The 57671-nt window shown below is 38.1% G+C and carries 64 protein-coding genes and 1 tRNA gene (2 of these 65 running past the window's edge); 61 read left to right on the top strand and 4 right to left on the bottom strand.

The window, feature by feature from the left end; all coding sequences use genetic code 11:
• The 29 genes from A5816_RS08620 to A5816_RS08480 all read left to right on the top strand — a co-directional run.
• A protein-coding gene (locus tag A5816_RS08620) for a PBSX family phage terminase large subunit (protein WP_086311136.1) crosses the window boundary here: on the top strand, positions 1–1210 show its 3' portion. 35 nt of this gene lie to the left of the window's left edge; only the last 1210 of its 1245 coding nucleotides appear in the window; its start codon lies off the left edge, out of view; its stop codon occupies positions 1208–1210.
• A gap of 12 nt (positions 1211–1222) precedes the next feature.
• Positions 1223–2722, top strand: a complete 1500-nt coding sequence (locus A5816_RS08615) for a phage portal protein (RefSeq protein WP_086311135.1) — start codon at positions 1223–1225, stop codon at positions 2720–2722.
• Between the two features lie 4 nt (positions 2723–2726).
• Positions 2727–3635 carry a minor capsid protein gene (locus A5816_RS08610; protein ID WP_086311134.1) on the top strand — a complete coding sequence of 303 codons (909 nt, stop codon included), beginning with the start codon at positions 2727–2729 and terminating at the stop codon, positions 3633–3635.
• 107 nt (positions 3636–3742) lie between these two features.
• Positions 3743–3979 (top strand): hypothetical protein, encoded by a 237-nt coding sequence (locus A5816_RS08605; protein ID WP_086311133.1) that lies wholly within the window; start codon positions 3743–3745, stop codon positions 3977–3979.
• Positions 3980–4125: 146 nt separating this feature from the next.
• Positions 4126–4728 carry a DUF4355 domain-containing protein gene (locus A5816_RS08600; RefSeq protein ID WP_002375479.1) on the top strand — a complete coding sequence of 201 codons (603 nt, stop codon included), beginning with the start codon at positions 4126–4128 and terminating at the stop codon, positions 4726–4728.
• Positions 4729–4740: 12 nt separating this feature from the next.
• Positions 4741–5664: a phage major capsid protein gene (locus A5816_RS08595; protein ID WP_086311132.1), complete on the top strand. Its 924-nt coding sequence runs from the start codon at positions 4741–4743 to the stop codon at positions 5662–5664.
• Positions 5665–5681: 17 nt separating this feature from the next.
• The gene (locus A5816_RS08590; RefSeq protein WP_086311131.1) at positions 5682–5945 is read left to right on the top strand and encodes a hypothetical protein; all 264 of its coding nucleotides are present in this window, start codon (positions 5682–5684) and stop codon (positions 5943–5945) included.
• Positions 5946–5985: 40 nt separating this feature from the next.
• A complete protein-coding gene (locus tag A5816_RS08585; RefSeq protein ID WP_143354102.1) occupies positions 5986–6477 on the top strand; it encodes a hypothetical protein in 492 nt (163 codons plus the stop codon).
• A 30-nt stretch (positions 6478–6507) separates the two neighbouring features.
• Positions 6508–6837 carry a phage head-tail connector protein gene (locus tag A5816_RS08580; RefSeq protein WP_086311129.1) on the top strand — a complete coding sequence of 110 codons (330 nt, stop codon included), beginning with the start codon at positions 6508–6510 and terminating at the stop codon, positions 6835–6837.
• On the top strand, positions 6834–7217 hold the full coding sequence (locus A5816_RS08575) for a hypothetical protein (RefSeq protein WP_086311128.1): 384 nt from the start codon (positions 6834–6836) through the stop codon (positions 7215–7217). The genes A5816_RS08580 and A5816_RS08575 overlap by 4 nt, the downstream gene beginning before the upstream one ends.
• Positions 7144–7482: an HK97-gp10 family putative phage morphogenesis protein gene (locus A5816_RS08570; protein ID WP_025478146.1), complete on the top strand. Its 339-nt coding sequence runs from the start codon at positions 7144–7146 to the stop codon at positions 7480–7482. The genes A5816_RS08575 and A5816_RS08570 overlap by 74 nt, the downstream gene beginning before the upstream one ends.
• Positions 7482–7874 (top strand): hypothetical protein, encoded by a 393-nt coding sequence (locus A5816_RS08565; protein WP_025478144.1) that lies wholly within the window; start codon positions 7482–7484, stop codon positions 7872–7874. Before A5816_RS08570 ends, A5816_RS08565 begins: the two co-directional genes overlap by 1 nt.
• 10 nt (positions 7875–7884) lie before the next feature.
• On the top strand, positions 7885–8439 hold the full coding sequence (locus A5816_RS08560; RefSeq protein WP_086311127.1) for a phage major tail protein, TP901-1 family: 555 nt from the start codon (positions 7885–7887) through the stop codon (positions 8437–8439).
• Between the two features lie 29 nt (positions 8440–8468).
• Positions 8469–8837, top strand: a complete 369-nt coding sequence (locus A5816_RS08555; RefSeq protein WP_086311126.1) for a tail assembly chaperone — start codon at positions 8469–8471, stop codon at positions 8835–8837.
• 53 nt (positions 8838–8890) lie between these two features.
• On the top strand, positions 8891–9178 hold the full coding sequence (locus A5816_RS08550; protein ID WP_086311125.1) for a hypothetical protein: 288 nt from the start codon (positions 8891–8893) through the stop codon (positions 9176–9178).
• A 16-nt stretch (positions 9179–9194) separates the two neighbouring features.
• Complete coding sequence (locus A5816_RS08545) at positions 9195–12017, top strand: phage tail tape measure protein (RefSeq protein WP_086311124.1); 2823 nt, start codon at positions 9195–9197, stop codon at positions 12015–12017.
• A 12-nt stretch (positions 12018–12029) separates the two neighbouring features.
• A complete protein-coding gene (locus A5816_RS08540) occupies positions 12030–12818 on the top strand; it encodes a distal tail protein Dit (protein WP_306297910.1) in 789 nt (262 codons plus the stop codon).
• Complete coding sequence (locus A5816_RS08535) at positions 12815–15649, top strand: phage tail spike protein (RefSeq protein WP_086311123.1); 2835 nt, start codon at positions 12815–12817, stop codon at positions 15647–15649. The genes A5816_RS08540 and A5816_RS08535 overlap by 4 nt, the downstream gene beginning before the upstream one ends.
• Positions 15650–15662: 13 nt before the next feature.
• On the top strand, positions 15663–17408 hold the full coding sequence (locus A5816_RS08530) for a BppU family phage baseplate upper protein (protein ID WP_179189705.1): 1746 nt from the start codon (positions 15663–15665) through the stop codon (positions 17406–17408).
• A gap of 13 nt (positions 17409–17421) precedes the next feature.
• Positions 17422–18180, top strand: a complete 759-nt coding sequence (locus A5816_RS08525) for a hypothetical protein (protein ID WP_086311122.1) — start codon at positions 17422–17424, stop codon at positions 18178–18180.
• A gap of 15 nt (positions 18181–18195) precedes the next feature.
• Positions 18196–20361, top strand: coding sequence for a BppU family phage baseplate upper protein (locus A5816_RS08520; protein WP_086311121.1), 2166 nt, complete (start codon positions 18196–18198; stop codon positions 20359–20361).
• Between the two features lie 11 nt (positions 20362–20372).
• Positions 20373–20819: a hypothetical protein gene (locus A5816_RS08515; RefSeq protein WP_086311120.1), complete on the top strand. Its 447-nt coding sequence runs from the start codon at positions 20373–20375 to the stop codon at positions 20817–20819.
• 1 nt (position 20820) lies between these two features.
• Positions 20821–20958, top strand: a complete 138-nt coding sequence (locus A5816_RS08510) for an XkdX family protein (protein ID WP_086311119.1) — start codon at positions 20821–20823, stop codon at positions 20956–20958.
• Between the two features lie 39 nt (positions 20959–20997).
• A complete protein-coding gene (locus A5816_RS08505; RefSeq protein ID WP_086311118.1) occupies positions 20998–21204 on the top strand; it encodes a BhlA/UviB family holin-like peptide in 207 nt (68 codons plus the stop codon).
• 11 nt (positions 21205–21215) lie between these two features.
• The gene (locus A5816_RS08500; RefSeq protein ID WP_086311117.1) at positions 21216–21428 is read left to right on the top strand and encodes a phage holin; all 213 of its coding nucleotides are present in this window, start codon (positions 21216–21218) and stop codon (positions 21426–21428) included.
• Positions 21428–22402, top strand: a complete 975-nt coding sequence (locus A5816_RS08495) for an N-acetylmuramoyl-L-alanine amidase (protein ID WP_086311116.1) — start codon at positions 21428–21430, stop codon at positions 22400–22402. Before A5816_RS08500 ends, A5816_RS08495 begins: the two co-directional genes overlap by 1 nt.
• A gap of 255 nt (positions 22403–22657) precedes the next feature.
• Positions 22658–23596: a hypothetical protein gene (locus A5816_RS08490; protein WP_086311115.1), complete on the top strand. Its 939-nt coding sequence runs from the start codon at positions 22658–22660 to the stop codon at positions 23594–23596.
• Between the two features lie 18 nt (positions 23597–23614).
• Positions 23615–24061, top strand: a complete 447-nt coding sequence (locus tag A5816_RS08485) for a hypothetical protein (RefSeq protein WP_086311114.1) — start codon at positions 23615–23617, stop codon at positions 24059–24061.
• A gap of 349 nt (positions 24062–24410) precedes the next feature.
• Positions 24411–24484, top strand: a tRNA-Ile gene (locus tag A5816_RS08480).
• A gap of 94 nt (positions 24485–24578) precedes the next feature.
• Here A5816_RS08480 and A5816_RS08475 read toward each other — a convergent pair.
• Both A5816_RS08475 and A5816_RS08470 read right to left on the bottom strand, forming a co-directional pair.
• Positions 24579–24878, bottom strand: coding sequence for a DUF5960 family protein (locus A5816_RS08475; protein WP_086311113.1), 300 nt, complete (start codon positions 24876–24878; stop codon positions 24579–24581).
• Between the two features lie 93 nt (positions 24879–24971).
• Complete coding sequence (locus A5816_RS08470) at positions 24972–25766, bottom strand: PH domain-containing protein (protein WP_002301595.1); 795 nt, start codon at positions 25764–25766, stop codon at positions 24972–24974.
• Positions 25767–26413: 647 nt separating this feature from the next.
• On the opposite strand from A5816_RS08470, the gene A5816_RS08465 reads away from it, so the two are divergent.
• The 17 genes from A5816_RS08465 to recN all read left to right on the top strand — a co-directional run bounded on the left by A5816_RS08465 (position 26414) and on the right by recN (position 42448).
• Positions 26414–29221, top strand: a complete 2808-nt coding sequence (locus A5816_RS08465; protein WP_029682549.1) for a sigma 54-interacting transcriptional regulator — start codon at positions 26414–26416, stop codon at positions 29219–29221.
• 190 nt (positions 29222–29411) lie between these two features.
• Positions 29412–29903 (top strand): mannose/fructose/sorbose PTS transporter subunit IIB, encoded by a 492-nt coding sequence (locus tag A5816_RS08460; protein ID WP_002289455.1) that lies wholly within the window; start codon positions 29412–29414, stop codon positions 29901–29903.
• Positions 29904–30005: 102 nt separating this feature from the next.
• Complete coding sequence (locus A5816_RS08455) at positions 30006–30995, top strand: mannose/fructose/sorbose PTS transporter subunit IIB (protein WP_002289456.1); 990 nt, start codon at positions 30006–30008, stop codon at positions 30993–30995.
• A 32-nt stretch (positions 30996–31027) separates the two neighbouring features.
• Positions 31028–31831, top strand: coding sequence for a PTS mannose/fructose/sorbose transporter subunit IIC (locus tag A5816_RS08450; RefSeq protein ID WP_002294546.1), 804 nt, complete (start codon positions 31028–31030; stop codon positions 31829–31831).
• A 20-nt stretch (positions 31832–31851) separates the two neighbouring features.
• Positions 31852–32766, top strand: coding sequence for a PTS system mannose/fructose/sorbose family transporter subunit IID (locus A5816_RS08445; protein ID WP_002310262.1), 915 nt, complete (start codon positions 31852–31854; stop codon positions 32764–32766).
• Between the two features lie 82 nt (positions 32767–32848).
• Positions 32849–33223: a DUF956 family protein gene (locus A5816_RS08440; protein WP_002310263.1), complete on the top strand. Its 375-nt coding sequence runs from the start codon at positions 32849–32851 to the stop codon at positions 33221–33223.
• A 138-nt stretch (positions 33224–33361) separates the two neighbouring features.
• Positions 33362–33607, top strand: a complete 246-nt coding sequence (locus A5816_RS08435) for a GlsB/YeaQ/YmgE family stress response membrane protein (RefSeq protein WP_002291892.1) — start codon at positions 33362–33364, stop codon at positions 33605–33607.
• A 171-nt stretch (positions 33608–33778) separates the two neighbouring features.
• The gene (locus tag A5816_RS08430) at positions 33779–34843 is read left to right on the top strand and encodes a Xaa-Pro peptidase family protein (RefSeq protein WP_002315415.1); all 1065 of its coding nucleotides are present in this window, start codon (positions 33779–33781) and stop codon (positions 34841–34843) included.
• A gap of 246 nt (positions 34844–35089) precedes the next feature.
• Positions 35090–35515 (top strand): Asp23/Gls24 family envelope stress response protein, encoded by a 426-nt coding sequence (locus A5816_RS08425; protein WP_002291889.1) that lies wholly within the window; start codon positions 35090–35092, stop codon positions 35513–35515.
• A complete protein-coding gene (gene nusB / locus A5816_RS08420) occupies positions 35508–35957 on the top strand; it encodes a transcription antitermination factor NusB (RefSeq protein ID WP_002286662.1) in 450 nt (149 codons plus the stop codon). The genes A5816_RS08425 and nusB overlap by 8 nt, the downstream gene beginning before the upstream one ends.
• Positions 35958–36051: 94 nt before the next feature.
• A complete protein-coding gene (locus tag A5816_RS08415; protein WP_002375276.1) occupies positions 36052–36906 on the top strand; it encodes a bifunctional methylenetetrahydrofolate dehydrogenase/methenyltetrahydrofolate cyclohydrolase in 855 nt (284 codons plus the stop codon).
• Complete coding sequence (xseA, locus tag A5816_RS08410) at positions 36907–38244, top strand: exodeoxyribonuclease VII large subunit (RefSeq protein WP_002315413.1); 1338 nt, start codon at positions 36907–36909, stop codon at positions 38242–38244.
• A 4-nt stretch (positions 38245–38248) separates the two neighbouring features.
• A complete protein-coding gene (locus tag A5816_RS08405; protein ID WP_086311112.1) occupies positions 38249–38473 on the top strand; it encodes an exodeoxyribonuclease VII small subunit in 225 nt (74 codons plus the stop codon).
• A 1-nt stretch (position 38474) separates the two neighbouring features.
• The gene (locus A5816_RS08400) at positions 38475–39365 is read left to right on the top strand and encodes a polyprenyl synthetase family protein (RefSeq protein ID WP_010733367.1); all 891 of its coding nucleotides are present in this window, start codon (positions 38475–38477) and stop codon (positions 39363–39365) included.
• An 8-nt stretch (positions 39366–39373) separates the two neighbouring features.
• A complete protein-coding gene (locus A5816_RS08395; protein WP_002310269.1) occupies positions 39374–40192 on the top strand; it encodes a TlyA family RNA methyltransferase in 819 nt (272 codons plus the stop codon).
• 106 nt (positions 40193–40298) lie between these two features.
• Complete coding sequence (locus A5816_RS08390) at positions 40299–40748, top strand: arginine repressor (protein ID WP_002286653.1); 450 nt, start codon at positions 40299–40301, stop codon at positions 40746–40748.
• 17 nt (positions 40749–40765) lie between these two features.
• The gene (recN, locus tag A5816_RS08385) at positions 40766–42448 is read left to right on the top strand and encodes a DNA repair protein RecN (RefSeq protein ID WP_002375273.1); all 1683 of its coding nucleotides are present in this window, start codon (positions 40766–40768) and stop codon (positions 42446–42448) included.
• A 53-nt stretch (positions 42449–42501) separates the two neighbouring features.
• On the opposite strand, the gene A5816_RS08380 is transcribed toward recN, so the two are convergent.
• Both A5816_RS08380 and A5816_RS08375 read right to left on the bottom strand, forming a co-directional pair.
• A complete protein-coding gene (locus A5816_RS08380) occupies positions 42502–42618 on the bottom strand; it encodes a DUF4044 domain-containing protein (RefSeq protein ID WP_002291876.1) in 117 nt (38 codons plus the stop codon).
• 72 nt (positions 42619–42690) lie between these two features.
• Entirely contained in the window at positions 42691–43647 is a 957-nt protein-coding gene (locus tag A5816_RS08375) for a magnesium transporter CorA family protein (protein WP_010733369.1), read from the bottom strand.
• Between the two features lie 170 nt (positions 43648–43817).
• On the opposite strand from A5816_RS08375, the gene A5816_RS08370 reads away from it, so the two are divergent.
• The 15 genes from A5816_RS08370 to A5816_RS08300 form a co-directional block, all read left to right on the top strand.
• Positions 43818–44186 (top strand): DUF3397 domain-containing protein, encoded by a 369-nt coding sequence (locus A5816_RS08370; protein ID WP_002291871.1) that lies wholly within the window; start codon positions 43818–43820, stop codon positions 44184–44186.
• Positions 44187–44355: 169 nt separating this feature from the next.
• A complete protein-coding gene (gene mraZ, locus A5816_RS08365; protein ID WP_002291870.1) occupies positions 44356–44787 on the top strand; it encodes a division/cell wall cluster transcriptional repressor MraZ in 432 nt (143 codons plus the stop codon).
• A 20-nt stretch (positions 44788–44807) separates the two neighbouring features.
• On the top strand, positions 44808–45767 hold the full coding sequence (gene rsmH / locus A5816_RS08360) for a 16S rRNA (cytosine(1402)-N(4))-methyltransferase RsmH (RefSeq protein ID WP_002375271.1): 960 nt from the start codon (positions 44808–44810) through the stop codon (positions 45765–45767).
• Positions 45768–45771: 4 nt separating this feature from the next.
• The gene (gene ftsL, locus A5816_RS08355) at positions 45772–46173 is read left to right on the top strand and encodes a cell division protein FtsL (protein WP_002297992.1); all 402 of its coding nucleotides are present in this window, start codon (positions 45772–45774) and stop codon (positions 46171–46173) included.
• The gene (locus A5816_RS08350) at positions 46174–48366 is read left to right on the top strand and encodes a penicillin-binding transpeptidase domain-containing protein (protein ID WP_002375270.1); all 2193 of its coding nucleotides are present in this window, start codon (positions 46174–46176) and stop codon (positions 48364–48366) included.
• A 25-nt stretch (positions 48367–48391) separates the two neighbouring features.
• Positions 48392–49354, top strand: coding sequence for a phospho-N-acetylmuramoyl-pentapeptide-transferase (gene mraY / locus A5816_RS08345; protein ID WP_002291862.1), 963 nt, complete (start codon positions 48392–48394; stop codon positions 49352–49354).
• 13 nt (positions 49355–49367) lie between these two features.
• Complete coding sequence (gene murD, locus A5816_RS08340) at positions 49368–50729, top strand: UDP-N-acetylmuramoyl-L-alanine--D-glutamate ligase (protein ID WP_002315409.1); 1362 nt, start codon at positions 49368–49370, stop codon at positions 50727–50729.
• Positions 50730–50754: 25 nt separating this feature from the next.
• Entirely contained in the window at positions 50755–51843 is a 1089-nt protein-coding gene (gene murG / locus A5816_RS08335; RefSeq protein WP_002375268.1) for an undecaprenyldiphospho-muramoylpentapeptide beta-N-acetylglucosaminyltransferase, read from the top strand.
• A gap of 14 nt (positions 51844–51857) precedes the next feature.
• Positions 51858–53090, top strand: a complete 1233-nt coding sequence (locus A5816_RS08330; protein WP_025478576.1) for a cell division protein FtsQ/DivIB — start codon at positions 51858–51860, stop codon at positions 53088–53090.
• Between the two features lie 155 nt (positions 53091–53245).
• On the top strand, positions 53246–54571 hold the full coding sequence (ftsA, locus tag A5816_RS08325; RefSeq protein ID WP_002291855.1) for a cell division protein FtsA: 1326 nt from the start codon (positions 53246–53248) through the stop codon (positions 54569–54571).
• 22 nt (positions 54572–54593) lie between these two features.
• A complete protein-coding gene (gene ftsZ, locus A5816_RS08320; protein ID WP_002291854.1) occupies positions 54594–55835 on the top strand; it encodes a cell division protein FtsZ in 1242 nt (413 codons plus the stop codon).
• A 16-nt stretch (positions 55836–55851) separates the two neighbouring features.
• Positions 55852–56529 (top strand): YggS family pyridoxal phosphate-dependent enzyme, encoded by a 678-nt coding sequence (locus A5816_RS08315; protein WP_002310280.1) that lies wholly within the window; start codon positions 55852–55854, stop codon positions 56527–56529.
• A 13-nt stretch (positions 56530–56542) separates the two neighbouring features.
• Positions 56543–57142, top strand: a complete 600-nt coding sequence (locus tag A5816_RS08310; RefSeq protein WP_010733376.1) for a cell division protein SepF — start codon at positions 56543–56545, stop codon at positions 57140–57142.
• Between the two features lie 23 nt (positions 57143–57165).
• Entirely contained in the window at positions 57166–57444 is a 279-nt protein-coding gene (locus A5816_RS08305) for a YggT family protein (protein ID WP_033583228.1), read from the top strand.
• A 48-nt stretch (positions 57445–57492) separates the two neighbouring features.
• Positions 57493–57671: the 5' portion of an RNA-binding protein gene (locus A5816_RS08300; RefSeq protein WP_002375265.1), read on the top strand. Its footprint extends 604 nt past the window's final position; only the first 179 of its 783 coding nucleotides appear in the window; it begins with the start codon at positions 57493–57495; its stop codon lies off the right edge, out of view.

Genomic DNA, 57671 nt, shown 5'->3' with positions numbered 1-57671 from the left:
CGACGTGTTAAATAAAACCATTAAGAATGATTGGTTTATTACTTTATTACATGGAGCAAAACGTTCTGGAAAAACAAAAATAAACAATGATTTGTTCTTGTTTGAATTGCGACGTGTGCGAAAGATTGCCGATGAAGAAGACATTAAGGAACCAATGTATATCCTAGCAGGAGTTTCAAGTGCAACAATCCAAAAGAACATCTTACAGGAACTATACAACATGTACAGCATAGAACCTAAATTCGATAAACATGGAAACTTTAAGCTATTTGGCGTTAAGGTCGTACAAGCTTATACAGGAAACATTGGCGGTGTTGGTGCAATTCGTGGTATGACAGCATATGGCGCTTATATCAATGAGGCATCGCTAGCTAGACAAGAAGTATTTGCTGAAATCGTTTCACGTTGTTCAGGAACAGGAGCGAGAATCCTAGCTGATACAAACCCTGACAACCCGGAACACTGGCTAAAGAAAGAGTATATCGACAATTCAAGTAAAAACATTCAATCGTTCCACTTTGAATTGGATGATAATACTTTTTTATCTGAACGCTATAGAAATAATATTAAAGAATCAACACCAAGCGGCATGTTTTATGATCGTGATATCAAAGGTTTATGGGTTTCTGCAGAAGGGGTTGTTTATCGTGATTTTGATGCTAGCAAACACTACATCCAGTCAAAAAACTTGCCACCTTTGAGCAACTTTTATTGTGGTGTTGACTGGGGATATGAACACTGGGGTTCAATCGTAGTTATAGGTGAAACGGATGACGGAACAGCTTATTTAATCGAAGAACATGCTACTCAATTTGAAGAGATTGATTATTGGGTAGATGTAGCAAAAGGCATTCAAGAGCGTTACGGCTTACGAGTGCCTTTTTATTGTGACTCTGCGAGACCGGAGCATGTGGCTAGGTTTGTAAGAGAAAAGATTAATGCTAAAAATGCTCATAAAGCACGGTTATCTGGAGTTGAGGAAGTCGCCAAGAGATTTAAACAAGATAAATTGTTTATCTGTCAAGATAGAGTGATGAAATTTCGGGATGAAATTTATCAATACATTTGGGACAAGAAAAAAGGCGAGCCAATAAAAGAATATGATGATGTGCTAGACTCCGTTCGATATGCGATATATACTCATGAGCTTCTTAAGAAACCAAAAGTTAATGTCAACGAAAAGATTAAACGTGTTAAACGCATGTTTTAAGGAGTGTGAGAAATGAATAAGGTAAACGAGTTTGAACATGGATCTGATATACATTATTCTAACGACGTGAACACAAATTATGTAAAGTTTAGCGTAGATTCCAATCTTCACTATAGGTTTAGCTCAGCAGAAGATTTACTTAACGATTTAGATACTTTAGCAGCAATGATAAAACATCATCATGAATATCAGGTAAAAAGGCTAAGTGTATTAGATGATTATTACAAAGCTAGAAATACAAATATCATGGATAATCGTAGGCGTAGAGAAAAGGAAAAAGCGGATCACCGATCAGCACATAACTTTGGAAAAGTTCTTTGTACGTTTGATGTTGGGTACAACACAGGCAATCCTATAAAAGTGCAAATCGAGGACACAAATCAACAAAAAGAAATCGAAGAGTTTAATACTAATAATGACATAGACGGGTTAAATGCTGAACTCTGGCTTGATATGGATAAGTATGGGAGAGCCTATGAGATTATCTATCGAGATTCAGATGATACAGATTATGTTGATTTGGCTAATGTATTTGAAACATTTGTTGTATATGATACTACAGTAAAACGAGAGCCTATTTTGGCTGTACGGTATCCTAAGACAAGATTCAACAAGGATGCTGATAAACAGTACATTCAACCAATCGTATACACAGAAGAAAAAAGTATCACTTATGATGAGACGACACTAACAGCAATTGAGTTAAAGAATCCCCAGGAGGAACCGCATGAATATAAAGAGGTACCTATTACAGAGTATTCTCCTAATCGTTTTCGGATGGGCTTGTATGAAGATGTACTATCTTTGATTGATCTATACGATGCAGGGCAGTCTGATACCGCCAACTATATGACTGATCTAAACGATGCTCTTTTAGTTATTAGTGGTGATATTGAAGCAGCAGGACTATCCACAGAGGACGCCATCAAACAGAAAGAAGCGAATATGCTTTTGCTTGAATCTGGAACTGATGTGAACGGTAATAAAACAAGTGTGACTGCAGGATATATTTATAAACAATATGATGTGAGTGGTGTAGAAGCATACAAAGACAGAGTGCGCAAGGATATTCACGAAATCTCAATGGTTCCTGATCTTACAGATGACAATTTTTCCGGAGTGCAATCAGGAGAAGCAATGAAATATAAATTGTTTGGATTTGAACAAATGACGGCAACAAAGCAAAGGCTATTCAAAAAAGGTCTTATGCGGCGTTATCGTCTTTTATTTAGCCTAAAATCAAGTATTTCTGAAATGGATAACTCCGATTTGAAAGACTTCCGTGTAATATTTACGCCTAATCTACCTAAAGCCATTCTGGAAGAGTTGAAATCTTTGGTTGATGCTGGAGCTGAACTCAGTCAAGAGACGATCTTAGGACTCGCTTCTTTTGTTCCAGATGTACAGGCAGAGTTGAAACGAGTAAATAAAGAAACGCAAAAGCAGATTGGCATTTTTGATTCAGATGGTGAAGAAGTAATTAACAACAAAAAAGATGAAACAGGGGAGTGATTAAATGAACTCCCAAGAATATTGGATCAAACGGGAAAAAGATTGGCAAAAGCAACAAATTAAAGATGATAAAAAGCGCATGGCAGAAATTAAAAGTCACATGCAATACGCACAAGATGCAATACAGAAAGAGATAGACGCACAGTGGGATAGTTTTTCCGATGGTCAGAAAATCACTCGTAGCGAAGCGATGAAGCGTGCTAGTGAAATGGATGTCAAAGCATTCGCTCGCAAAGCAAAGAAGTATGTCAAAGAGAAAGATTTTTCTCCTACAGCAAATCAAGAATTAAAGCTATACAATCTTACGATGCGTGTAAATAGATTAGAGCTCTTAAAAGCTAATATCGGGCTTGAATTGATTTCACTGTTTAATGAATTGGATAAGTACTTTTCGAATGAATTAACAAAAGCTGGTTTAGCTGAATTGAAGAGGCAAGCCGGTATTTTAGAAATGACTATTGCTTCAAGTGGATATGCAAAGCTGATAGAACTAGTAATAAACAGCTCCTTTTTGAGTGATGACGTGTCTTTTAGTGATCGCTTATGGATGTATCAATCAGAATTGAAATCAGAATTAGATAGGTTGTTACTGAGAAGTATAACGATGGGGAAAAATCCTAAGCAACTTGCATCTAAATTGGCAGAATATTTAACAGCTGAAGGACGAGAAAACACTAAGTTCAACACTCAACGTTTGATGGTGACTGAAACGACTAGAGTTCAGGTAGGGATCCAAGAACGAAGTTACAGAGATGCAGGCATTACCCAGTACATCTATATAGCAGAACCAACGGCGTGCAAACTGTGTATACCGTTAAATAATCAAGTTTTTGATGTTGCCGATATGCAGCCAGGAAGTAACGCTCCTAACATGCATCCATTTTGTCGATGCAGTACAGCGCCAGTAATTTAGATATTTTTTATAGATTAGATAAATATGTAAACAAAAAAGCGAGGAGTGCTATATTAATTATATAAAGAGAAATCCTCTCTTTAATAATTAAAAAAGGAGTGTTCAAAATGAAAGAAAGCGTACAAGAAATTTTAGAAGTGTTGGAAAAAGCAGGTTTTTTACCAGAGGGAAGACAACCGATAGAAAACATGATTTTTCTGAGGAATGCTGAAGATAATTGGGATTTTGTTATCGATCAAAAAACCACTCTCAAGTTAGTTCACGATACACTGGAAGACAATGAAAAGCTCAAGCAAATGAATGAACATGCTCGTCAAGTGAAACTAAGAAAAATGCGCAACTAATTTGTAAATAAAAAGCCGTTTACAAAATCGTAACGGCTTTTTATTTTGCCCTCTACTGCTCGGGGCATTAAATATTGAGCTGTTTCGACTGGCCGGCGTAACTGGTCAAATTTATCGGGTAGCGGCGTAACCGTGGAGGATCAATCATGAAAAAACGTTTATTTATGCCAATGAGCTTACAATTTTTTTCTGAACCAGGAGACGGTGGATCTGGTGATGAGGGACAAAAAGGAAACCTACCAGCTGGCTCACAAGAGACACCGCCCACAGCAAAAGAAGAAAACAATACTGGCAAAACATTTTCTCGTGATGAAGTAGCGAAAATGATTGCTGCTGAGACGAACAAAGCAAAAGCAGCGTGGGAAAAAGAACTAGAAGCAAAAAAAGAAGAAGCTAAAAAGCTGGCAAAAATGAATGCGGAAGAAAAACTACAGCATGAGTTGGAACAAAAAGAAGCTGAAATCGCTGAATTAAAGCGTGGACAGGCACTATCTGAAATGACGAAAGAAGCTTCTAAAATGCTGACAGATGCAAATTTACCACACGATGATGATTTGCTTGGGCTGATTGTTTCTGATGATGCAGATGCCACAAAACAAGCTGTAGCAGTCATCACTAACTTTGCTTCTTTGATTAAGAAAGAAAACGCAAGACAAACACCACCGAATGAAGGTGGACAATTTACAGCATCGAAAAATACTAAAGAAACAGTGGCTAAACTAGCTGCTAAAAATCGAATTATCAAATAGGAGGAAAACTTAATGAAAAAGAAACAACTTTTACCAATGAACTTGCAAATGTTTGCTCAAACATGGGATCCAGACAATGTCATGGTTTATGAAACAAAAGAAGGGAAAATTCCTGATAAATATAATACGCTCATTTTGAGTGAAATTATGGAAAACTCTAAGATCATGCAGTTAGCAAAATATGAAGAAATGACTGACAAAGAAAAGAAATTTGAATACTTTGCAGAAGGACCAGGCGCATACTGGGTGGGTGAAGGTGAAAAAATTAAAACGTCTAAACCTAAATGGATGCAAGCTACGATGACTGCAAAAAAACTCGGTGTCATTCTTCCGGTTTCTCGTGAATATTTAAATTATAAATTATCAGATTTCTTTGAGGAGATGCAGCCAAAAATTGCTGAAGCTTTCTATAAAAAATTTGATGCAGCTGCCTTATTAAATAAAGAAAATCCATTTCCTCAGTCACTAGACGAATCAGTTGTTAGTGCGGGGAATGTGGTTGAAGGCGGATTGACTTATGATAATATTCTAGCCTTAGAAGACAAGTTAGCAGAAAATGAATTCGAACCTAATGCGTTTATTTCAAACCGAAAAAATCGTACAGAATTACGTTCTGCAGCTCAAACAGTTGGTTCAAATGTTGAGTTTATTTATGATCGTTCAGCTAATACGATTGACGGATTGCCAGTAGTAGACCTTAAGTCTTTAGATAAAGGGACTCTTTACACTGGAGACTTTAACTACATGTTTTATGGAATCCCATATAATATTTCATTTAAGATTTCTGAAGAAGCCCAATTGTCTACTTTAAATAATGAAGATGGAACACCAGTTAACTTATTTGAGCAAGAACTGATTGCTTTGCGTGCAACAATGGACGTAGGATTTATGATTGTAAAAGATGAAGCATTTGGGAAGATTTCCCCAAAAGCGTAACGCCTGCTACCGGTATTGTGCCAAATCAAAAGACATGGACCGGTAAAGTAGGCGATACTAAAACATTTACTATTTCAGCTGTGCCTACAGATGCTAGTGATGCAACTGCTGTTGTTGCAGCTACTACAGCAACTTCAAGTGATGGAGCTATCGCAACGATTGAAAAAAATGAAGATGGTAGTTTTACTGGAACAATTGTATCAGGAGGATCTACCACTTTTAACTTTGTATCTGGTGAATTTACTGCATCTATAAGTGTCACTGGACAAGCTACACCCTGAAGCGCCCCAAAATCTGACAGCCGTTTATGATGCAGAGAAAATGACTGTCACTGTAACTGCGGGCTGTCCGGAAGGGGCGACAAGTGCGAAATCATATAAAGACGGTCAAGAATATGGTAGCGCTGAAATTGTTGGCGATTCTGTGACTAGCATATTTACGAAAATTGCGGGAGGGGAAACGCATGTATATGGTTTGAGTGCCTTATATGATGGAGTCGAATCGGAGACATCAGTAATTGAATACACCGCACCTGCGGGGAATGTTGTGACTGAGCTTGTTCCAAGTCGTGATGATATAAAAGTTGGAGTTGGAGCTAGAACACGAGTCAGAATAGATCCGGAACCGGAAGATGCCATTAATGCAGATGAAGTACTGGATAATCTTGTAGCAGTGCCAGAGGATCCCATTGTTGTTTTTAGCGACTCTGGTACAAAGGGCCTTTTTGAAGTAGACGGAATTGTAGAAGGTGAAACCACGGCTGTATTCACTTCTGGTGATTTATCTATTTCCCTACCGGTATTGGTGACATGATTGTAGTGTATGTAGCTTGGAGGTGATCTGATGGCTATTGCAGAAGATATAAAAAAATTATTTAAAGGTGATATCGACGAAAAATTAGAAGTTATTGAGCGCTACACGAATAAACGTCTATCTGCTTTATTGCAAGTACAAGAAGTACCAGAAGAATTGGGATATATTTCTTATGAAGTCACATTAAAAAGATTCAATAGGATTGGTCAAGAAGGTATGCAGTCATATTCCCAAGAAGGTTTATCTATGGCTTTTCCTGATTCGGATTTTTCAGAGTATCAAAATGAGATTGACGAATTTAAGCGTAAAGATCAGGAAGAGTTGTACAAGCCAAAGCGAGGGAGGTTTAAATTTATATGAGATTTACAGATGAAATTATATTTGTTAAACGTTCATCTGACTCTAAATATGATCCAGATCTCGGTGAGTGGGTTGAAGGCAAACCAGAAAGAACAAGAACAGAGGTAAACGTGACAGATATTGGCACTGATAGAAGTGTGACTGTTTTTGGTAGTGTTAAAGAAGGGGCGAAAGTCATTAGGACTCAGCCTCTTTTTTCTATTCCAGAATTCGACTATATCGAATTTGAAGGGAAGACTTGGCAAGTAACGACTGCGAGGAATCCATCATTTCGGAATAGTCTCATTGTACAGGAGGTGATTGTTGATGAAAGCACATCTGGAGTTCAAGGGAATCGATCAATTGATGAGACACCTGAAGAAAGCTGCGACTCTCAATGATGTACAAACAGTTGTAAAAAATAATACTGCTGAAATGACCGAGCGAATGCAAAAAGGTGCGCCAGTGGATACAGGTTATTTACGAAGATCGATCAACATGACCTTGTCAGAAGCTGGCTTAACTGGGATTGTTGGACCGACAGCAGATTATGCACCTTATGTAGAATATGGTACTCGTTTTATGTCAGCACAGCCTTATGTTAGACCAGCGTTCAATTACCAAAAGGTCAAGTTTATGGCTGAAATGAAAGCCTTGGTGAAATGATGATTAAAACAAGAGATCAATCAATTTTTGATGAACTTTTTAAAATATCCCAAGACAAACTCGGATATAAAACCTACGATTACAAACCTTTAGATGATGTTGGCTATCCTTTTGTAGAAATTGAGAATACTCAAACTACTCATGAAGCAAATAAAACTGATATCAAGGGATCTGTGATTGTAGTTCTATCCGTTTGGGGATTACAGAAGAAGAGAAAGCAGGTGTCCGACATGGCATCTGCTCTTTTTAATGAAGCTAGATTAATAGAAGCCACAGAAGGCTATTACTGGGCTTTGAATTATCAAGCAAGTGGAATTCAAGTGATGGATGATACAACGACAAACACACCGTTAAAAAGAGCATTGATCACGCTTGAATTCATAATTAGATAGGAGGAAGAATATGGAAGCAAAAAAAGGAATTGACGTTATTCTTTTATATCGTTTGCTAGAAAAAGAAAAGGATGAAGCGGCATGGAAAATGGCTTTCCAAACCGAACATGAAAATGGGATGACGGTGGATACGGAATCAACAGCCACAAAAGACGGACCCATTCAAAGTGTTGGAGACGTTACCTATGATTTTTCAGCAACATCAATTTTAGCTAAAGGCGATAAAAAGGTTAATGAGCTTAAAGATGCAATGTTAAATAAAAAAATCGTTGAAATTTGGGAAATTGATAAAGCTGAGAAGGCTCCCGATACGGATGCAGAAAACAAGGGAAAGTACGAAGGAACCTACTATCAAGGATATATCACTGGATATACTAAAAATCCTAATTCTGAAGATGCATTAGAACTTGAGTTAACATTTGCTATTAATGGTGTAGGTCAAGATGGTTACTGTACTTTGACTGATGATCAAGCTGAAGTAGTTCAATATGCGTTCAAAGACACCGTTCAGGTGAATGCGGGATCAGGTTCTGGAGACAATGGCGGAGAACAAAAGAGCAAATAATGCTCTTTTTTTATTTAGGAGGAGAAACTATGAAATTAAAAATTGGAAAAAAAGATTACTCATTTAAATTTGGTACTAAGTTTGTTCGTGAATTAGACAAAGAGTTTCCCGTTACAAGTGGAGGCGTTGATTTTGGTATGGGCTTATCTGCAAAAGTGTTACCTGAACTACGCTCTTATAACGTCAACACATTATCTAAAGTTTTAGAACTAGCTAATAGAACAGAAGATAAATCAATCACTTTGGATGAATTGGATGATTTTATCGATGAAGCGGAAGATATTGAAAAATTATTTAATGACGTACTCAAAGAAATTTCAGAGTCGAATGCGGGAAAGTTAGCAGCTCGAAATCTGGATCAGAAACTGAAAGAAGCGGAAAAACAGAAAGCAGAATAGAGTCTGCACTCGCATATGAACAAATTTTAATTAATTCTTTTCGATATTTGGGAATGACCAATATCTCAGATATCGAAAGGATGACTTTGTATGAGTATAACCTTCGTATGACTGCGGCACAGTTATCTTGGCTTGATAAAGAAAAGATGATTCATGAACTTGCTTGGGCAAATCAACAAGTTCAAGCGCAGAAAAAAGTAGGTAAACATACTGTTCCTGTATATCGAAACTTCGATGAATTTTTCAACTATCAGAAAATTGAAGACTCGATCATGGGTAGTTCCGAACTTTCAAAACAAGATAAAACATTCCAGCACTTGTTAAGTAAGGCTAATTCTTGAGGAAAGGAGGAAACACATGGAGCAATTTTCGGTAGAAGCACTATTAAAAGCCACTGATAATGGTTTTGTCAAAGCATTTAAAGATGCACAAAAAGCTGTTGAAACGTTTGAGAAAAAATCGAACAGTATGACGACAGCAGTAGGAAAAGTCATGCAGAGTACTGGTGCTTCTATGACCAAATATATAACCACGCCACTTGTTGGAGTTGGAGTAGCTGCTGCTAAAGTTGGTGGCGACTTCGAAGAACAAATGAGTCGGGTTAAAGCTATTTCAGGAGCGACTGGTGATACGTTCGAACAAATGAAACAACAAGCGATTGATTTAGGAGCTAAGACAGCTTTTAGTGCAAAGGAATCAGCAGCAGGGATGGAGAATTTAGCTTCTGCTGGTTTTAATGCTCAAGAAATCATGCAAGCCATGCCAGGGCTTTTAGATTTAGCTGCAGTTTCAGGCGGTGACGTTGCTTTAGCTTCTGAGAATGCAGCTAGTGCGCTTAGACAGTTCGGATTAGATGCCAGCCAAGCAGGACATGTAGCTGACGTGTTCGCACGTGCTGCTGCCGATACGAATGCTGAAGTAGGAGATATGGGTTATGCGTTGAAATATGCTGGTACTGCTGCAAAAGCAGCTGGGTGGTCTCTAGAAGAAACTGCTGCAGCGATAGGTATCATGAGTGATGCAGGTATTAAAGGAGAGCAAGCAGGTACGACGTTACGTGGTGCATTGACAAGATTGATGAATCCTACCGATGCTATGATCAGTAGTATGGATCGTTTAGGCGTAACGATGTATGACAGTCAAGGTAAGATGTATCCTCTTGAAGGAATTCTTGCCCAATTGAGTAGTGCAACAAAAGGTTTGACTGATGAACAAAAGAACCAAGAACTAGCAACTATATTTGGAACGAATGCATTAAGTGGGATGTTAGCTTTAGTAGATGCAGGACCAGTCAAACTTTCGAAACTGACAAAATCTCTCAAAGATTCAGATGGTGCAGCTGATGATATGGCGCGTACGATGCAAGATAATGCTAATTCTTCAGTTGAACAGATGTTAGGCGCTTTAGAATCTGCTGCTATAGTCATTCAGGAAATTATTGCACCGGCTATTAGAACAGTTGCTGATGCAGTTGCTTCCGTCGCAGAAGCTTTTGTTAATGCCCCTGAGCCAGTACAAAAATTTGTAGTAGTGCTTGGCTTGATTGTTGCTGCTATAGGACCTTTAATTTTTATTATCGGTTCAGCCATCATGTGGTTTGTGAAATTAAAAGTAGCTATAGGGGAATTGAGTACAACTATTTCTATTTTTAAAAAGATTGGTTCAGCACTCAGTTTTTTAACTAGTACCGTAGGTTTAGCAATTGCGGCTGTCGCACTTCTAGTTGTAGGATTTATCTATCTTTGGAATACAAGTGAAGGATTTAGAAATTTTTGGATTGGACTATGGGAAGGCATCAAAAATGCTGTAGACGTAGCAGTAGAATGGATACAAAATGCTTGGAATTCAATGGGTGAATGGTTTACAAATTTGTGGCAAACCATCAAAGATGGCGCAGATAAAACATGGACCACAATTCAAGAAGCACCAGGAAAAGCAGCAGATTGGATTGTTAACAAATGGACTGAGACTAAAGAATTCTTTTCAAATATTTGGGAAGGTATCAAGGAATCAGCTAGCGAAGCTTGGGAAGGTGTCTTAAATATACTTTCACCGTATGTTACTGCAATAAAAAATGTTTTTCAGCCAATGATTGATTTCTTCTCAAATCTATGGACACAAATAGGTTCGATTGCAGGATCTGCATGGGAAATTATTAAAACTGTCATAATGGGACCAATTCTACTTTTAACTGATTTGATAATAGGTGATTTCAATCAATTAAAAGAAGATGCCACGATGTTGTGGACGACGTTAACCACTAACATACAAAACATCGTCACCACGTTCGTAGAAATAGTTGTGGGTTATTATACTGCCTTAAAAGATACTGTGGTAAATATCTGGAATGTATTAGCTTCGACTGTCAAAGATGTCTGGAGTTCTTTTACTACGTGGCTTACAGAAACAACGGATAATATTATAAACAGTATTAAACAAGGCTGGGATAATTTAAAACAAGGTACAATTGATCTATTTAACAATACAGTACAAGGCGCAAAAGATATCTGGAATTCCTTTAAATCGTGGATTATTAACTTAATTACCGATACAAAGGACAATATAATTCGAGGTTGGGAAAACCTGAAACAAGGTACAATTGATACTTTTAACAACCTAGTCAATGGCGCACAGCAAGTATGGGACAACTTAGTAAATGCTGTTAGCGAGACAGTAGATAAAGTTACTGGATGGTTCGATAAATTAAGAGAAATTGATTTATGGGAAGCCGGTAAAGCGATTATGGACAGCTTTTTAGAAGGTTTGCAAAATGCTTGGAAATCTGTCCAAGATTTTGTCGGCGGAATTGGTGATTGGATTCGTGAGCATAAAGGACCAATTCAATATGATAGAAAACTATTGATTCCAGCTGGTCAGGCAATCATGGAGAGTCTATTAAAAGGTTTAACAGATGGTTTTGGAGATGTGCAGAATACGGTAGGGAATATGGCAGGAGTTATTGCCGGACTATTCAACACAAACGCAGAAGTAGATATTGCTGCAAATCTTAAAAATGCCAATAGAAATATTGCTACACAAGTTGAACACAGTGTAAATATGGGTGGTTCATCTAAACCAGCTGTATTTAAATTTAATCTTGGAAAACTGTCATTCAGTCGGTTTATCGATGATATTTCACAAGCTATGGGCGAAGGCGCAGACATTAATTTAGAATTCTAGGAGGGAATTATATTGGAACAATGGGAAAATAAAATGTATTCATTTAAAGATACAACAGTGAATAAAAAAAGTTCTAAACGATTCCTTCCTACGTCTGCAATGATGTACGATGGAATGTATTTAGAAGATTTGATAGATGGATATCAAACGCTCACTGTAGAAGGCAGAGAAATGCTTTCTGTCGAGATCGAACAACAAGAAATACAGGTGGGTTCAATTATAACTAATCAAACCTTGCCTTCAAGATCGCTTAAAGTTTCTTATAAGTTGGAAGATAGAAATCCAGAGAAATTACAATTTAAATTCAAGACATTACTGAATTACCTATATCGGACTAAAGATATTGAAATTAGATTCCATGATGAATTGGATTATTATTACTATGGGCGCTATACAACTGCGGACACTGTACCAGGAGACTCCAATTCAATTATTTCAAGTTTTACAATCTTTTGTTCAGATCCATTAAAGTATACGAGAGAGGTTGTTAGTGAAGGATATATTGGAAACTTTGTCCAGTTTCCTATCACTCCTCGCAAAATAGAAGCTAATTTAAGCTCTGATAATTCAATTAAAATCACAAATGGCATGCAAACCATAAGTATTACAGATGCAGACATAAAAGCTGGAGATTCGCTTGTTTTTGATTTTATGGAGGAACAGGTACTGGTGAATGGTGAAAACCGTACTTCGATTATTGATTTAGAAAGTGATTTTGAAAATTTTTATCTTGAACAAGGGCAGAAAATAGTTAGTGATAATGGAAAGATTAAAGTTTTTTATAGGGGGGCGACAATTTGAGTGAAACAGTTTATTTTTTTAATCACCTCCAGAAACTTATCAAAAGAAAAAATACACGAAGTATAATCGAAGACTCTCAAGAAAAAGAAATCACCTCTGACAAAAGCGATTTAATGAAAGACACGCTACAAGTTACAACCACGTATGATAAAGAAATTGAAGAAGCGAGTTTTATGGCGGTTCGTGAAAACGAATCGTCATTTTCTTTGTATCGGATAACAAAGATTAGTGATCCCGCCGAGACTTTAGAATTTACTGGGATAGGATTTGCGCCGAATGAATTAGACGCTTATATCATTAAAGATATTAGACCTAGCGGTGAGCCAATAAAAAGCGTTCTTGATCGTTTGATTGGATTTACAGAAGGAAACTGGCGTGTTGGTCATGTGGATGCGATGTTGCCAGCAGTGACAGCAACTTTTTACTATATATCAGTTAAAGAAGCATTGAAACAATTGCAGACTTTAGGAATGGAAATTCTATTTAGATGTTCCTTAGATGCTGACGGTATCAAAGATAAATGGATTGAAGTATATGAACAAATTGGGGAGGAATCCAATACACGATTTGTATACGGAAGCAAAGCTTTAACAGTCGTCAGAGAAATCGACCGTAGCTCAATTTCCACTTCTATGATCGGTAGAGGACGTGGAGAAGAGGTAGGAGATGGCTATGGGCGAAGAATTGAATTTACAGATATAGAATGGAAAAAAGCCAACGGAGATCCCTTAGATAAACCTAAAGGACAAAATTGGCTTGAAGATCCTGATGCAACACAAAAGCATGGTATCCCACAAAAAGATGGCTCAATGAGGAAAAGGGAAACTGTTGTCGTTTTCGATGATATCGAAGATCCCGAAGAATTACTTAAAAATACTTATGCCACATTAGTGGAATCTGCTAGACCTTTGGTTCAGTTTAAAGCTGAGGTGGTTGGAGGAGATGTGATAGGCAATATCGTTACTATACACAGACACGATAAAGACTATCACTATAAGACTCGTATTTATAAAACTACTTTTGATCGTCTGACAGGAAAAACTACTATCGAGTTAGGGGATAACCTAACAAAAGATGCTAGGAAGCAAACAGCATCGATTATCAATAATATTAATAGTCTAGAATCCAGCAAGATGACTTTCTATGAATCAACTGAAATCGGAAAATATCAAGATGATATCATGCGAGGCGCAGGAGATAATGGTGGTTCTATTTATTGGGTAAACGGAATCGAAGCTGGTGTCAGTGATAGCCGAGAAATTTATGAAACTGTTTATATGGACGGGCCGAGCATTCCAGAATCACAGCTTTTCATGGTCCAAAATAATTCAGGTATATCTTTCAAGCAGTGTAAAAAAGGTGAATGGAAAACAATCCAAGATGTACACAATGGCGATAGCACGACTGCGTGGACGTTGGATGGAACTTTCAATGCTAATTTTATTCAAGCAGGAATTCTTTCAGGTATTCTCGTGCAAGGGGTAGCTTTAAAGACATTGGATGATAAAGATTTCCAATTAGTGGCAGAAGGAGGACAACTTTCTTTTGAAAAAAAGGTCATTTCAACTGGGCTTGACGATGTTCACGGAGAATCGCTTGGATCCATCGTAGCAACTTATGGAGGCGGAAAAATAAATGGGTTTGCTGTATGGAAAGAACCAAACTATATTTTTTCCATTAACGCTGGGGACGGCGGCGATCGAGGGAATCCTGTTTTTCAAATTCCAGCAGACGTTACTGCTGATAAGCGCAAATATAATCTTTACGGTGATGGTAAATTTTCAGAAGGAAATATTACCATAGATGGTCGTTTAAACGTCAAGGAGCTTTATGTAAATGGTGTAAAAATTGATACTAACGGTGGTGGAAACAGTGGAGGAGGAAACGATAACGGTTGGAATGGACAATATCCACCAGAAGTAACCACTGACAGAGACAAACGTTATTGGCAGATTTGGGCAATGGCAATAGGTGCTGGCTTTACTAAACAAGCTGCTGCAGCTTTACTTGGAAATGCACAAGGAGAATCAGATGCTAATCCAACCGCCGATGAGGGAAATGGCGCACCAGGGTTCGGTTATGGTGTATGGCAATGGACCGATTCTTCTGGCGCAACTAGCGGACGTGTTTACATGATCAATTTAATGACAAAAGCTGGCATCAGTGATGATCCAGACACGATCACGGCGCAGTTCAAATTGTTGATGTGGCATGCGCCAAATGGTCAATGGATCGCAACTAGCGCTTATCCTTATACATGGACACAATTCATGAATCTGAGCGATATCAACATAGCAGCACAAGCATTCGTGGCTAACTTTGAACGTCCACGTGATCCACATCCAGAACGGACGACATGGGCACAAGAATGGTATGACAAATTTAAAGATTTGGAAATTCCTGCATCAAAAGGATATATAAAACCAATTGCAGATCCAATCACAGTGACGAGCGAATTTGGCTGGCGCACTTCTCCAATCACAGGAGCACAAGAGTTTCATAACGGTATTGACCTTGTAAATGAAAATCCTAATACACCTATATTTGCTTCAGCAGATGGCGAAGTGATCGTTGCAGGAGATGCGAACTATTATGACTGGTATGGAAACTGGACAGTAATCAAACATGCTGATGGAATGTATACAGGATATGCTCATCAAAGCCGTGTGGATGTCTCAAAAGGTCAAAAAGTAACTGCTGGTCAGCAAATTGGACTGATGGGGACAACAGGACCATCAACTGGAGAACATCTTCATTTCCAATTTATGGATGAATTTTATCCATCTTCTTCTGGTCATTTTCACAATGCAAGAGACTACATCGATTTCTAAAGGAGGGATAGTCGTGGCAGAAACGCAACATAAAATGGTCTTATCCACCACAGAACCAAATAACGGAATAAATTTGGTTCGGATTCGGCAAGGGGATGTTTTAACTCAAAAGTTCGTTGTTGAAGTAGTGGAATATGGAAAATTAAAAACATTCGATGGGCTAGTACCATTTTTTATTAACACAACAAAATTTGGCGAAAACCAACCTGTTGAACAAAAAGTACAAGAATACAGTCCAGCACAAGCAAGGCTTGTTTATACGTTAAGTGAGCCTGACTGGCAATGGGGCGGTGAAAACACCGCACATTTCAGTTTCCGATCACTCAATGGCGATGGAACTTGGAGTGAACAATTTAGCACGCAGGATTTTACCTATCGAGTCATTTCTGGAATATCAAGAAGTCGATTACGTGATTCTGGCTATGTTTGGACTTTTGAAGATTTACTAAGAAAATTCAAAGATTATATGAATCAAGGAAAGAGTGACTGGGAGCAGTGGTTAGAAGATAATCGCGAAATACTGGAAAACATCGATCCAGGTGGTACGATCATCAACATTCTGAATGAAGCCAAAGGAGATTATGACAGTTTAGCCGATCGCTTAGACGATATGCAAAATAAAACTTTCAGCATTCCTATAGGCGTGGAGCAAGTGCCAATTCGTAAGGATAAAAACTTCTACGATAACGGGTCATACAAAACAATCGTTCCGTTAAACCTAGATGAAGTTATCACACAAGCGGACAAAACAAAGTTTAACATGGGGTTCATGACAGATATTCACACTGACGCTCACAATATGTATACAGAACCGATTGACACTAAAATAAAACACGAGCGTCGATGGAATATAGTCGGACAATTCCGATCGCTAGAAGCATTTACAGACGTGATGGTGTATGGTGGCGATAATATCGACGGATACAGCGGGGCGACAGCGCAAGGTATTTATCCTTACACGGCTAAAGAAAGACGTGCGAAAAATTTGCATGTAGCAAAACGATTCGCAAGTGCAGCAACAGCCGGTGCAAAAGTGCCCGTTATTCTGTGTCAGGGTAACCATGAAACTGGTAAAATCCCTTATTCAAATGATGGACGTACGCCACAAGATTCGCTGACAGGCGCAGACCTTAGCAAAATCAATAACGGCAGTTACGGCCCTGTGTTGTTCCCTGAAAAGAAAATCGCTATCTATCGAATCAACACGGACGATTTCAGCGATGCTGTAGACTCTCAGGGTAAGTTCTTAGAGTATTCGGGCTATAACCAAGGGGAAAGTTTTCCCGCGGGCAAATTAGGCCAAACGCAACTAGATGATTTCGGACGTTGGCTAGAACAACTCGACCGAAGTTATCACGTTATCATCGCTGGACATGTACCGATGGAAAGAGAAAATGATGTGGCAAATGTGACGAAATTTGCTACCTTACTAGACGGATTCAAACAAGGTATAAGCGTAACGATTGACTATAGCACGTTGATTGGTCACAACCCTAATCCAATAGGACCATGTACTTATAACTTCACGACTAAAGGAAGTGGAACAGTCGTGGCAATCTTCGCTGGTCATTGGCACTACGAGACAGTGAAACAATTAGGAACAACGCAAATCATCGTTTGTACGACAGGTTATTGCGAGCCGGAAAATTACGATACGGACAAAGAAGCAGGCTTTGCGAATGTACAAATTGATACCATAAAACGGACCATTAAATTGCAAGGTGTAGGGCACTACACAAGTAGGGATTTCACGTACTAAGGAGGTTTAAGCAGTGGACAAAGAAATAAAAAAATTACAAAAGTCAGTCAACTGGATTCTTCAGCAATTAGAAATTCACTTTGATGGCACACCTCAACAAGCACACGTCGACGCTACACCGTTAAACGCGGGGTTTTGTACGCCGGAAATCGCAATGAACGCACGCGGAATCGGTTTGAAAGACAATGAATTAAACAAACTATATCCTAGTGTATACGATGTGCCACCAGGATTTTACGCTACCACTAACCAATGGTACGACAACGGAGAAGTCACGATGTTTTCTAGTGGTTCAATTATGTTGTTAGGCGTTATGCAAGAACACAACGAGCGAAAATTGATATGGATATCGGATGGTTATGGCGGTAATATCTACATTGCACGTACACATGGTGCGGATAACGGCTATAATAGTCCGGGTTTCCGAAAAATGTTGACAACTTTTACCTTATTTGAAGGCGAAAAGAGCGGTAAAGATACAACGATCGATTTAAAAGATAGCATGAAACATTACACATCTATGCGTATTCATATTGCAGGTTGGGGTGGTCAAGTATACGAAGCAGACAATGTAACCGCACCAGTTATCATGTTTACTAACTTATATGACGATGCAGGCGGCATGGAAATGTATGAGTTGAAATTAGAACGTGTGACAGATACACGGTATAAAATCGCGCGTTCGGCTATGGCAGCTATCACTAGCGCAATGAACTACCATCAAGATGAAAATGCAGGGATAAAAATCACGAAAATTGAAGGTGTTAAGTAGGAAGGAGGGATTGATTTGGCAGACAGAAAAGTTGGTGAGATCACCGTACCTACAGAACCAGTTAGTCGTGCCACCAAGATTACAGGCTTTACTTTTAAATCTTATGATAAAAATGCTGGTGTTTTACAATTTAATATTGAAAATCAAGACGGAAGTCCGACCGATTTAATCGATGCGACTGTTCGTCTTTTTATGTACATCTATCAAGAGGAAGAGAAAAAAGAATTTCCTATTTTTGACAACCAAATTATTACTGAGAGCTACATGCAAGGTATTGTAAAATACCCGATTCCTGATATGTTGCTTTCTTACGAAGGGAAAGTCGATGCCAATGTTTACATCGATTTTCCAGATGGCAGTCATACCGACAATTTGGCATTTACCTTTAATATTGAGAAATCTATCATTGATGGCGATGTTCAATTGAATGGAGAATATTATTTTAAGGACTTTCAACAACTGCTTGATGGGGTCAAGCAAGAGGCGACAGATGCTGTTAACGCAGCATTAACAAATGTGGATTCTACGATTGAAAAGGCAAACCAACAAATAAATGAATTTGTAGAGGGAGCCACACAAGCAATTGATAAAACTGTTGACGAGGTAACAGAGCAACTACAAGCTACTCAAACTAAGGTTGATACCGTTTCTCAAAACGTTACATCGGCACAAAACAATCTTAAAGCAGTTGAAGACAAGATGAATCAAACCAATCAGCAAATCGGCGATCTCGGCAAGCTGAAAAAGATGTACTCCAATAGCATCGACTTCGGGAACTATGATTATTCGGGGAATCCGAATTTAATGAGTGTAATTAAAGCTTCTGATTTTCATCTAGAAGGTGATACTGTTGTAACAGATGTTTCTACTAATGCTATACACGTAATCTCGAAAGGTGCTGAACGACTCAACGCATTTACTTCAAATAACGCACCTAGTTTAATTAGTGGTAAAACGTACACCATAAGTGCAAAAGTTAAAGTAGATGAAGGTACAACTGGAGATATTAATACAATAAGAATATCTTATCGTAAAACTAACAATGGTACTATTTTATTAAGTGTTACTGCTAAAGATATTGAAATAGGTAAAGAAATAACGGTAAAGGCTACAGGTGTAGTAAATTATGAACTCACAGATTTATCAAGGTTTTATTTAACTATTGATCTTGAAGGGTATAGTAGTCGGATAAATGGTGGGGTAATAGTCAGTGACATTAAGATTGAAGAAGGCTCAACAGCCACACCATACCAGCCTAATCTACTCAATGCTCCATATTATTTGAGTAAGGTGGCTTTGGGTGAGAACATTGCCGATCCTACAATTAAGTTTCCGATCAACTCTGAAGGTTCGGTATTGTATCAAGGCACAATGACAGAGCCTTTCGTTATAGGCGAAACTTACACGGTAACGCTTGAAGGCACGAAACCGTCGGGGCAACTCTTTAGGTTTTTCAATCCGGGCATTTCTGGTTATGGCAATCTTTCGCCGGTAGAAGGTCTGCCGAATATATGGGCACTTACTTTCACGGCGGAAAAAGTAGCCGATAATCCTAAAATAGCCCAAATCATCCAAACACCAAACAACAGTCTCGGCACGTGCCAAATCAACTGGCTCAAAATTGAAAAAGGCGACACACGAACTCCGAATATTAGTGAATATAAATACTTCGGTGAAGGATTGAAAGACAGCAACAATCCCAATGATTACAGCTGGGACATCACACCTGAATATACTGAAAAAAATTTGAATAATACGGTTAGTTTGACCGAACCACAGTCAGTTGAAGGTTTAAAAAACTTTGAAGATGGGTTACAGATTGCAGGTAAAGAAGTTGCAACAGTTCCAGAAGATACCGGATGGGTAAATCTAACAGCAATCAATGGTCACTCATGGAACAAACAGGGACAAATCAGGAGAATTGGAAAACTAGTAATGTTCCGTGGATCATTAAAAGGCAGCACGCTAAGTACACAAGATTTTTGTACGATTCCAGAAGGATTTAGACCAAGTAATCCAACTGATAATTATGAGTATCAATTCTTGTTACCACCACAAAGTAGCAATACTTTAGACAATGGCGGGATGGCTTATATCCGACCGAACGGCGTTTGCGGTCTACCTTCATTTAGGGGAACAGTCAACTTGTTTTTAGCGCCAATTCAATACTATATAGACTAGGAGTGAAATAAATGAAAGATATTTGGAAGTATGGCAAGCCTGGTGGGGAATATGCCGGAAAAGTGTTAGATGATATGGTTATGACTGTCCCGTTTACTGATGTCCCACCATTAGAAGGAATTCGTTCAGATGGGGAGCCGTTAACAATTAATGATCAATTATTTGATCCGCAAGAAAACCGATGGATTGTTTTGACGAATGTATTGGATCACAATAAGCTAAATAATCTTGAAGCAGTGTACGAGGCTCTGGAACACGAGAATGGTAATCTAAAACAGCTCAATGCCAAACTCATGCTAAACGATGTAGCAATTAAACAGGAAAATACTGCATTAAAAGAAAAAGCTGACAGTTTAGCACAAATCAATTCAAAGACAATGCTTGCTTCGCTTCAAAACAGCAAGGATATTGCAGAAATTAAAGAGCAATTAAATCCAGAATCAGAAGGAGGTGAGTAGTATGTTTAGTTTTAGCGATGTGAAAATGATGTTTGACTGGGGCTGTTTTACAGAAGAACAGGTTCGTGAGTTTGTGCCATTGTGTATTACGGACGAAGAAGCAGATGAGATTATTAATAAAGACGAGAGTGCATTTTAAGGGATGTGCTTTTTTATTTTGTAGAAAAGATGGTGAAACATGGAAAAATTATTAGGGTCGTTGCTGTCAAATCCTGAACAAATTAGCTTTGCTGTTTTATTCGTGGGTTTATTTATTTGGGTAATGCAACAGAATAACGCAAGAGAAAAAAGATATCAAAGTACGATCGATAAACTGACGGATGCTCTGGGCGATGTGGAAGATATCAAAAGTACAGTAGAGAAAATTCACGAAAAGTTAAAGTAGGAGGAATAAAAATGAAATTAAATAATTCAACGTATGACATTGTCAAATGGGTAGTATCGATTGTTCTGCCAGCATTCGCTGTATTGGTAGGTGGACTGGGAAAAGTCTATGGGTATGAACATACTGATGTGGCTGTCACAACGATCACAGCTGTGACGACATTTTTAGGGACAATCATGCAAGTATCTAACAAAAATTATAAGAAAAATGGAGGTAATCAATAATGGTCAATATTATCAATAATTCAGTATGTCGTGGTGTAGCAGGTAGACGTGTAGGAGATGTGAAGGGTGTAGTCATCCATAATACTTGGACAAACACGACAGCAGAACAAGAAATGAATCGTTTGGCAGGAATGACAGATAAACAGTTAGAAGCAGGATTTGCTCATTATTACTGTGATGAAAACACGATTATTCGCACAGAAGATACTTATAATCGTGCTTGGCATGTCGCTAATTCTGATGGTAATAATAGCTATATCGGATATGAAGTGCGTGGGAATCGGGAAACACCAAAAGCAGTTTTCCTACAAGCAGAACAAAATGCTTTCTGGCAAGCAGCGGAGGATCTTCGTTTTTACGGATTGCCAGTTAACCGAGATACAGTCAAATGCCATCATCAATTTTCAGCAACTGAATGTCCTAAGCGTTCACTAATGGAACATTGTGGCTATGATTCTACGTTAGCAGTTCCTGCAGCAATCACTGTTCAAATGCAAGATTACTTTATTGCGCAAATCAAGAAATACTATGATAATCCCGCATTGAAACCTGATGGCAGTACAGAAGATCAGAATCATGATGATAAAGTATCAGCAAGTACGCCAACGCATCAAGGGAACGCCTATGGAAAACTAGATAAATTTAATAAGGTATCAGACAAAACTGTTCGTGTGGCTGGTTGGTTGGTTCCTGATAAACCACAAGGTGCAATTGGAACATACGCATACGTACTTGTGATGGAACACGGGACACATAAAGAATTAACGCGCATCCAATCTCAAGGGATTGCTCGTCCAGATGTCAAAAAGGCATACGGCTATCAAGGTGGCGATGCGCTAGGTTTTGATGTTACTTTTGATTCTAGTTGGATGAAAGGAAAGAAAATTGATATCATCTTACGTCGATGCAATCAGTCAAACGGTGAAGGTGCAGTAAATGATGTGCGGATTTCTGATATCTATTTGACAATATAAATAAAATAGTCCCTCTTTTAGGGGTGGTACATGAAAAATATAACATTTTTGTTACAAATTTATTGTCATATAAATCAAAAAGTGTTGTTTTAATATCATAAACGTTTAACTTGAACTTATGTTCCCTATGTGTTAAAGTAACTCCATAATCCTCAAAGATTATATTTGCCGATGGAAGCCTTAGGACCCTTGTTTTTAAGGCTTTCTTTTGATTTAATTAAAAGGGCAAATATATTAATTTTGGAGGTAATTGTTATGACAACAAAAACAAAAAATTTACATTTTTTTCGATTGGAATTATTGAGATTAACTGAAGATAGAAATGGAGATTCTGTGATGTCTCCACTAAGTATTAAGGAAAAAAATATATATTTAGATGATTTAGTTAAGAATCATTTAAATAGTAATAATGCCTTGAAAGTAAAAAGGTATGATAGCAATTCAACAAAAGAAAAATTTGCTTCTGTTGAAATAATTACTTCAAATGAATATTATGTTTTTGGTAAGATGGGAAAAGAACAAGATATTAATCAATTTCAAATTAGAAAAAACGATTCTTTAGAATCAAGGTTAATTTCGAAAGAATCTGATGAATTATTTGAAGCATTTTCATATTTCCTTATTGATAAAAAAACTTTTGCTGTAACATATATTAAAGAAAAAGTGGCTCCAAACATTTCTTATTTAAGTGATATGTTTACACAAGAATTTAAAGATAGTAATAAAATATGGGGGAAAACAATTGTATTAATGGATGAAGATGCAATTGATAAACTAAGCCGAAAAAAAGTTATTGGTACTATTGAGTATGAATTAACTCTTCCAGCCGGTACTCACAAAGAAATAACAGGTCTGAGTGAAGACGAATATATCTTATTACAAAATCAAAAACATATTAAAACATGTGTAAAATTAGTAACTGATAGCAGGAAGAATTCTGTGTTTGATAGTTATGAAAAAGCTAAAGAATTCTTTAGTAAATTTAAAAGTAAAAATATTAATCTTAAAGTAAAAGCTAAAGACGACGAAGATGATATAATGCAAGAGTTCAAATTATTAAATGATAATTTTACAAAAAAAGCAAAATTTAATTATGATACAAGCAAAACTGCAAATGATTTGCAAGAAGAAATTGAAAGTCAGATGTGGATTCAGTTCAAGAAAAACGAGTCGGATATATTGAGTTATATATAAGGCAGGAGGGAATATCAAATGGAGAGAAGGAGGAAGGATCGAGACAAAATTAGTTGGGGAATAACTATTATAAGTATAATTATAGCTACTATAGTTTTTTTCTGCAGAAAAAAAGTAACTATACCAGAACTTGACGAATTATATAACTTGCTTACTATAAATACTATATTTGCTGGTTTCTTATATTCCATGCTTGGCAATATGGTAGAATTTTCAATGAGACCTGAGGTTAAAGAAAGAGACAAAGCGGGATATATAGAATCTTACTTCTCACCTATATATTTTGGTTTATTTTTCTTTTTATTTTCTATAGTGATTGAAGTTTTACTAATATTTTTTAATTTTAAATTCTTTATGTCGTTTTTTATCTATGCCCAAACTTGTACCTCGTTAATAGGTATAGTATTTTTTATATATAGTACAATACGGTTAAGAAAAATGATAAATAACGTTCGTAACCACTAAAAAAGACCTCAACCAATCATCCTTGGCTGAGGTTTTTTCATTTTTTCTGAAAAAGTTAAGCAAATAATAGACTAAAAAATAACCATGTGAGATAATGAACATAGAAAAAAGCTTCAGATACCCCCTCACCCTAGAGTCTTTCCCCAAAAAGATAAGTATCTGAAGCTTTTTTCTTTTTATGACTTGGAAATAATAGCATAAAATAATATATTTTACAAAGAATAAGTACAATATAGTTTTTTGCTATTAAATGTGTAATAATTAATGTGCCATCACAACAAAGAATGAAACCCATTATTATCTAGTCTATGTCCATTCTTTTTGTTTGCAGTAGTTGTGATGGCTTCTCGTACCTTTAGCTCAGTTGGTTAGAGCAGACGGCTCATAACCGTCCGGTCGTAGGTTCGAGTCCTACAGGGTACATATAGTAATTAAGTTAGTTCTATGCTAGAATTTTTTTGAAGGATATCATACAAATCAATGTTTATTTTTCATTGCCACTCATTTGAGTGGCTTTTTATTTATACCTTTCTGGATCAACGAAAGTATACTTTATATAGTCATAACGCCGATGATCGCTCCGTGCGTCTGGCACGTCAGTCACGATATCAAACAAAAAATATACATCTTTCTTCATTCTAGTTTTTGCAGCAGAAATTTTGAAATAGTTCTTATTAGAATAGTAGAGATTGATTAATAAGCTATCTTCGATTGCTAAAAAGAAAACTTCTGAATTCCATACTTTATAAAAATCTTTGATAAATCTATTCGAAGGGTCAAATTTAAACCATAATTGTGTTTTTCCTTCCATCAACATAATGTTCACCTCAAAAAGAGTATACGAACAAATGTTTGTATTGTAAATAGAAAAAGATGAGCTAAATTAAATGCTCATCTTCTTTGATAGATATTATAAATCTAATAATTCTTGTTTCTTTTTATTAAATTCTTCTTCTGTAATGATTCCATCATCCAATAGTTCTTTATATTTTCTTATTTCTGAAGCTGAGGAAATTGTTGATGTATTGGAATTTGTAGCAGAAATATTTCTTCTTTTTAAATTATAAATAATTTCGTTTAAAGAATCACTTATCCTATCAACAGTATCTTTATCAACTGCAACATTCAATACTTTACCAAGAGTATCAATAGTTAATGTACCCAACAGCATTCCTCTTTTTTTACTAATATTATTTAAATTGTCTAATATAATACTTTGTACATTATTGCCTATCATTTTTTGTTGAGCTACAATTAAACGTTTATTAGTTAATGCGTATGCATAATTATTGTCATGCTTAGTTGATGAGATATAATTATGCAATCCTACAAAGCAGAAGATTACGTATTCGTCACTGTTAAGTTGATCTGATATTAAGTTAAAATGATGAGTTGTCCATTTTTTAGTCATTCCTTTACCGTAGCCGTATTTAAGACAAAATTCTACCATCTCTTCAGTGGTTCTCATTCTATCATTACCTATATCATGATTGTTTTGTGCAGTATGATCAGATATGTTTAATTTTCTTTTTTCTGATGGATCCTTATCTAAATCTTCTAAATTCAAAGATCTTATTATTTTATAAGGAGTAGTCATACCGTAACCAGCTTTTTTCATACAATTGCCGCAAACAATTTGTTTATCTTTGATTTTATATGAAGTTAAGCCAATTTTACCTCCGCACTTTGCACATTGTTTACTCACATTAGTTCCTCCTAGATATCAGCTTTCTACTACTATTAATATTCTATCAATAGTGACCATACTTTGACCATACTTTTTAGAAAGAATAGAAAATTCCAAGATATTTAATAATAGAAGAAAAGCACTAACATCATGGGTTCAGAAGAATTGAGATCTTATCAGGAAACAGTATAATTGAAGTGTCTGTTTATCCAGTAGCTCAAGAAGCTTAATTGAATCTTGCGATTAAAGAGGTTGTGACAAGACTTTTGTCACAGCCTCTTTTTTTGTTTATAAAAATAAAAGTTGTAATGAAGGATGCGAAGGTTACCATGTCTTTTTACGCTTAATATTTTTTTGCCATCTTGTAATCAGGATGTTTTGATAACTATTGTTTTTATTGATGAAAGCGTTATTGTTTACTATCAGGAGCATCATTGTAGGATAAATAGTGTTCTTTTTCTTGTTTCCGATATAAAAATGGAATTGATATTTTGTGTTCTTTTATCTTCATTACGCTTGTCCCTTCGCTTGTTGTCAACAAAACAAAATCAGGTAAATAGTTGACGAAACGGAAATAAATACATAGTATTATGTTTTGAAGCCTAAGAACAACAGTCTATAGAAAAGGAGCGATACCATTGGCAAAACGCATGGACCGAATTTATATGTATGTCAAAGAAAAAACCGCTCATTTAACAAAGGCAGAATATGACCAAGGAGTAACGACACAAGAAATTGCTGAAGTGTTAGGAATCCAACGAACGAATAGCAGTAAGGATCTGAATCAGCTAGTGCGCGAAGGAAAATTGATAAAGACAGATGGACGACCAGTACGTTACATATATCAAACACTCGCTACGCACGTAAAGCCAGCTACAAAACATGTGGTCAGTTACAAAGAAACGCCGGTCTCTGAAGAAAAAAATACGCTCCAGATAGATACTAAGGATATCTTTGCAAAAATCATTGGAGCTAATGGCAGCATGAAAAACTCGGTGGAACAGGCAAAAGCTGCGATCTTGTATCCGCCAAGAGGATTAAATTGCTTGATTACAGGACCTACCGGATCAGGAAAGACTTATTTTGCGCACGCGATGTATCACTTTGCCAAAGCACATCATGTAATAGATGAGGAAACGGAACTGATTGTTTTCAATTGTGCTGATTACGCGAATAATCCTGAGCTTTTGATGAGCCATTTATTTGGGTATGCAAAAGGAGCCTTTACAGGTGCAGATGAAGAAAAAATGGGAATTATCGATCAAGCGGATGGTGGTATGCTATTTCTGGATGAAATTCACCGATTGCCTCCAGAAGGTCAAGAAATGATCTTTTACTTTATGGATCACGGGACTTACAGCCGACTTGGAGAAACAACGAAATCCCATGAAGCAAATGTACGAATCGTAGGTGCGACCACAGAAGATCCAGGCTCTTCGCTATTGGAAACTTTTGTTCGGCGTATCCCAATTAATATCAAACTTCCGGCTTTTGAAAAACGTCCTGCAAATGAGAAAGTCGATTTAGTAAAAATTATGATTGCCCACGAAGCGAACCGCACGCAACGAAAGATCTCTTTGACAGAAGATGTAGCAAAAGCACTGATTGGCAGTGTGACTTATGGGAATATAGGTCAATTGAAGTCGAATATCCAGTTAGTATGCGCACGAGGATTTCTAAATCATATGCAATCTCCCGAAATATCGATTACGATTGATGATTTGACAGAAGGGATTCGTAGCGGATTGATTCAATTAGCAAGCAACCGCAGTGCAATGGCAGAGCTTTCTAAAATATTGGAGCCAAAGATAACTGTAGCACCAAACGATACGATCATGAAAATCCAATCAGACTCCTATGAATTACCTTATAATCTATATGATATCATCGGAGATAAAGCAGCTTTGCTGAAGTCGGATGGGTTGGACCAAGAAGCAATCAATCACTTTATTTCTACAGATATCAATATCCATCTGAAGTCTTTTTATAAAGACCATGGGTTTTCTTTTAATGCAGATAGCAAATTAGCAGAATTTGTAGATCCAAAAATCATAGAAGTGACCAATCAGATTTATGTAATGGTCAAAAGATCTTTACCATATGAGTTTCAGCAAAACTTTATTTATGCTATGAGCTTGCATATCAGTTCGTTTTTGAAAAAAATAAATTTAGGAGAAGAACGGCATACGAATGATAATATCCGTGAGATGGCATTTGATTTTCCAGATGAATATGCTGTTGCGAAAGAAGTGCGTAGTTATATAGAAACGTATTTTCAAGTGGATATTCCAGAAAGTGAAGACTACTACTTGACTGTTCTACTCGTCTCGTTACGGGCGAACCAAGCAAGCGGCAGAATCGGTGTAGTCGTTGCGGCTCACGGAAACAGTACAGCAAGCAGTATGGTTCAGGTTGTCCAACAGTTGTTAGATGCAGAGAACGTACGAGCAGTAGACATGCCGTTGGATATGGATCCGAAAACAGCTTTAGACCGAATTGAACGCAATGTACAAGAAGTAGATGAAGGAAGCGGGGTCATACTATTAGTGGATATGGGGTCCCTCGCCTCATTTAATTCACAAATTCAGCGAGACACTGGGATACCTGTACGTACCGTTGACATGGTAACGACTTCTCTAGTTTTGGAAACCGTACGAAAGGTCTCTGTATTAGGGACAGATTTAGATATGTTGCATGAATCGTTGAAGAATTTTCGAGGTTACGCAGAAATATCTTCTGTAGAACCTGTCCAGGAAACAAAACCTATCCATAAGAAAAAAGCTGTTTTGGCTATTTGTGCATCTGGCGAAGGTACAGCACAAAGAATCAAAGAATTGATCGAACGAGCGGTAAATAAGCGTCAAGAAACAGAATTAGAAGTTTTAGCTTTGTCGATTGTGGAAGTGAAAGAAGAATTGCCAGTCATCCAAAAAGAATATCAGATCATAGCAACTACTGGAATTACTGATTTGAATATCCAAGCACCATTTATTCCTTTAGAGCGCTTCATTGATCAAAATATCGAAGTCATTTTGGATCAGTTGCTTATGGAATCAGAAATGGAAGAAACTGAATTCGTCTCGCTAGATGAAGAGACAGCTAAAAAAACATGTGTTGAGTTTATCTCTGAGAACTTCATCTTTATCAATGGTAGTAAACTAATCGATCCAATGTGGCAATTTTCTACACAAATCTCTCAGACGATGGGAATTGGCGATGAAGAATATGGCTTTAAGATCAACTTGGTGATGCACACAGCAGGAATGATCGAACGGATTATTCGAAATGAAACGTTGACGGTGGAAGAAAACGAATTGACGAACACAACGAGTGATCCTCTTTATAATCAATTAACAGCCTCGGTTGTCCTGCTAGAAGATAAGATAAAAGTAAAAGTGCCAATAGAAGAAATGTATTATCTGCTACGTCTAGTGCATAATCAGCTAGATAAAAAAGAATACACTATGCCGTAAATACACAAAAACGATACACTTTTATAGTGTATCGTTTTTGTGTATTGGTTAAGAATCCTTTAAATTCAATTAGTGTATCGCAAAAAAGTTGGCACGCTTTTTGCTTATAGTAGTGTGTGCTAGGAGGTGGTTGTTCACACAGAAATGATAGGGGTTTCTGTGAAGTAGTGAGGAAGAAGGAGTTTTGCAGATGGATATTCGATTGGCACGTATAGATGATCGTTTAATCCACGGGCAAGTCGCAACAGTTTGGTCGAAGCAAACAGGTGTTGAACGTATCATTGTGATCAGCGATGTAGTTGCTCAAGATAAATTGAGAAAGTTTCTATTAAAAGAAGCTGCACCGCCGGGAATCACAGCAAATGTAATAACCGTGCAGAAAATGATTCAAATCTATCATAGTGGACTATTATCACGAGCGAAAGTGATGCTTTTATTCACCAATCCCCAAGATGTTGAAGCGGTTGTCCGCTGCGGTGTACAGTTGAAGTCGTTGAATATCGGCGGTATGAGTTTTACTGAAGGCAAATCAATGATTACCAATTTTGTTTCAGTAAATCAACAAGATATTGATTCCTTTCGTTACTTGAACAGTCAAGAAGTGGAGTTAGAGATTCGAAAAGTACCTGCTGACAGGAAAATCCTTTTGATGGAACTACTAGCGAAAATCAAAAAGGTGTAACAAAAATGGTTGTTGGAAAAGGTCAAATAATTCTGTTGTAATGGTTAGCAATTATTAATATTTTTGAATTTGTTACAACAAAAGTAAATAGGAGGTATAAATATGGTAGGGATTATCCTAGCAAGTCATGGACAATTTGCTGAAGGAATCTTACAATCCGGTTCAATGATCTTTGGCGAACAAGAAAACGTCAAAGCCGTGATTTTGAAACCAAGTGAAGGTCCAGATGACTTGAGAGCCAAATTGGAAGAAGCGGTTGCTTCTTTTGATAATCAAGACGAAGTGTTATTCTTAGTTGATTTATGGGGCGGAACACCGTTCAATCAATCAAACACATTATTCGAAGAGCACAAAGATAAATGGGCAATCGTCAGCGGTTTGAATTTGCCAATGTTGATTGAAGCCTATGCATCACGCTTTTCAATGGAATCTGCTCATGAAATTGCAGCGCATATCATTGAAACAGCAAAAGATGGTGTAAAAGTGAAACCGGAAGAATTAGAACCGGCAGAAGCACCGAAAGCAGCAGTTGAAGACGCACAACCTAAAGGAGCACTTCCGGAAGGAACTGTGGTCGGAGACGGGAAAATCAAATATGTATTAGCTCGTGTTGACTCACGTCTGTTACATGGACAAGTTGCGACAGCTTGGACAAAAGCAGTGCAACCAAACCGTATTATCGTTGTTTCAGATGCAGTATCAAAGGATGATCTGCGTAAGAGACTAATCGAACAAGCTGCTCCTCCAGGTGTAAAAGCAAATGTTATTCCTATTAGCAAAATGATCGAAGTGGCAAAAGACCCTCGTTTTGGAAATACCAAAGCATTGCTTTTATTTGAAAATCCTGAAGACGTATTGACAGCTGTTGAAGGTGGCGTGGACATCAAAGAATTAAATGTTGGGTCAATGGCGCATTCAGTTGGTAAAGTCGTTGTAAGTAAAGTATTGTCTATGGGACAAGAAGATGTTGAAGCGTTTGAGAAGCTTGAACAAAAAGGTGTGAAATTCGATGTACGTAAAGTACCTAATGATTCACGCGATAACATGGATGACATTTTGAAAAAAGCAAAAGCTGAATTAGCAAAAGCGTAATAAATAATATTAAAATTTATAGGAGGCTTATCATGTCTATTATTTCAATAATTTTAGTCGTATTAGTTGCCTTTCTAGCTGGTATGGAAGGTATTCTTGATGAATTTCAATTTCATCAACCACTAGTGGCATGTACATTGATCGGTTTAGTTACCGGTAACCTCGAAGCTGGTATCGTACTTGGCGGTACGCTTCAAATGATCGCTTTAGGTTGGGCAAATATCGGTGCCGCTGTAGCACCAGATGCTGCATTAGCATCAGTAGCATCAGCAATTATTTTAGTTTTAGGTGGACAAGGTGTTAAAGGTGTTCCTTCTGCGATCGCGATTGCCGTTCCTTTGGCTGTTGCAGGGTTGTTCTTAACAATGATCGTACGTACAATCGCTGTTCCAATCGTTCATTTGATGGATGCGGCTGCTGAAGAAGGAAACATCCGTAAGGTTGAAATGTGGCACATCATTGCTGTATGTTTACAAGGGGTTCGTATCGCGGTCCCAGCAGCAGCATTGCTATTTATCCCAGCACAAACTGTGCAATCATTCCTTGAATCAATGCCAGCATGGTTAACAGATGGTATGGCTATCGGTGGGGGAATGGTCGTAGCTGTAGGTTACGCTTTGGTAATCAACATGATGGCTACAAAAGAAGTATGGCCATTCTTCGTTATCGGTTTCGTTGTAGCTGCAATTTCTCAATTAACATTGATTGCTCTAGGTGCTTTAGGTGTTGCATTAGCTCTTATTTACTTGAACCTTTCTAAAATGGGTGGTTCATCAAATAATGGAGGCGGAAGCAACTCTGGTGACCCTTTAGGCGACATTTTGAATGACTATTAATCTTGAAGGAGGAAAATAAAATGGCAGAAGAAAAAATCAAATTATCAAAAAAAGATCGTTTAGCTGTTGCATGGCGCTCTACCTTCATTCAAGGTTCATGGAACTACGAACGTATGCAAAACGGTGGCTGGGCATTTTCTATGATTCCAGCAATCAAAAAATTATACAAAACAAAAGAAGAACGTTCTGCAGCATTGAAACGTCACTTGGAATTCTTTAATACACACCCATACATTGCTTCTCCAATTTTAGGGGTTACATTGGCACTGGAAGAAGAACGTGCGAATGGCGCACCTGTGGATGATGTAGCGATTCAAGGGGTTAAAGTAGGTATGATGGGTCCTTTAGCTGGTGTTGGTGACCCAGTGTTCTGGTTTACAGTACGTCCAATGCTAGGTGCACTAGGTGCTTCATTAGCTATGGGAGGAAATATCCTTGGACCAATCATCTTCTTCTTAGGTTGGAACATTATTCGTTGGGCATTCATGTGGTATACACAAGAATTCGGCTACAGAGCTGGTTCTAAAATTACGGATGACCTTTCTGGCGGATTATTACAAGACGTAACAAAAGGTGCTTCTATTTTAGGGATGTTCGTATTAGCTGCCTTGGTACAAAGATGGGTATCAATCAAATTCTTACCAGTTGTATCAACTGTAAAATTAGATAAAGGTGCTTACATCGAATGGGATAAATTACCTTCAGGTGGTGAAGGAATCAAGAGTGCATTTGAACAAGTTAATAATGGCTTAGCCCTTTCTCCTGAAAAGGTAACAACGTTACAAGACAACTTAGACCAATTGATTCCTGGTTTAGCTGCATTAGGATTAACATTGTTCTGTATGTGGTTGCTTAAGAAAAAAGTTTCTCCAATCGTTATTATCCTTGGCTTATTCGTAGTCGGTGTTGTAGGACACGTCATCGGACTTTTATAATCCATAAAAATATAGCTCGGGCGTTGTCCCGAGCTTTTTTTATATAGTATACTGTGAATAAACAGATATTTGGAGGGAGAAAATGGTTCAATCAATCAATACAAAAGTAGACTTAGTAATTGACGCTACTTCATTTACGGGGCTGACAGATTACGGACAAATCATGATAGGCGATAATGGCTTTGAATTTTACCATGCGCGAGACAAACGCAAATATATCCAAATTCCATGGGAAGAAGTGGATTATGTACTAGCATCGGTCATGCTAAAAGGAAAATGGATTCCTCGATATGCCATTCAAACGAAAAAAAATGGTACATACACATTTTCTTCCAAAGAACCTAAAAAAGTACTTCGTGCGATCAGAGAATATGTAGATGAAGATAGAATGGTACAATCATTGAGTTTCTTTGATGTAGTGAAACGTGGTATCCGTAGCATGTTTAAACGCAAATAAAAAATAAAGAAAACTTCTAAGGGGAGGTTTTCTTTATTTTTTTACTTTGCAGAAGAAAACATGAAATAGCAGAACCAATTATTTGTCCCCTTTAAATCCCTTATGCTAAAATTGATTAGCAAAGAAGGAGGTTATATTATGAGTTGGTTATGGACATTGATTGTTGGAGCTGTGATCGGAGCGATTGCAGGTGCAATCACCAGCAAAGGAAATTCGATGGGCTGTATCACGAATATCATTGCTGGATTAGTTGGTTCAAGTATTGGACAAGCGATTTTCGGCGAATGGGGACCAAAAGCTGCAGGTATGGCACTTATTCCATCTATTTTAGGTGCAGTGATTTTGGTAGCAGTTGTCTCGTTTTTCTTTGGAAAACGGTCATAAGTTTTTATAAAATAGTAAAGCTAAAGGAGTTGCGGCGAAACCGTGACTCCTTTTTGGCTTTCTTTCTTTAAAAGAAAAAGAAGTTTTCCGGAAATTTTTATTTAACTGTCGTGTACGAAGAAAAGTTTGCTATAATAGAAAAAAGCGTGCAAAGAAAGAGGGAGTTTCATTATGATGCTACGTGTAGAAAAATTGCGCAAAAAGATGCAAGAAGAAAATTTGGATTCATTTTTGGTTACCAGTCCGTACAATCTTCGTTACTTAACGAACTTTACAGGTACGACAGGATTAGCTGTTATTACTTTGGAAAAAGCATTTTTTATTACTGATTTTCGTTATACCGAGCAGGCGGCAGCGCAGGCTCAAGGGTTTGAAATTATTAAAAATGTCGGACCTATTTTTGATGAGGTAGCAAACTTAGTACGCAAAGAAGAACTGCACTCATTAGCTTTTGAGGAAACAACAGTCTCATTTTTAGAATATTCGGTTTTAGAAGAAATCATCGATGCGGAATTAGTCCCTGTTTCACAGATGATTGAAGAACTTAGAGAAGTGAAAGATGAAGAAGAAATCGCCATTATCGAAAAAGCATGTAATATTGCGGATATGGCATATGATCACATCCTGAAAATGATCCAACCTGGCATGACTGAGATTGAAGTCGCAAATCAACTAGACTTTTATATGCGTTCTCTTGGCGCTTCAGGTGTTTCTTTTGATACGATCGTTGCTAGCGGATTGCGTTCGGCTATGCCGCATGGTGTAGCAAGCAAGAAACTCATCGAACAAGGTGACTTGATCACGTTGGATTTTGGCTGCTATTACGAAGGGTATGTTTCTGATATGACACGTACATTCGCTATTGGTGATCCTGGAGAAAAATTAAAAGAAATTTATCAAGTAGTTCTAGACGCGCAATTAGCGGTTATTGATGCTGCGAAACCAGGAATGACTGGTGTCCAATTAGACGCAGTTGCTAGAGATTACATTTCAAAACATGGTTATGGTGAAGCATTTGGACATTCTACAGGTCATGGGATCGGTCTAGAGATCCACGAAGGACCGAATGTTTCTTCTCGTGCGGAAAAACAATTTGTACCAGGAAATGTAATTACTGACGAGCCAGGGATCTACTTACCAGGAATCGGCGGGGTACGTATTGAGGACGATTTGCTGATCACAGAAGATGGGAATCGCGTATTGACTCGTTCACCAAAAGAATTGATCATCTTATAGTCTCGTCCATAAAAGAAGTAAGCGTAAAAATCAGTGTTCACAGACTTTGTTATAGAAAATCGCTTGATTTAATGATACACTATAGAAGAACTTTTAAGCTGTAAGAGATAATAAAGTTGGATATTTTCTCCAATTCATAGCAATTTGCAGCTGATCGGCGGCAGTTTTTTTACCAAATGATCATTATAGCCGCATCATAGAGAATTCGGATGTATCTCGTGCTTAGGCAAAGGGAGGAATAAATAAATGGCAGATGAAAAAAATTTGATTTTAAACGCAAACCAAGATTTGGGAGAGATCGTGATTGCTCCTGAAGTCATCGAAGTAATCATCGGGATTGCTGCTTCTAAAGTAGAAGGCGTATACGGAATGCGCGGAACTTTTGCCAGCAATGTCACTGAATTATTAGGACGAGCAGCTCACGGAAAAGGTGTTTACTTGGCAAATGAGGAAGATGGCTTGAAAGTAGATCTTTACTGCTACCTGGAATATGGTGTTTCAGTTCCTAAAGTTGCAATGGAAATGCAAGAACGGGTTAGCCAGCAAGTCCTTTTCATGACAGATATCGATCTAGCTGAAGTCAATATCCATGTAGTAGCTGTTGTTCCTGAAAAATTAGAACAACCAACAATCGAAGAACTTTTTGAAGACGAAGAGGAAGAGAATGAATAAAGAATTATCAAGACACGAGATTCGGGAGATGGCATTGCAGGCTTTATTTCCGTTAGACTTCAATGCAGACCTAACAAAAGAAGATGCGATTTTCAACGCAATCGAATTAGACCACCGCGACATGATCAATGAAGATGAATCAGAGTTTGTTCCTGTTTATCTTGATACGCTAGTTGGCGGTGTCTGTGCAAAAAAAGATGAATTGGATAAAGTGATCGAAAAACATTTGAAAAACAATTGGCATATCAATCGGATCTCAAAAATGGATTTGGTGATCTTGCGTATCGCGATTTTTGAAATGACTTATGTGACAGATGTACCAGCGGCTGTTGCTTTAAATGAAGCAATTGAGTTGGCAAAAACATTTAGTGATGACCGTTCGCGTAAATTCGTCAACGGTGTCTTATCCAATGTATTAAAAGAATTAGAAGCTGGGGCGTAAGTCCTAGCTTTTTTCTGTGAATCATCATAAACCTGTTATAAATCGGGAAAATTCTATGGTAGAATGAAAACAAAAAATATCTGGGAGTGGTTAGATGGCAGAATTGATTAACGGAAAAGAATTAGCTGAAAAAATGCAGGCAGAGATTGCTGAAAAAATCCAAAAATTGAAAGATAATGGTATCCATCCCGGATTAGTTGTTTTATTGGTAGGGGAAAATCCAGCCAGTCAAATCTATGTAAGAAATAAAGAACGCGTAGCAAAAGAAATCGGAATCCATTCATCAGTAGAGCGTTATCCTGAGACGATTTCTGAAGACGAACTACTTGCAGAAATCGAAAAATACAATCAAGATCCTAGATTTCATGGTATATTGGTCCAATTACCATTGCCAAAGCATATAGATGAAGAAAAGATCCTGTTAGCTATCCGTCCTGAAAAAGACGTAGATGGCTTTCATCCAATGAATTTAGGCAGACTCCTTGCGGGTAAACCGGACAAGATTCCTTGTACTCCATACGGCATCATGAAAATGTTTGAAGCTTATTCTATCGATCCGACGGGTAAACGAGCAGTAGTTATCGGACGAAGCAATATCGTCGGTAAACCGATGGCTCAGCTACTCTTGATGGCAGATGCAACTGTTACTGTTGCTCATTCTAAAACCGAAAATCTGGCTGAACTGGCACAAGAAGCAGATATTTTAGTCGTAGCAATAGGACGTGGACATTTTGTCACAAAAGAATTTGTAAAACCAGGTGCTGTAGTGATAGATGTAGGGATGAACCGTGATGCTAACGGTAAGCTGATCGGTGATGTGAAATTTGATGAAGTGGAGCCTATTGCAGGCTGGATCACTCCTGTGCCAAAAGGTGTAGGGCCAATGACTATCACGATGCTGATGTATCAAACCGTAAAATCTGCCGAAGCTTTTGGAGCAGGTGAATAAATGGCACAAGAATATTTAACTGTCACTACATTAACGAGGTATTTGAAACGTAAATTTGATGCCGATCCTTATTTAGAACGAGTATATTTAACAGGCGAAATATCGAATTTCCGTTTACGCGCCAACGCCCATCAATATTTCAGCTTAAAAGATGATCATGCAAAAATATCTGCTATTATGTTCAAAGGTGCATTCCAAAAATTACGATTCCAGCCAAAAGAAGGAATGAAAGTCCTTGTTGTTGGGCGTATTTCACTCTATGAAGCGGGAGGTTCGTATCAAATCTATGTAGAGCACATGGAGCCTGATGGAATAGGTGCTTTATATCAAGAATTGGAAGAACGAAAAGAAAAGCTGATGAAGGAAGGCCTTTTTCAAGGTCCTAAAAAAATGTTGCCGCGTTTCCCAAAGCGAATCGCGATCCTTACCAGTCCAAGCGGAGCGGTTATCCGCGATATCATCACGACGGTGAAAAGAAGGTATCCAATTGTCCAATTGGTTTTGTTCCCAACCGTTGTACAAGGGAATCAAGCAGCGGACAATGTTGTCAAGAATATCCGACGAGTAGAAGAGATGGGCGATTTCGATACAATGATTATTGGTCGTGGAGGCGGATCGATTGAGGATTTGTGGCCGTTTAATGAAGAACGGGTTGCCCGAGCGATTTATCAAGCCAATACGCCGGTGATTTCATCTGTGGGACATGAAACAGATACCACGATCGCTGATTTAGTAGCAGATGTTCGGGCTGCTACTCCAACAGCAGCTGCAGAATTAGCTGTTCCTGTTTTGTCAGAAGAGTTGATGCGCATTCAAGAACGGCAAGCTAGATTGCAGCAGGCGTTTGTACGCCAGATCCAGCGCAAACAAGAACGGTTCGAGCGTGCTCGACGTTCCTATGTCTTTCGGCAGCCTGAAAGATTGTATGAAGGTCAGACCATCAAATTAGATCAATTGAAACAGCGATTATATCAAGCTACACAGCAGATTTATCATGCAAAAGAAAAGCAAACGATCGCGTTAAGCCACCAATTGGAACAAGTGGCTCCGCTTTATCGAGTCAAAGCAGCTCGCCAAGAAACTGCTTATCTAGAAAAACGTTTAGAAGAGAAAATCCAACAATATATGAAACAACAGCAGCAGCGTTTTGCTCAAGCTGTTCAATCTCTTGATTTGTTGAGTCCATTGAAAATCATGGGAAGAGGCTACAGCTATACGACGTTAAATGATCAAGTAGTAAAAAGTGTCTCCGAGATCCATCAAGGGGATTTGCTGACGATCCATTATCAAGATGGAATCGTTAAAGGACAAGTACAAGAGATAGACAAAGGAGAATAAAAATATGAAAAATCCAACTTTTGAAGAGTCACTGCAAGAATTAGAAAAAATCGTCATGCAGCTAGAACAAGGAGACGTTCCATTAGAATCAGCTCTAGATTCGTTTAAACGAGGAATGGAATTAAGCAAACATTGCCAAGATACCTTAGCTAAAGCAGAAGAAACCTTGACGAAAATGATGACAGAATCAAATGAAGAAGTTGATTTTGACGGAAACGAGGAAAGCTGAGATGAGATTAACTGACTTTTCAGCTATTCATCTACCTGCTGTAGAAAAAGAAATCTTGTCTTTTTTAGATGAACATACGACGGATAGAGCACTCTGTGATGCGATGACTTATTCAGTGAAAGCAGGTGGAAAAAGAATCCGTCCCTTATTACTTTTAACGGCTGTTGCTTCCTTTGATGAGCCTATCGATGTTCCCGTCTATCAAGTAGCAGCTGCTTTAGAAATGGTGCATACGTATTCCTTGATCCACGATGATTTGCCTGCGATGGACAATGATGATCTTCGAAGGGGAAAACCTACCAATCACAAAGTATTCGGCGAAGCGTTAGCTATATTGGCTGGAGATGGTTTACTGACAGGCGCATTCCAGCTGATCAGTATGGCACATTTAGGTCATTCTCCTAAGCTTCTGTTGCTTCAGCAATTAGCTGTTTGTGCGGGATCACAAGGTATGGTGGCTGGACAAGCTGCAGATATCGAAGGCGAATCGAAAAAGCTTTCGTTAGAGGAATTAGCATTTATTCATGAAAGGAAGACAGGGCGTTTGATTCGTTATGCCTTGCTAGCTGGAGGTATATTAGCGAAGCAACCTGAAGAAATCTTATTGCTACTTCAACGATTAGCCGAACATTTAGGTTTGGCTTTCCAGATAAGAGATGATCTACTTGATGTGATTGGTACAACGAAAACATTAGGGAAAACAGCTGGTAAAGATGAACGTATGGAAAAAAACACTTACCCGCGTTTATTAGGCCTAGAAAAGACACGTGAGGCATTGGAGATTGAGTTGTTATCCGCCAATAAGATCATAGACAAATTAGAAGAGGACGTTTTTTCTTTTGATGGCGGGATGATGCGCCAGATGCTCAAGCAATTTGATGTGGAGAAATGAGGGAAAGAATGGAAAAAGAACGCGTAGATGTATTAGCGGTCAAACAAGGATTATTTGAAACAAGAGAACAAGCCAAACGTTCAGTTATGGCTGGTTTGATTTACAACGAAAAAAACGAGCGGTTTGATAAACCGGGAGAAAAAATTCCAGTAAGTAGTGAATTAAGAGTCAAAGGTAAAAAACTTCCTTATGTTTCTCGGGGTGGATTAAAATTAGAAAAAGCGCTCAAAGCATTTGATCTATCTGTTGAAGGAAAAACATTGTTAGATATCGGTGCTTCCACTGGCGGATTTACTGATGCAGCTTTGCAAAATGGCGCAAAAATGAGTTATGCTTTAGATGTCGGTTACAATCAGCTAGCTTGGAAAATCAGACAAGATCCTAGAGTCGTCGTAATGGAAAGAGTGAATTTTCGTTATGCAAAACCCGAAGACTTTACCTTAGGAATTCCAGAAGTTGCTGTTATCGATGTTTCTTTTATTTCACTAAAACTGATGCTGCCTCCATTACATGCTATTTTAAAAGAAGAGGGAGAAGTGATTGCCTTAATCAAACCCCAATTCGAAGCAGGCAGAGAAGCTGTAGGGAAAAACGGAATTGTTCGTGACGCACAGACCCATCAAAAAGTTTTAGAAGACATTTTGTCATTTGCGGCACAAGGTGGATATGATGTGCTGGAAGTAAGTTATTCTCCGATCACGGGAGGAGAAGGAAATATCGAGTTCTTGGCTCACTTGAAGAAAGTACCTGAAAGCGGCACGATCAATCCAGCTATTAATATGGCAGAAGTGGTTTCAAACGCACACGAACAGTTTGACCATAAATAAATTGTAACTGTGAAAATCAAGTGAGAAGTATGCGGATTCTTCTTTATTATACCAAGGAAATAAGCTATCATTGGTTAAGAAGAATAAGCTAAGGAGCGAAGACGTAATGAGAAAAAAAGATCGGCATCGTTTGATTACTCGATTGTTGAGTGAGCAAGATATCCGAAAGCAGGAAGAATTTGTTGAAATCCTGAAAAGCAAAGGAATATCTGTTACTCAAGCTACGATTTCCAGAGATATAAAGGAACTGAAACTGATTAAGGTACCGGCCTCAGATGGCGGCTACCGTTATAGTATACCAGCTGAAACAAATGAAGATGTAAATACTAAATTGGAAAAACTGTTAAAAGACGCTTTCGTAGCAGTTGACCAAATGGAAAAATTTGTTATTTTGAAAACTTTGCCGGGGAATGCTTCGGCAGCAGCGAATTTGATCGATAAGCGCTACAAGAAAGAATTATTTTCGATTATCAATGATGACGATAATGTTTTGATGATTACACGAACTGAAGACCAGGCAGTTTTACTAAAGAAAGACTTCCTGCATTACCTTTAAGTTGAGGAGCGAATGTGATGCTACAAGAAATCAGTATTACTAACTTTGCGATTATTCCGGAATTGCGGCTTTCTTTTCACGAAGGAATGACCGCGCTGACCGGAGAGACTGGTGCGGGTAAATCCATCATTATCGATGCTTTAGGTTTGTTAGCAGGAGGAAGAGGTTCAAGCGATTATATACGTCAAGGCGCAGAAAAATGCATTCTTGAAGGATTGTTTGAACTTCCGAAACAAGAAGGATTCTCTGAATTGATGGTTGAATTAGGTATCGAAACGGATGAAGACAATCTGATTGTTCGACGGGATATGTCGTTGACTGGAAAAAATGTTTGCCGAGTGAATGGTCATATCATCACGCTAGCTAATCTAAGGAAAATCGGCAGTTATTTAGTGGATATCCAAGGGCAAAACGAACATCAGGAACTGCTCCAGCCTGAATCACATCTTGCTTTATTGGATCGTTTTGGAGATGCAGCTTTCCAACAGAAGAAAAAGAGTTATCAGCAAGAATATACCTCTTATCGTGAGCTGGAAAAAAGGGTACGAAAAGTGCAGCAAAATGAAAAATCCTATGTTCAGAGAATAGATATGCTTCATTTCCAGCAAGAAGAAATAGCTGCTGCTGATTTGCAAGTCGGAGAAGAAGAGAAATTAAAAGAAGAAAGAGAAAAACTTAGCAATTATCAAAAAATTGCTGATGGATTAGCTGCAGGCTACGGAGCACTGACGAATAATGAACAAAACAGTGTAGATGGTGTTGGCTTGGCCGTTGCAGAATTGCAAGGGATCGCACATCTAGATGTGGAGTATGAAGCAATTTATGAAAATATCCAAAGTGCTTACTATTTGCTACAAGATGCAATCGGCGACATGAGTCGTCAAATCGATTTGTTGGAGTTAGATGAGAGTCGTTTAGAAGAAGTGACGCAACGTTTAGAATTAATCCGACAGTTGAAACGCAAATATGGCGAATCCATTGAGTCGGTATTGGCTTACTATGACGAAATCACCGAAGAGCTAGCTTCTTCTGATTTTTCAGAAGGTCAATTGGACAAAATGAAAGAGGAACTAGAGCAAAAAGAGCTTCTACTTCAGCAACAAGCCGCAGATCTTCATGAAGCGCGTAAAAAAATCGCAAAAGAATTGGAAAAATCCATTCTGCATGAATTAAAAAGTCTGTATATGGAAAACACTGAGTTTGAAGTACGTTTCTTAAAAGAAGAAAACAGACAATTGAATCATGATGGGTTTGACCAAATCGAATTCTACATTACGACCAATCCAGGAGAACCGCTGAAGCCTTTAGTGAAAGTCGCTTCTGGTGGCGAATTATCTCGGATGTTACTGGCTTTGAAAACTATTTTTTCTTCTGAGCAAGGTGTGACAAGTATTATCTTTGATGAAGTGGATACAGGTGTAAGTGGAAGAGTTGCACAAGCCATCGCGGATAAAATTTCTCAAATATCGAAATACTCTCAAGTTTTGTGCATCACTCATCTGCCGCAAGTCGCCGCAGTCGCCGACTATCAATATTATATCGTGAAAGCAGTGATTGATGGTCGTACGCAAACATCTGTTTCAGAATTGAAAACAAAAGAAAGAGAAGAAGAAATTGCACGTATGCTAGCTGGGAGTGAGATTACAAAGCTGACACTCGAACATGCAAAAGAACTATTGCAACTCGCAAAAAGGACCTGAGCCACTGTAGTGGTTCAGGTCCTTTTTAGCAGCTGATAGCTATATTTTATTTTTTACATGACACTCATGACAGCAGTCAATACAACAGACCCAATCGTTAAAATCAGCATCGTCCAAATGACAAATTTTGTTACTTTAGCAAAAGTACTTGTTTGTTTTTTTTCACGCATTGTTTTCAACCTCGTAATTAATTAGTTAATCCAAGTGTACAATCTTTTTGTCTTTTCTACAAGAGGTCTTTTTTATAAAAACTTCCCTTTTTTTAAATAATAGGTAGTTACGATACAAATAAATAATGTTAATAGAACTAGCCAGATAAACGCATCATCTCTTTCAGCAATGGGTAGCTTGATGTTCATCCCATAGATACTTCCGACGATTGTTGGTATAGTTAATATAATCGTTAAAGAAGTTAAAATTTTCATAATATTATTCAAATTATTCGATACAATTGCTGAAAAAGTCTGATTCATTTGTTCTACTAGTTTTAATTGAATGCGAGAAGTAGTCATTGCTTGCTCTGTTTCTACCAATACATCACGCAGATGGTTTTTCAACGCATGATTTTCTTGGAAAAGTTTATTTTGCGCTAATTCTTTCAATGCATCTAAATTAGCAGAAGTCGCTTCTCTGAAATAAACAAGGCTTTTTTGGATATCCATGATTTGATAAAGTTGTTTGTTTTCAGTTGATACTTGAAGTTTGGCTTCCAAAGTATCGCATTGAGATTGAAGCGTAGCTAAATAACTGTTATAAGACAGTGTAACCTGCCAGATGAATTGAAAGAAGATATTGAGATTGGGTGAAACATCGCTTTTTGGAAAGGTTTGACTAAAGACTTTCTTTAAAAATAGTGGTTCATGATTCGTAATTGTGATAAGCTTCTTTTTGGGCGTCAAAATGATAGAGAGCGGGTATGTATCCACTTGAAAATAACCGCTAGGGCTTGTTTTAGCAAACGGATATTGCAACAATAATAACGCTGGTTTTGTCAACTTTGATTGATTGAATTCTTCTGTACGGGAATTTTCTGCATCGTCCAATATGGAAGTGATGTAATCTGACGGAATTTCAAATTGATGTGTCAGCTGATGAATCTCTTCTTGATTGGGACGTTCTACACAATACCAGATCGTTTGGTCAGTTTCCTTTCCGGTATTACGCAGTTTCTCATTATCTAATGTAAAATATTTGATCATGATTTTCCTCCTGTTGCCTGTTTCTTTTATTATAACGGATAGGGAATTGGAGTACATGGAATGTGTTTGTAAGATATAGAATATAACTGCATAAATTTAAATAAAATGAAACAGTTGTGTAAAGTATATACAGTATACTTGAAGCAACGATAAAAAAGGAGTTTACGTTCATGGGCACATTCACACCACTTATCTTGTTTTGGTATATTTACCCGGTAATCGTTTTGTTTGGTTGCCAATTTCTTGTAAAATTATTTTCGTTAAATCGTCGTTTTAAAATAAAAGCCCCTGATTTGGCGATTCCTTTTTTGTGGGGCGGTATGCATGCGTTGTCTAGAAACACAGCGACAATTTCTATCCTGCCGTTTTTCTTTATTTCTGTTTTACTAATGGGCATCTGTATTGCTGTTTTCCAAGCATATTATTATGAAGAAATCATTTATCCGCGTTATTTCAAGATGACTTGGCGTTTGGTTTTTCTGCTGACAATCGTCTTGTACGCGGTCTTGATCATTGTGAATATACTTTCTTACCTATGAAAAAAGCAGAAAAGCTGTAAAAAGTCTTTTAAAAGGCTTTTTACAGCTTGATTCTTAAAAAAATGTTTATGAATAAAAAAAGTTGTTCCCGGATTTCCTAGAAAAGGTGGTAGAAAGTGGGGGATTGTGGTAGACTAATTTTAGTTAGTGGAGGAATGGGGGGCTTTCAATGTTGATGGGTGAATTCCAACATAATATTGATGCAAAAGGACGTTTAATCGTTCCCTCAAAACTTCGTGAAGAACTTGGCGAAAAGTTTGTTCTGACACGCGGATTGGATGGTTGTCTTTTCGGCTATCCGATGAGCGAATGGGAAAATCTGGAAGCTAAGCTGAACGAAATGCCGTTGGCTAAAAAAGACGCACGTACATTTGTGCGATTCTTCTATTCGGCTGCCACTGAATGCGAACTTGATAAACAAGGACGGATCAATATACCAAGCACGTTAAGAAATTATGCAGCTTTGACAAAAGGGTGCGTAATCATCGGTGTATCTAACCGAATTGAAATTTGGGATGAGACACGATGGGAAGATTTTTCTGCAGAAGCAGAAGAGAATTTTGACGAAATTGCTGAAAATATGATTGATTTCGGACTATAAGAATAGGAAGAGGCTGACTAATGACTGAAACATTTCAACACTATACAGTCATGTTGAAAGAAACGGTAGATGGATTGAACATCAAACCGGATGGCGTTTATGTAGACTGTACACTCGGCGGTGCCGGACATAGTGAATATTTATTGAGCCAACTAAGTTCTAAAGGGCACCTGTATGCGTTTGACCAAGATCAAAAAGCAATCGATCACGCCAAGCTGCGTTTGGCTTCTTATGTCGAACAAGGGATGGTCACATTTATCAAAGCGAATTTCAGAGAATTAGAAGAACGCTTGAGTGAGTATGTAGATAAGGTAGACGGTATTTTGTATGACTTAGGGGTTTCCTCTCCTCAACTAGATGAAGCAGAACGTGGATTTAGTTATCATCAAGATGCACCCTTGGATATGCGTATGGATCAGTCAGCTCCTTTATCCGCTTATCACGTAATTAATGAATATTCCTACCATGAATTAGTAAAGATTTTCTTCCGCTATGGCGAGGAGAAATTTTCCAAACAAATTGCTCGTGAAATCGAACGAGTACGAAAAACAAAACCAATCCAAACAACTGGTGAGCTTGTCGAAATCATTAAACAAGTCATCCCAGCTCCCGCAAGAAGAAAAGGCGGGCATCCTGCAAAAAGAATTTTTCAAGCTGTGCGGATTGCAGTAAATGACGAACTTGGTGCCGAAGAGGCCTCTTTAGAACAGGCAATCCGGTTATTGAAAGTCAATGGAAGAATCAGTGTGATTACATTCCACTCATTAGAAGACAGAATTGTCAAAAGTATGTTTAAAGAATATAGTACGGTACAAGATTTACCACCGGGACTTCCTGTCATACCTGACGAATTTCAACCGGAACTGAAAGTCATTACTCGTAAACCAATCCTTCCTTCAGAGGAAGAGTTAGCAGAAAACAATCGATCACGCAGTGCAAAGTTACGTATTGCAGAAAAAATAAGAATGAAAGAGGAGTAGAATGATGGCAGAATTAAAGAAAATGCAAGAGTACGAATATGATTTACCTGAATTGGTGGATCAGCCAGAACAACAAATGCCAGATTCTTCTTCGAATCAAGAAATCATTCTTCCACAATCACCAGCAAAACGATTGAAGCAGATTTCTGCTTTGGAAAAAATTGCTGTGGCAAGCGTGGCGATTGCTATTGTTGCTTTGTGTGTGTTAACAGTCATGTTGCGTACAAATATCAGCGGAGCTGAAAAAGAAATCACGTCAATACAAACAGAAATCAATGATAAAAAGCAAGAAAAAACGAGTTTAGAACAAGAAAAAAATGAACTTTCTCGTACTGAACGGATTAAACAAATCGCAGAAGAAAAAGGATTGTCTATTAACGACGACAATTTAAGGAAAGTGAAGTAAATGAGTCTTAAAAATAAAATTCGGCGGTTTTTGGAAAAGAAAAATCTAAATCCGATGAACAATCGCAAAAAAGTAGGTATCATTTTATTTGCTACGAGTATTGGATTGTTCTTTTTATTTGCCGTCCGTTTCTCGTATATCGTTATTGGAGGTCATGTTGCTGGTACCTCATTAGCTGAAAAAACAAAACAGTTGTACCAAGGAAGTGAAGTAGTAAAAGCAAAAAGAGGAACGATTTATGATCGTAACGGTGTGGCGCTCGCAGAAGATGCCTCCTCTTATTCAATTAAAGCGATACTCTCAAAAACATATACTTCTGGGGATAAAAAACTGTATGTCGAAGAAAAGAATTTTGATAAAATAGCAGAAATCCTGCATAAGAATCTTTCTATAGACAAAAAAGATGCACTGAATATTTTAGAAGACGGCGCAAAAAAAGAGCTGTATCAAGTTGAATTTGGTAGCTATGGGAAAAATATCTCCCAAGAAACCAAGCAAAACATCGAAGCAGACATGAAAAAAGAAGGTGTCGCTGGTCTTTACTTTGTCGACCATCAGGCTCGGATGTATCCAAATGGCGTCTTTTCTTCTCATTTTATCGGATACGCAGTTCCAGACAAAGATGAGAATGGCTTAGTAGGTAAACTAGGTTTGGAGTCTGCTTACAATGATATTTTGAGCGGTAAAGATGGTAAGATTATTTATCAAAAAGATAATTTTCAAAATCCTCTGCCAGGTACAGTAGCAGAAGAAGAAAAAGCTGTCGATGGACAAGATATCTACACGACTTTGGACAGCAGACTACAAAGTTATTTGGAAACACTGATGGATCAAGTAAATGAAGAATATCAACCGGAAGAATTGACAGCAGTCTTGATGAAAGCAAAAACTGGAGAGATTTTGGCAATGGGGCAGCGTCCTACTTTCAATCCCGAAACAATGGAAGGTTTGACTGGAGAAGATGCTATCTGGCGTAATTTCTTGGTACAAGATAGTTATGAGCCAGGATCAACCATGAAAGTTTTCACTACTGCAGCCGCTATCGAAGAAGGAGAATTCAATGAGAATGAAACCTTCCAATCTGGAAAAATCCAAGTAGAAGATGCGACGATCAATGACCATGACTTTGGTGAAAAAGGTGTGCTGACCATGCGTCAAGCTCTTTCATGGTCAAGTAACGTCGGGATGGTTATACTGGAACAGCGATTAGGCGGACGATGGTATAATTATTTACAAAAACTAGGATTTGGACAAAGTACCCATTCTGGATTAGATGACGAAGTAAATGGTGCTTTGCCTACATCAAATATTGTCGACCGAGCAATGAGTGCTTATGGACAAGCGATAGGTGTGACGAATTTCCAAATGATGAAAGCTTTCACTTCTATTGCGAATAACGGTACAATGATTCAACCTCGATATATCAGCAAAGTAGTGGATCCTCAAACTGGAGAAGAGCGAACAACTCAAACAGAAGTTCTAGGTCAACCTTTTTCAAAAGAAACAACAGAAAAAGTCCGTGAATATATGAGAGATGTTGTCGAAAGCGAAAACTACGGTAGTGCTTATGGTGTATATAGTGTACCTGGATACAACGTATCGGCAAAAACCGGAACAGCCCAAATCGCTTCTGATACAGGGGGATATCAAACAGGAGATACAGCCTACCTGTATTCGATTGTGGAGATGGTTCCTTCTGAAGATCCAGACTATGTCTTGTATCTAACAATGAAACATCCTAAGACATATGATCGAATGGCTTTGGCTAAAATCGCAAATCCATTGATGAAACGGGCAATGGATTTTAAAGAAACTGAAGAAGATGCGGATACAGAAACCAAAACAGAAAAAGTATCCGTAGCCGATTATCGTAATCTAGAAGCAGATGTTGCAGCAGCGGATGCTCAAAAAAGCGGACTGCAACCTGTCGTTATCGGTAACGGGAAAAAAGTACAAAAACAATCTACTGCCAACGGTGATCAGTTGATCTCTGGAGAAAAACTGATTCTATACACTGGTGGCGACAAGCTGATGCCTGATGTAACGGGATGGTCAAAAGCAGATATCATGAAGCTAGGGAAAATCCTTGGTATCGAAGTTAGTTTTGATGGGGATGGTTATTGTGTCAAACAAGAACTTGCTCCATATGAAAAAATCACAAAAGACAAACTTAATTTTACTTTAGAAGAATAAGAAGAGAAATAGGAGAGAAAAGAGCATGGAATGGACACAAGCATTGATTCCCATTGTCAGCAGCTGTGCAATGACGATTGCCGCAATGCCGCTATTTATTGGTTACTTTCAAATGAAAAAGCAAGGTCAGGCGATTCGCGAGGAGGGACCAAAGTGGCACAATATCAAAGCCGGAACTCCTACAATGGGCGGCTTAGTGTTTCTGATTGGCTCTATTTTGACAGGGATTTGGGTTGGAGCTTGGCAAAAACAGCTGACTCCTACTCTTTTCATCTTGCTTTTTGTATTAGCATTATATGGAGTAATTGGGTTTCTTGATGATTTTATAAAGATCTTCAAGAAAAGAAACATGGGGCTGAACTCGAAACAGAAACTGATTGGACAGGTTCTAGGGGGAATCATCTTTTATCTTGTTTACCGTTCTGAAGGCTATCCAGGTGTATTGAATTTCTTTGGGTTGGATCTGCCTTTAGGAATCATTTATGGGGTTTTCGCTATCTTCTGGCTTGTTGGATTTTCAAATGCGGTCAATCTGACGGATGGTATCGATGGATTAGTTGCTGGCTTAGGCAGCATCTCTTTTGCAGCTTACGGTCTGATTGCTTGGCATCAGCATCAGTATGATGTATTAATCATTTGTCTCAGTGTCTTAGGTGGTTTACTTGGATTCTTCGTCTATAACCGGAAACCTGCCAAGATTTTTATGGGAGATGTCGGTTCATTAGCTTTAGGCGGACTTTTAGCGGCTATTTCTATGATGCTGAACCAAGAGTGGACATTGCTTTTGATTGGCTTGATTTATGTTATGGAAACTGCAAGTGTGATGCTTCAAGTTACATCCTTTAAACTTACGGGAAAACGAATTTTTAAAATGTCTCCAATCCACCATCATTTTGAAATGTGCGGATGGTCGGAGTGGAAGATTGATACAGTTTTTTGGTTGATCAGCATTGTGACTTCATTGATCACATTATGGATCGTTTGGTAGGAGATGACAGGAAATGAAAAAAATATCAACATATGAAAATAAAAAAGTGCTTGTCTTAGGACTCGCAAAAAGCGGAGTAAGTGCGGCCAAATTATTACATGAATTGGGCGCACTTGTCACCGTTAATGACGGAAAACCTTTTGATGAAAATCCGGAAGCACAAGAATTGCTTTCTTTAGGGATAAAAGTAATAACAGGCAGTCATCCAATCGAATTACTAGATGAAGAATTTTCGTTGATGGTCAAAAATCCTGGGATTCCCTACAGCCATCCTTTAGTAGCAAAAGCCCAAGAAATGGGTATTCCGGTAATTACGGAAGTGGAGCTAGCTTACGAAGTAGCGGAATGCCCAATTATTGGGATTACAGGAACGAATGGAAAAACCACGACAACAACGATGACTGGACTACTACTGAATGCAGGCGTAGACAAAGGAGTTGCACGTTTAGCAGGAAATATTGGGTATCCAGCAAGTGGTGTCGCGCAAGAAGCGAAACCAGAAGATAAAATCGTGATGGAGTTATCTAGTTTTCAACTCATGGGAATCACAGATTTCCATCCTCATATAGCGGTGATCACCAATATTTATGAAGCACATATTGATTATCATGGGACAAGAAAAGAATACGTCAAAGCTAAATGGAACCTTCAAAAAAATATGACAGCTGAAGATTATCTGGTTCTTAACTGGAATCAGTCAGAACTACAAGAATTAGCGCAAAGAACAAAAGCACGGGTCCTGCCTTTTTCGACAAAAGAAGTGTTGGAAGACGGTGTGTATGCTGACGATCACGCAATTTATTATAGAAAAGAAAAAATAATGGAAATTTCTGAACTTGGCGTACCAGGTACGCATAATGTAGAAAATGCGCTAGCTGCTATTACTGTAGCAAAATTGTATGGTGTATCAAATGAAGCTATACGACAAACGTTGCATTTATTCCATGGCGTGCCACATCGTACGCAATATGTAGGAGAGATCCAAGGCAGAAAATTTTATAATGATTCAAAAGCAACCAATATTTTAGCGACTAAAATGGCTCTAAGCGGATTTGAAACGGCTAAGGTCGTGTTATTGGCAGGCGGATTAGATAGAGGAAATACATTTGATGAATTAGTTCCTTCATTAAAAGGAATCAAAGCAATGATCGTATTTGGTCAAACAAAAGAAAAATTGATTGATGCTGGAAAAAAAGCAGGCATCGAGACGATAGTAACAGCCGATTCTGTAGAACAAGCAGTTCCTTTAGCATTAGAAAACAGTACAGATGGTGATGTGATTTTATTATCACCAGCGAATGCCAGCTGGGATCAATACCCTAATTTTGAAACTAGAGGAAACCGATTCATGGAAGCAGTGAATCAATTAAAATAGAAAAAGTAGAAGCGAGCGATAAAAAATGAAAATTTTGGTTACAGGCGGAGGAACGGGAGGACATATTTATCCAGCTCTTGCCTTTGTCAACTATGTGAAGACTCAAGAACCGAATGCTGAATTCATGTATGTGGGAGCAAACCGTGGTCTGGAAAATAAAATTGTCCCTGATACAGGAATGCCTTTCCATACTTTGGAGATTCAAGGCTTTAAACGAAAAATTTCCATGCATAATATCAAGACAATCCGATTGTTTCTTAAGAGTATCCGTCAAGCAAAAAAAATCCTCAGTGATTTTCAACCAGATATCGTTATCGGTACTGGAGGATATGTTTCCGGAGCGGTAGTGTATGCTGCAGCAAAAATGGGAATTCCAACTATTATCCATGAACAAAACAGTGTACCAGGTGTTACCAATAAATTTTTAAGCCGATATGTGGATCGGATCGCTCTTTCATTCAAAGATGCGGCTCCTTTTTTTCCTGAAAACAAATCAGTCCTTGTAGGTAATCCTCGAGCACAAGAAGTAGCAGATACTAAAAAATCAGATATTTTGAAAACATTTGGGTTGGATCCAGAAAAGAAAACAGTCTTGATTTTTGGCGGCAGTCAAGGAGCACTTAAAATCAATCAAGCGGTATCGGTTTTTTTAAGTGAATATATTCCTTCATCTTATCAAGTCTTATATGCTTCAGGAGAAAGATATTATGAAGAAATCCTAAATAAAATAAATCCTGAAATACAAAACATTAGTGTCCAGCCTTACATCAAAAACATGGCAGAAGTCATGGCTTCGAGCGATCTGCTGGTGGGACGTGCTGGTGCAACTTCGATCGCAGAATTTACAGCTTTGGGGCTTCCGGCAGTGTTGGTTCCCAGTCCATATGTTACGAATGATCATCAGACTAAAAATGCAATGAGTCTTGTTCATGCAGGAGCAGCAAAAATGATTGCGGATAATGAGCTAACGGGTGAATCACTAAGTCAGACAATTAACGAAATCATGGATGACGAAGAATTGCAAAAGCAAATGTGCCGAGCTTCTAAAGAACAAGGCATCCCTGATGCTTCAAAACGTCTTTATGACGTAGTGAATCAAATAATCAAAAAATAAAGGCGGTGGTCTTAGTGAGTAAGAAAAAAGAACCTAAAAAATTGTCTCATTCGTCTTCTGATGAAAACAATTTGACTCCTTGGCAAAAGGCTAACCGAAAATATCTGGCAGAACAAGGGATGAAAAACCAAGAGCCAAAAAAAGAAGACACACCATTAGACACACCCCTTTCAGATTCTGAAGAAGAAAGAACGGTTCAAGAGGAACAGCAAGAAACAAGCCAGTCAGAAAGCCAGTCCGAGAAAAAAATCGAATTTTTTGAAGAGATCAAGCAAAAGAAAAACGGTGGCCCGTATAACGGTTCTTTTTTGAATCGTCTCCCCAATTTAAAAAGTCAAAGGCACAAAGTACTGTTTCGTCGGTTAGCATTGATTATTACTGTATTGGGCATACCGCTGATTTTTTTAATCTATTATGTTTCTCCTTATAGCAAGCTACAAGCAGTTGCAGTGTCAGGTAATAAGGTAGTCAACAGTCAGGAAATCATCTCTGATACCAAATTGTCATTGGGAGAAAATGTCTGGGGGCAGTATTTCGATCGATCCACTTATATCGAACGGCTAAAAAAAGCACAGCCGAGAATCGAAAAAGCAGCTATACACTTCAAAGGGATAAATGAGTTCGATTTGGATGTGACAGAATATAAAGAAATCGCTTTGATTGCAAAAGATAATCAATACTATCCAGTAATTGAAAATGGAACAGTATTAGATGAAAAAGTAGCAAATCCTACAAAAAATCTCCCTATCTTGGAAGAGTTCAAAGATTCAGCAAAAATCAAAGAATTAACAAAGCAATACAATCAGTTATCATCAGAATTGCAAAAAGCAATCTCTGAAATCAAGTATACACCAAGAGCAAGTAATAAAAACCTGATCCAATTGAACATGAATGATGGCAATCAAGTCATTGTAAATATCAATAATCTTGCGAACCAAATGAAATATTATTCGCAAGTAGCTAAAGACATGGATGAAAAAGGTGTGATCGACATGGAAGTTGGCATCTACTCATATCCTTACAGCAGTACTCAAGAAACGGCAGAATCGGACCAAGCGGAAGAAACAACTGGAAGTGAAGAAAACGCGGATCAAACAAATGGGTCAAGTGAAGAGGCAGAAACGCAAGCAGCAGATACACCTGAATCGTCTGATACAAACGGCTCATCTGATTCAAATAATTCAAGTGAAGCAAGTCAAATAGAAGACAATCCAAGTACAACTCCGTCAAGTTTAAATGAAAATTGATAAAACAACTTTAAAAAGTAAGAATGTACTTTCTAAAAACCAGTAATTTATGGTAGAATTGAAAGCAGTGAATATATCTATTAATAAGTATATTTTAAAACGGACGCTAGTTGTTCGCTTGTATATGGAATAGTAAGTAGGAGGGAATCCCATTCATGGCAAAAACAGGAATGTATGTAGGCCTTGATATTGGAACGACATCTGTTAAAGTTGTCGTGGCTGAATATATCGACAGCCAAATGAATATTATTGGAGTAGGAAACGCAAAATCAGAAGGGATTAACCGAGGCATTATCGTTGATATCGATAAAACGGTCCAAGCGATACAACGAGCAGTACGACAAGCAGAAGAAAAAGCAGGTATCCAGATCAAAGGCGTAAGTGTCGGTTTGCCAGCAAACATGCTTGAAGTAGAAAATTGCCAGGGAATGATTGCAGTTAACGGAGATTCAAAGGAAATCACCGATGAAGATGTCAGAAATGTGGCTTCTGCTGCCCTTGTTCGTTCAATACCTCCTGAACGTCAAATCGTGTCAATTTTGCCACAAGATTTTACTGTCGATGGATTCGAGGGGATCAAAGACCCTCGTGGAATGATCGGCGTAAGATTAGAAATGTACGGTCTGTTGTTTACCGGACCAAAAACGATCATCCATAACATACGTAAATGCGTGGAAAATGCCGGATTAATCGTCAATGAAATGGTGATTACTCCTTTAGCGCTGACAGAATCAATTCTTTCTGACGGAGAAAAAGATTTTGGTACGATTGTTATTGATATGGGTGGTGGCCAAACGACAACGGCTGTTATGCATGATAAGCAATTGAAGTTTACCAGTCTCGACCAAGAAGGTGGCGAGTTTGTCACTAAAGATATCTCTATTGTATTAAATACGTCTTTTAACAATGCAGAAGCGTTGAAAATAAATTACGGGGATGCATATCCAGAACGGACATCACCAGATGAAGAGTTTCCAGTAGATGTAATTGGTCAGTCAGAACCAGTGAAAGTCGATGAACGCTATTTGTCAGAAATTATTTCAGCTCGTATGGAACAGATTTTCAACAAAGCAAAAGATGCATTGGACCAAATCGAAGCATTAGAGTTGCCAGGTGGCGTCGTATTGACAGGCGGAGCTGCTAGTCTTCCAGGTGTTGTGGACTTGGCACAAGAAATCTTCGGCGTAAATGTGAAACTGTATGTTCCAAATCACATGGGACTGAGAAACCCGGTATTTACAAATGTAATAAGTATCGTTGATTATTCAGCAAACTTGAGCGAAGTGTATCAATTGGCAAAAATTGCTGTTACAGGTGAAACCTCAGCAGCTCGCCAAATGGTAGTTGAACAAGAAACAACAAACACATATGAAAGCTATGAAGCACCTGAAGAAACAGTCTACGATGAGCCGGAACCAAAAGAATCCGGAGAAAATGTAAAAAATAAAATCAAGGGTTTCTTTACAAATATTTTTGATTAATTCATCCTGGGAGGAATAAGATATGGAATTCTCAATTGATAATAATATCAATGACGGCGCAGTAATCAAAGTCATCGGAGTCGGCGGTGGCGGTGGAAATGCTGTGAACCGAATGATTGAAGAAAACGTCAAAGGTGTTGAATTCATTACAGCCAACACAGACGTGCAAGCATTAAAAAATTCAAAAGCTGAAACAGTTATCCAATTAGGACCAAAATATACTCGTGGTTTAGGTGCTGGTTCTCAACCAGAAGTTGGACAAAAAGCGGCAGAAGAAAGTGAACAATCCTTACGCGAAGCTTTAGACGGTGCAGATATGATTTTCATCACTGCAGGAATGGGTGGAGGAACTGGTACAGGTGCTGCACCAATCGTTGCAGGGATCGCTAGAGAACTGGGCGCATTGACTGTTGGTGTCGTTACACGTCCATTCACTTTTGAAGGACCTAAACGTGGCCGTTTTGCTGCAGAAGGTATCGCTCGTTTGAAAGAAAATGTGGATACATTATTGATTATCTCAAATAACCGTTTACTGGAAGTTGTAGATAAAAAGACACCAATGCTTGAAGCTTTCCGTGAAGCAGATAACGTTTTACGTCAAGGCGTACAAGGTATCTCTGACTTGATTACGGCACCAGGTTACGTTAACCTTGACTTTGCTGACGTGAAAACAGTGATGGAAAACCAAGGTACAGCATTGATGGGGATCGGTGTAGCTAGTGGAGAAGATCGCGTAGTAGAAGCAACGAAAAAAGCAATCTCCTCTCCATTGCTTGAAACATCTATTGATGGAGCGGAACAAGTACTTCTTAACATCACAGGCGGTTTGGATATGACATTGTTTGAAGCACAAGATGCTTCAGATATCGTAGCAAATGCAGCAACTGGCGATGTAAATATTATTCTAGGTACATCTATCAATGAAGAAATGGGCGATGAAATCCGCGTGACGGTCATCGCAACAGGTATCGATGAATCAAAAAAGGAGCGCAAGTCTAGCCGTCCAGCTAGACAAGCACAAATGCAATCACCTGCTCAAAAGACTGTATTAGATATGGATCAAGCTAAACCAACTTCTGCAGAAGAAGAAAACAGTTTTGGCGATTGGGATATCAGACGTGAACAAAATGTTCGTCCTAGAGTTGATGATTCCAATTTTGACAATATCGAAAAAAAAGAATTTGATACATTCAACCGCGAAGAAACAAAATCTCATGGCGATGATGAATTAAATACGCCACCGTTTTTCCGTCGTAAAAAATAAAGGAGAGGAAGAGCACATGATTGCTGACAACTTGCAGAAAATCAAGCAAGAAATTCAGGATTCGTGTGCTCTTGTTCATCGTGATCCGAAAGAAGTTACATTAGTAGCTGTAACAAAATCTGTTGAATCAGCCCAAGCTGAAGAATTGGTCAGAGCTGGCGTTATGAATTGTGCAGAAAACCGAGTAGATAAACTATTACAAAAGAAACAAGATTTATTTGATTTTCCCGAAATAAAGTGGCATTTAATTGGTAATTTACAGCGCAGAAAGGTAAAATTGATTGTAAATGAAATTGATTACTTTCATGCGTTGGACAGTTTAAGATTAGCAGAAGAAATCCAGAAGCGGTTAGAGAAAGAATTATCCTGTTTTATTGAAGTAAATGTTTCTGGTGAGGAATCAAAACATGGAATTTCACCAGATGAGCTTTTACCGTTTGTGGAATCTTTAGCTGCCTGCACAAAAATCAAGGTTGTTGGGTTAATGACTATGGCGCCTAAAGAAGCTTCTGATGAGCAAATCCATAAAGTGTTTGGTACGCTGAAAGAATTGCGTGATCTTGTTCAAGCAAAAGGTTATGCCCATGCACCATGTAATGAATTAAGCATGGGGATGAGTCAGGATTTTCAAATTGCGATTGAAGAAGGTGCAACATTTATCCGTGTAGGAACAGCGCTATTCAAAGACGAATAAAGGAGGAACAAAAATGCCGCTTTTAAACAGAGGAGCAATTGCTAATTTTTTCGGATTAGCTGATGAGGAAGAGTACGAATACCAAGATTATCCTGAAACAACAAAAAAGGCTGTACAGCCAACTAAAAAAAATACAACACAGAATCAACCAACTCATTCTGTATCTGCTGCGAATACTCATGAGAAACAAAAAACGGCGACTTCACGTCCTGTAACGCATGAAAGTATTCAGCCGGCTGAAAAGAAAAAAGTAATTGAACTACATCAATCACCTACAAAAACTGTAGCAAAAGAAAGAACAGCTTCAAGAACGGCTACACAACCTAAAGCAAATCTTGCGGGAAAAATCACTGTGATGGAACCAAGAGCTTATTCTGAAGCGATGGCGATTGCTAAACGAATCATCGCTGGTGAAGCAACCTTAGTGAATTTTCATTTAGTGGAAGAAAAGCAAGCGAGAAGAATCGTTGATTTTCTAACAGGAACAGTTTATGCATTAGATGGAGATATCAAACGCGTTGGAGATGAGATTTTTCTTTGTACACCGACAGGGATGGAGATTGACAGTTCAACCGCTCAATCTTTTGCAGATGCGAATTTGTTTGATCTGTAAGAGGAGGAACTACGATTTATATTATTGCGCTATTACTTCATTTAATTCAACGGGCAGCCTATTTCTATAGCATTATCTTGATGGTATATGCTTTGCTTTCTTGGTTTCCAGGCGGTTATCAATCAGGGTTAGGACGGTTTTTAGCTAAGATCTGTGAACCGTATATCAGTTTATTCGATCGTCTGCCTTTAAGAATCGGTCCTTTGGATTTCACGATTTTAGGGGCCATTCTAATCTTGAACTTAGCCGTACAAGGATTAGCACAGATCGTTATATGGATAACTATCCATTTAGTTTATTGATTCAAGCAACAAAATCTTTATTCTCAGAATAGATAGGAGGGGAAAGTTTTGGATGCAAATGTATACCAGCACTTTCGGGCAGATGAACGTACATTTATCGACTCAGTAGGTGATTGGATTGAACAAGTTCAAGGACAATATGCGCCATATCTGACTGAATTTCTTGACCCCAGACAATCCTATATTTTAGAAACACTGATTCGGCAAAGTAGTGATTTGCGTTTCAT

It is taken from the genome of Enterococcus sp. 3G1_DIV0629 (genome assembly GCF_002141285.1).
Taxonomy (GTDB): domain Bacteria; phylum Bacillota; class Bacilli; order Lactobacillales; family Enterococcaceae; genus Enterococcus_B; species Enterococcus_B lactis.
The sequence above is the reverse complement of the archived record's forward strand: the minus strand, read 5'-3'. Positions and strand labels throughout refer to the sequence as shown.

Excerpts from the sequence above, each read along its gene's own strand:
- A5816_RS08615 (WP_086311135.1), top strand. The coding sequence starts at position 1,223 with ATGAATAAGGTAAACGAGTTTGAACATGGATCTGATATACATTATTCT.
- A5816_RS08610 (WP_086311134.1), top strand. The coding sequence starts at position 2,727 with ATGAACTCCCAAGAATATTGGATCAAACGGGAAAAAGATTGGCAAAAG.
- A5816_RS08605 (WP_086311133.1), top strand. The coding sequence starts at position 3,743 with ATGAAAGAAAGCGTACAAGAAATTTTAGAAGTGTTGGAAAAAGCAGGT.
- A5816_RS08600 (WP_002375479.1), top strand. The coding sequence starts at position 4,126 with ATGAAAAAACGTTTATTTATGCCAATGAGCTTACAATTTTTTTCTGAA.
- A5816_RS08595 (WP_086311132.1), top strand. The coding sequence starts at position 4,741 with ATGAAAAAGAAACAACTTTTACCAATGAACTTGCAAATGTTTGCTCAA.
- A5816_RS08585 (WP_143354102.1), top strand. The coding sequence starts at position 5,986 with ATGACTGTCACTGTAACTGCGGGCTGTCCGGAAGGGGCGACAAGTGCG.
- A5816_RS08580 (WP_086311129.1), top strand. The coding sequence starts at position 6,508 with ATGGCTATTGCAGAAGATATAAAAAAATTATTTAAAGGTGATATCGAC.
- A5816_RS08575 (WP_086311128.1), top strand. The coding sequence starts at position 6,834 with ATGAGATTTACAGATGAAATTATATTTGTTAAACGTTCATCTGACTCT.
- A5816_RS08570 (WP_025478146.1), top strand. The coding sequence starts at position 7,144 with ATGAAAGCACATCTGGAGTTCAAGGGAATCGATCAATTGATGAGACAC.
- A5816_RS08565 (WP_025478144.1), top strand. The coding sequence starts at position 7,482 with ATGATTAAAACAAGAGATCAATCAATTTTTGATGAACTTTTTAAAATA.
- A5816_RS08560 (WP_086311127.1), top strand. The coding sequence starts at position 7,885 with ATGGAAGCAAAAAAAGGAATTGACGTTATTCTTTTATATCGTTTGCTA.
- A5816_RS08555 (WP_086311126.1), top strand. The coding sequence starts at position 8,469 with ATGAAATTAAAAATTGGAAAAAAAGATTACTCATTTAAATTTGGTACT.
- A5816_RS08550 (WP_086311125.1), top strand. The coding sequence starts at position 8,891 with ATGACCAATATCTCAGATATCGAAAGGATGACTTTGTATGAGTATAAC.
- A5816_RS08545 (WP_086311124.1), top strand. The coding sequence starts at position 9,195 with ATGGAGCAATTTTCGGTAGAAGCACTATTAAAAGCCACTGATAATGGT.
- A5816_RS08515 (WP_086311120.1), top strand. The coding sequence starts at position 20,373 with ATGAAAGATATTTGGAAGTATGGCAAGCCTGGTGGGGAATATGCCGGA.
- A5816_RS08510 (WP_086311119.1), top strand. The coding sequence starts at position 20,821 with ATGTTTAGTTTTAGCGATGTGAAAATGATGTTTGACTGGGGCTGTTTT.
- A5816_RS08505 (WP_086311118.1), top strand. The coding sequence starts at position 20,998 with ATGGAAAAATTATTAGGGTCGTTGCTGTCAAATCCTGAACAAATTAGC.
- A5816_RS08500 (WP_086311117.1), top strand. The coding sequence starts at position 21,216 with ATGAAATTAAATAATTCAACGTATGACATTGTCAAATGGGTAGTATCG.
- A5816_RS08495 (WP_086311116.1), top strand. The coding sequence starts at position 21,428 with ATGGTCAATATTATCAATAATTCAGTATGTCGTGGTGTAGCAGGTAGA.
- A5816_RS08490 (WP_086311115.1), top strand. The coding sequence starts at position 22,658 with ATGACAACAAAAACAAAAAATTTACATTTTTTTCGATTGGAATTATTG.
- A5816_RS08485 (WP_086311114.1), top strand. The coding sequence starts at position 23,615 with ATGGAGAGAAGGAGGAAGGATCGAGACAAAATTAGTTGGGGAATAACT.
- A5816_RS08475 (WP_086311113.1), bottom strand. The coding sequence starts at position 24,878 with ATGTTGATGGAAGGAAAAACACAATTATGGTTTAAATTTGACCCTTCG.
- A5816_RS08465 (WP_029682549.1), top strand. The coding sequence starts at position 26,414 with ATGTATGTCAAAGAAAAAACCGCTCATTTAACAAAGGCAGAATATGAC.
- A5816_RS08460 (WP_002289455.1), top strand. The coding sequence starts at position 29,412 with ATGGATATTCGATTGGCACGTATAGATGATCGTTTAATCCACGGGCAA.
- A5816_RS08455 (WP_002289456.1), top strand. The coding sequence starts at position 30,006 with ATGGTAGGGATTATCCTAGCAAGTCATGGACAATTTGCTGAAGGAATC.
- A5816_RS08450 (WP_002294546.1), top strand. The coding sequence starts at position 31,028 with ATGTCTATTATTTCAATAATTTTAGTCGTATTAGTTGCCTTTCTAGCT.
- A5816_RS08445 (WP_002310262.1), top strand. The coding sequence starts at position 31,852 with ATGGCAGAAGAAAAAATCAAATTATCAAAAAAAGATCGTTTAGCTGTT.
- A5816_RS08440 (WP_002310263.1), top strand. The coding sequence starts at position 32,849 with ATGGTTCAATCAATCAATACAAAAGTAGACTTAGTAATTGACGCTACT.
- A5816_RS08435 (WP_002291892.1), top strand. The coding sequence starts at position 33,362 with ATGAGTTGGTTATGGACATTGATTGTTGGAGCTGTGATCGGAGCGATT.
- A5816_RS08430 (WP_002315415.1), top strand. The coding sequence starts at position 33,779 with ATGATGCTACGTGTAGAAAAATTGCGCAAAAAGATGCAAGAAGAAAAT.
- A5816_RS08425 (WP_002291889.1), top strand. The coding sequence starts at position 35,090 with ATGGCAGATGAAAAAAATTTGATTTTAAACGCAAACCAAGATTTGGGA.
- nusB (WP_002286662.1), top strand. The coding sequence starts at position 35,508 with ATGAATAAAGAATTATCAAGACACGAGATTCGGGAGATGGCATTGCAG.
- A5816_RS08415 (WP_002375276.1), top strand. The coding sequence starts at position 36,052 with ATGGCAGAATTGATTAACGGAAAAGAATTAGCTGAAAAAATGCAGGCA.
- xseA (WP_002315413.1), top strand. The coding sequence starts at position 36,907 with ATGGCACAAGAATATTTAACTGTCACTACATTAACGAGGTATTTGAAA.
- A5816_RS08405 (WP_086311112.1), top strand. The coding sequence starts at position 38,249 with ATGAAAAATCCAACTTTTGAAGAGTCACTGCAAGAATTAGAAAAAATC.
- A5816_RS08400 (WP_010733367.1), top strand. The coding sequence starts at position 38,475 with ATGAGATTAACTGACTTTTCAGCTATTCATCTACCTGCTGTAGAAAAA.
- A5816_RS08395 (WP_002310269.1), top strand. The coding sequence starts at position 39,374 with ATGGAAAAAGAACGCGTAGATGTATTAGCGGTCAAACAAGGATTATTT.
- A5816_RS08390 (WP_002286653.1), top strand. The coding sequence starts at position 40,299 with ATGAGAAAAAAAGATCGGCATCGTTTGATTACTCGATTGTTGAGTGAG.
- recN (WP_002375273.1), top strand. The coding sequence starts at position 40,766 with ATGCTACAAGAAATCAGTATTACTAACTTTGCGATTATTCCGGAATTG.
- A5816_RS08380 (WP_002291876.1), bottom strand. The coding sequence starts at position 42,618 with ATGCGTGAAAAAAAACAAACAAGTACTTTTGCTAAAGTAACAAAATTT.
- A5816_RS08375 (WP_010733369.1), bottom strand. The coding sequence starts at position 43,647 with ATGATCAAATATTTTACATTAGATAATGAGAAACTGCGTAATACCGGA.
- A5816_RS08370 (WP_002291871.1), top strand. The coding sequence starts at position 43,818 with ATGGGCACATTCACACCACTTATCTTGTTTTGGTATATTTACCCGGTA.
- mraZ (WP_002291870.1), top strand. The coding sequence starts at position 44,356 with ATGTTGATGGGTGAATTCCAACATAATATTGATGCAAAAGGACGTTTA.
- rsmH (WP_002375271.1), top strand. The coding sequence starts at position 44,808 with ATGACTGAAACATTTCAACACTATACAGTCATGTTGAAAGAAACGGTA.
- ftsL (WP_002297992.1), top strand. The coding sequence starts at position 45,772 with ATGGCAGAATTAAAGAAAATGCAAGAGTACGAATATGATTTACCTGAA.
- A5816_RS08350 (WP_002375270.1), top strand. The coding sequence starts at position 46,174 with ATGAGTCTTAAAAATAAAATTCGGCGGTTTTTGGAAAAGAAAAATCTA.
- mraY (WP_002291862.1), top strand. The coding sequence starts at position 48,392 with ATGGAATGGACACAAGCATTGATTCCCATTGTCAGCAGCTGTGCAATG.
- murD (WP_002315409.1), top strand. The coding sequence starts at position 49,368 with ATGAAAAAAATATCAACATATGAAAATAAAAAAGTGCTTGTCTTAGGA.
- murG (WP_002375268.1), top strand. The coding sequence starts at position 50,755 with ATGAAAATTTTGGTTACAGGCGGAGGAACGGGAGGACATATTTATCCA.
- ftsA (WP_002291855.1), top strand. The coding sequence starts at position 53,246 with ATGGCAAAAACAGGAATGTATGTAGGCCTTGATATTGGAACGACATCT.
- ftsZ (WP_002291854.1), top strand. The coding sequence starts at position 54,594 with ATGGAATTCTCAATTGATAATAATATCAATGACGGCGCAGTAATCAAA.
- A5816_RS08315 (WP_002310280.1), top strand. The coding sequence starts at position 55,852 with ATGATTGCTGACAACTTGCAGAAAATCAAGCAAGAAATTCAGGATTCG.
- A5816_RS08310 (WP_010733376.1), top strand. The coding sequence starts at position 56,543 with ATGCCGCTTTTAAACAGAGGAGCAATTGCTAATTTTTTCGGATTAGCT.